The organism is Streptomyces sp. NPDC007856 (assembly GCF_042868225.1).
Lineage (GTDB): Bacteria > Actinomycetota > Actinomycetes > Streptomycetales > Streptomycetaceae > Streptomyces.
Genome location: NZ_JBIAEC010000011.1, coordinates 53951 through 110041, shown reverse-complemented (window position 1 = coordinate 110041; position 56091 = coordinate 53951). Strand labels below are relative to the sequence as shown.

Genomic DNA, 56091 nt, shown 5'->3' with positions numbered 1-56091 from the left:
GCGAGGTCCGTCTTGGTGATCACGACCAGGTGGGCGGAGCCGAACGCGGTCGGGTACTTCAGCGGCTTGTCCTCGCCCTCGGTGACGGCCATCAGCACGACCCGCAGGGTCTCGCCGAGGTCGTACGCGGCCGGGCAGACGAGGTTGCCGACGTTCTCCACGAAGAGCACGGAGGTGTCCGCGGGCAGCCAGCCCGCCAGTCGCGCCCGCACCTGACGGGCCTCCAGGTGGCACAGCCCGTCGGTCAGCACCTGCTGGACGGGGGCGCCGGACCGGGCGAGCCGGACGGCGTCGTTCTCGGTTGCCAGGTCCGCGGTCAGCGCCGCCACCGGCACCTCCCGCTGCACCGCGCGGGCCAGGACCCGGCCGAGGAGTTCGGTCTTGCCGCTGCCGGGGCTGGACAGCAGATTGACTACGGTCACGCCCTGCCGGGCGAGATCGCCGCGCAGCTCCGCGGCCAGGTCGTCGTTCTTCGCCAGGACTGCCTGCTTGACGTCGGACCGGCACATGGCGCTGCTCCTCGGATACGGCGGTGGAGCCCGGGGTGCGTGGCCCCGGGCTCCACCGATCTTCCGCTCAGCCGCCCGTCGTGCCGGGCAGCGCAGCCGGGCAGGGGGGCCCGGATTCCACCGGGCGGCCCAACGGGGGCGCGGGCGCGCCGGGGTCGGCGAGCAGGGCCGGGATCAGGGTGTGCAGCGCGTCCACGGCCCGGCCGACGGCTTCCCGGACCGGTGTGCTGAGACCCGGCAGGATGTCCTCGTCGCCGGTCGGCAGCAGCTCGGGCTCGCAGGCCAGGACGAGAACGCGGGGCAGGGGCTCCTCGCCGAGGTGTGCGGCGAGGGCGAGCACCTTCGCCGGGTCCATGCCGTGGGCCTCGGGCACGACGCCGCCGTCGGGCGGTTCGGCCTCGATCAGGGACAGGGTGCCCGGGTGGTGGCCGCGCCGTGCGGTGTCCACCAGCACGGCGGTGTCGTACCCGTCGAGCAGGTCGTAGGCGAGGTCCATGCCGCGGATGCCGTAGTCGTGGACCCGGACCGGCGGCGGCAACGGGCGCCGGTCGAGGGCGCGGATCACCTCGGGCCCGAAGGCGTCGTCGGCGAGGAAGATGTTGCCGACGCCCGCCACCAGCAGCCGCGGCGTCACCGGACGGCTCCGGCGGGCACGGTCAGGGGCCGGGGTGAGCCGGACGGTGTCTTGCGGACGAAGGCCGAGCGCAGAGCGTGGTAGGGGGCCTCGGGGTCGTGGAAGATGGTGTGCATCCGGGCCAGTTCGGCCTCGCGGTAGCCGGCCAGCGGGCGTTCGTGGTCGTCCGCGGCGCGGCCGGCGGCCTTGGCGGCGATCCGCGCGTCCACGAAGGGCGAGGACGCGAGTTCGGCCGCCAGCTTCCGGACCACGCCCGGGAAGTCGCCGGGCGCGGCCGGTACGAGTCGGTTCACGAGCCCGAGCCGCTCGGCGGACGCGGCGCTGACGGGCAGGGCCTCGGTGGTCAGCCGGTGGGCGGCTTCCGCGCCGACGCGACGCGGCAGGGTGTACGTCCAGAACTCCGAGCCGTACAGGCCCATGCGCCGGTAGTGCGGATTGAGGACGACGCCGGTGCGGCACCACACCTCGTCGGCGGCGAGGGCGAGCATGGCGCCGCCGGCCGCCGCGTTGCCCGCGAGCGCGGCCACGACCAGCCGGTCGGTGGTGCGCAGCACGGCCTCGACCAGGTCGTCCATGGCGTTGAGGTTGATCCACGACTCCTGGGCCGGGTCGGGGGCCGCCTCGATGACGTTCAGGTGGATGCCGTTGGAGAAGAAGTCGCGGTCCCCGCCGAGCACGAGGACGCGGGTGGGCCGGGAGAGCGCGTGCTCGTAGGCGGCGAGCAGCCGGCGGCACTGGTCGGTGCTCATCGCGCCGCCCGGGAAGGAGAAGCCGAGGAAGCCGATGTCGCCGCGCTGCCGGTAGCGGATGTCGGCCAAGGTCCGGCGGTCGGTCGGCAGTTCCAACGGGACGGCGGCCTCCGGGAGTTCGAGGGAGGGCTCCCAAGCGGCGAGCACGGAGACGGCGGGACGGCGGAAGGGCGCGGGGTCGCCGGAGTTCCTGCGGGGGCGGAGTTCCGGGATCCAGACCGCGCCGTCGCGGGTGGCCCGGCAGACGGCGCCCGCCCGCCGCGCGAGGAGTTCGCCGGGGCGGCCGCGCAGCCGGTCCTCGGGGTGCCCGCCGTGCAGGAACACCTCCCGGCCGAGGAGTTCGTCCAGGACGCCCGGCTGCGAGTCGGCACCGCGGAGTTTGCACAGGACCGTTTCGGTGTCGTCCCGCTCCCAGTCGATGCGCCGCCGCTCCTGCCGGAACGTGTCGCGCCAGACCACGCGGACCGTGTCGTCGGTCTGCGGCCGGGGTTTGTGGGCGCCTTCGGCGTAGCGCCGTACGGCGGTGAGGACGGCGGCGACGGCGGCGTCGGAGGCCTCGTTGCGGTACAGGTCGCTCTTGCCGACGGGCGGCACCGGGAAGGGCTCCGCCGCCCAGATCGCGCCCGCGTCCATCGCCGCCTCGGCCTGCAGGACCGTCACGCCCCACTCCCGCGCCCCCTCGGCGATGGCCCAGTCCAGCGAGGACGGGCCACGGTCACCGGGCGGCCCCGGATGCACGATCAGGCAGGTGTGTTCGCGCCACACGTCCTCGGGCAGCGCCGACCTGAGCATCGGCGCGATGACCAGTTCCGGCCGCAGTTCCCGGAGCGCGGCCCGCACCGGGTCGGTGCCCTGTGCGGCGAGGACGACGTCCACACGGTGCCCGTGATCCGTCAGTTCGGCGTACACGCGCTGGGTGAGGCTGTTGAACGCGCTGGCGACCAGCAAAATGTCCATGACATGGCATAGTTGCGCTTCTGAGTGAAGTCGTGAAGCACCGCCGCGCCGTTTCGTCCGCCTCGGTCAGGTCTCTTCCTCCATCCGGATAGCGTTCCGAAGCTCCTCGAAAGCCTGGCTACGGTCGCCCTCGTGGGCCTCCAGCAGCGCGGCGGCGATCGCGTCGAGCTTGCGCTGGATCGCGTGTTCGGCCCGCATCTCGGCGTTCTTCAGCAGGGCGAGGAGCAGCAGGGTGACCGCGGTCATGGACTCGCCTGCCAGTAGGAGCAGTTCGAGCCGCAGATGCGCTACGTGCGCGGCGACGAAGAAGCCGACGAGGAGCAGGCAGAACAGGAAGAACACCGGTGAGCTGGTGAAGTTGGAGGCGTACTCCGCGAACTGCTCGAACCGGCCGCGTCCTGTCCCGCCGCGGTGCACGGGGTTCTCGAAGGTCATGGCCGAACCTCACCTCGCGGCGCTCGGGACATGGGCCGCCATGCCGGCGACTGGCACGCGCATCGGCCTCGCCTCCCTGCCGTCGCCCGGAGCCGGCCGCCCGCCGGCAGACCACGGATCAGGTTCGCAGTACCCCTAAGAGGGCATACGACACCGGGCCGGTCCCGCGGATCGCGGGCTCAGGCGGCGAGGGTACGGCCCGGTCCGAGCCGGTCCAGGAGCTGGTCGAGGTGGAGCTCGGCCACGGGGGCGAGGAGGTCGGGGTGCCGCAGCAGTGCGGCGGCGCGCCGGTCACCGTCGTCCGGTGCGAGCAGGCGCCGGAACTCGGCCGGCGAGCCCGGGCTGTACTCGCCCTCGGCGAGTGCCGCTACGGCCAGGCCGGCCAGCTCGGGATAGGTGAGCAGACCCGCCGCCCAGCTGGCCACGACCTCGTCCACCCAGGTCCGCCAGGCCCAGTCGTCATCCGCGTCCTCCTCGCCGGTGCGCTCGGCACCCGTGATCCAGTCCAGACGGGCGGCGCCACCGGGGCCGGCCATCATGACCAGCGCCGCGTCGATCCCGGTCGGGTAGCGCAGCCACGCGGCGACGCTCACCGCCTGCCGGGCCTGCGCCTCGCACAGCGCGGAGGCGAGCGCGCCGCCGCTCGGCGGATAGGCGGCCGTCAGCCAGCGCGCCGTCGCCGCGATGAGGGGGGACAGATCAGTGGGCACAGCCGGACCGTCCGGGATGCGAGGGGAAACAGGGGCTCGACGCAACGGTAGCCCGGCACCGGTCGTCTCAGGGCGCGCATGCGAACCAGATCATATGTGGCATCGCCCACGCCGACCCGCCCTGGCCGGGTGTCCCCCCGGGCCCCGGGGCCACGCGCTGCCGGCCCGGGAAAGGATCACGAGCTGTCCGCGGGCGCCGTTCACCCGCCGTGCGTACGCGGGCGAGGCCGGCCGGGGCGTCGACGAACCGCGGAGCGACGGTATCCGGCGGGCCGCCGCACCCCGGCTCACCGGCCCGGTCTGCGGGGCCTCGGCGGGCTGACAGGTCGCGGACCGGCTGCTGCACGCCTGGACGTGGACACAGCGGACCGCCGAGAGCCGAGCCGGCGGCGCGGGCGGACGGCCGTACCCGCTATGCGTCCTCCGCGGCCGCGCTCACCGCCACGTCCAGCACACCCTCGTCCTGGAGCAGCTCCGACGCCGGCCCCGTCGGATCCTGGGCGCCGGGCCGCGTCGTCCGTGCGGCCGGGCAGCCGTCCGCCGTGCACGCCTACCCCGCGACGGGACGCGACTCCACCGGGCCGGGTACCGGCGGCGGCGACCGGGTACTCGGCCGACTGCCACGGGAGGCCCGGCCGGCAGCGGTGGCGGCGCCGCCGGCCGGGGGCTGCTGCCCGGCCCGCGGTGGGCAGGTATCGCACCGTCAGGACTTCGTGAGGAAGGAACCGGCCTCATGCAGCACGACGAGATGATCGGAAAGGTGCAGGCGCTGGCCCAACTGCCGGACCGGGGTTCGGCAGAACGGGCCGCACACGCCGTCGTGAGCACGCTGTCGGAGCGGCTGCCGTCCGGGCTGGCCCGGCATGTGGCCGCACAGCTGCCGCCGGACATGGCGGCGGCGATGCGGGAGGCGGCCGACGCGTCGGCCGGGGCCGACTCCGGTGTGTCGGGCGAGCGGTTCGGGCTGACCGTCTTCGCCGGACGCGTCGCCGACCGCGCGGGCACCGACGAGGACACGGCACTGCGGGAGGCCGCCGCCGTGATGGAGGTGCTCGACGCCGCACTGGCCCCGGAGCTGACCGAGCGGATGGCGGGCGCCCTGCCCCGGGACATTCGTGACCTGCTGCCGGTGGGCCGGGCGGCCGAGGGCGCCGGCCGCACCGGCGAGGAAGGGTGAACGCGCGTCGGCAGGGCCGGGATCCGGCGCACCGGAGCGGCACAGCGGGGCGGGGCCGGTGCACGGCCGATCATGTCCTGCGGCACGGCCCGCGCGGAGTGACGGTGCCGCGGGCGGCTGGTTGAATTGGTGTGCAAGGGCCCGTCGAGGGCAGACGTGGCAATGACGCTTCCCACTCCGCAAAGGTGCTCCATGGCCTTCTTCGCTCTCTCCCGGCAGCGGCCGCTGGTTCTGCTCTCCTCGACCGAGCTCGCGGCGGAGAACGACCGGCTGGCGACCGAGAACGAGCAGTTGCAGCACGCGGTGTCCTCGCACGCCGTGATCGACCAGGCCATCGGAGCCGTGGTCGTCGTCGGGCAGATCGCCCCGGAAGAGGCCTGGCGGGCGCTGCGGGACGTCTCCCAGCGCACCAACACCAAACTGCGGACGGTCGCCGAGCACATCCTGGACTACGCCCAGGGCGGCGCGCTCCCCGAACCGGAGCGGATCGAGCTGGGCAGGGCGATCGTCCGCTACCGGCGGTGCGCCGACCCGGACGAGGGCACGTCGACGGCCCGGTGAGAGCCGGCCCGCAGGAGATCAGCGAGGGCCCGCCTTATACGGCGGTGCCGGTGGGGCCTGGTGCGGCGGGTCGTCGGGGGATGCAGGATCCACCGGTCCTCGACCTGGTCGAGACCGAAGAGCAGGAGGGTGAGGACGGGGAGCAGCAGTACGGCGATACTGATCACTGGAGGATCCCCTCTGCCGACGACTCTCCCCGGGTGCCCCGCGCCGACCTGGCCACTCGCGGCGGTTGTGAAGGTCCTGTGAGCACGTCCGCCGAGCTCGCCCGGCTGGAGGCGGCCATTGCCGGCCGGCTCCCGTCACATCCGCCGGCCGGCTTCCGTCAGTACAGCGCAAGCGCGGAGCGGACCTCCTCCGTAACGGCCCGCACCGCCCGCCGGCTCGCCACCGCCTCGTACCGCCGCCGCGCGCTCACCCTCGGGCGGCAATCTCCAGCCGTGGCCCGTCCATGTGCTCACCGGTGCCCCGCCGGCCGAGCTGAAGAAGCGCACCGGCGAGCGTGCGGCTGCCGGTGACCCCGGCGACGAGCGGCAGTGCCGGATGTATCCACCGGAGCCGAAGTCCCCCTACCGGGAGCGGCGGTCCGCGGCGGCCGCGCTGCGTCTCGGGGCGCTCGGATCCGGCCCGGGGACGCGGAGGCCCGCCGGGCGGCCGTCGCCGCGAACTGGCGCTGTTCGGAGCACCGTGCCTCCTGCTGTGCCACGTCGACCTGGACATGGGCGCCGCGCAGTGGGCCGATCTCGGGACGCATCTGCAGACGGTGAGGAGCTGATCCTTTTCGCGGGTGCGTCGATCGGCTTCGCGGCTCCGTCGGCGCCGTTCGCGCCGATCGGCCGGGCGCCGCTCGGGGAGACCGTCACGTTTCCCGGCGACGCGTAGGGCGACGCAGATCCGGCCGTCAAACGTCCCCGTCCGGGGGGAATGCGCGCGCGGACGCGTTGCGCGCGCCCCGCTCGCGAGTCGCGCTTACGGTTCTTCCAAGTGACCGACCGTCATCAGGGGTGACGGAGAGGAGCCGGTAGCGGTGGTGGGCGATGCGCGCCGGCGGGCGGCCGGGCCGGACGGCAGGCGCCGCAGGGGGCGGGTGCTGGGCAGCCGACCGGCGTACACCGTGCGGCTTCCGGCCGTCCCGCGCACCGAGCCGGTGCCGGCGGCCGAGCGGACGTTGCCGTGGCTGCGGGTCGGGGCGGCCTACGCCTGGCGGCTCATCCTCATCGGGGTCGTCGTCTACGGCGTCTTCAGCATCCTCGGCAGCTTCCAGCTCGTCGCCGTGGCCCTGTTCCTCGCGCTGGTCGTGACCTCCGTCCTGCGCCCGCTGACAGACCTGCTGAACCGGGCGCTGCCGCGGCCGCTGAGCGTCGCCGTGGCGCTGCTGGGCAGCATCCTGCTGCTGCTGACTCTGCTCGCCCTGGTGGGCAACGCCGTGGCGGGTGAGTCGGCCAGGCTGACGGGTGAGTTCCGGAGCGGCGTGCACCGCATCGAGCAGTGGCTCCAGCGGCCGCCGTTCCGGCTGAGCCCGCGCCGGCTGTCCGAGCTGGAGAACCAGGTGACGCACTATCTGTCCGCCCACCGGTCCAGCCTGCTCAGCCGTGCCGTCAGCGGGCTGAGCCGGGTGGTGGAAGTGGTCACCGGGGGCGCGCTCGCGCTGTTCGCCTCGGTGTTCTTCATCCACTCCGGCGAACGTCTGTGGCGCTGGATGCGCGACCAGCTGCTGCCGATCGGCGCCCGCCCGGCGTGGGACCGGGCGGGCTGGGCCGCCTGGCGGGCCTTCGCCGGGTACACGCGCGGCATCATCATCGTGGCCGCGACCAACGCCGTGCTCGTCGGTGTCGCACTGCTCGTGCTGCGTGTGCCGCTCGCGCTGCCGCTGACGCTGCTGGAGTTCTTCGCCGCGTTCGTGCCGCTGGTGGGCTCACCGGTCGCGCTCGCCGTCGCGACCGTCGTCGCACTGGCCGGGCGGGGACCACTGACCGCTCTGGCCGTGCTGGCACTGATCGTCGTGATCGGCCAGCTGGAGGGACATGTGCTGCATCCGCTGGTGATGAGCTGGGCGGTACGGCTGCATCCGCTCGTCGTCGCGGTGTCGGTGATCGCCGGCAGCATCGTCGCAGGGGTGATCGGTGCCGTGGTGGCCGTGCCGCTGGTGTCGGTGGTCTGGGCGGTGCTGCGCGCCCTGCGAGCGGTGCCGCCGTGACCCCGGCCACCATCGACCACCGTGGACGCGGGGGGGACATGTCCGAGCACGGTTCCACCACCGACGCCGCCGTCCCCGTACCGCTCAGCGCAGGGCCGCGGGCACCAGGCCGCGGATCTCCTCCTCCGACACGCTCCCGCCGTTCACCAGCCGGTCGAAGACCAGGCCGTCCACGCAGGTCAGCAGCGTCACCGTCCGCTCCTCCGGGTCGGCCACGTCCTGCGCGGCGAGAAAGTCGCACAACGCCTGCCGGGCCAGGTTCTCGCGCGGCACCAGGACCTCGCGCAGTTCGGGATGGCGCGCGCTCTCGACGGCGCACGCGTAGCGGGCCAGGGAGCGCCCGCGCCCGTCCCCGGTGAGCCTCGCGACCGTGAAGGCGGCGAGCCCCGCCACCACTTCCCCGGCGGTCCGCAACGGCGGCGTCCTCGCCCCGATCTCCTGCAGCTCGGCCTGGTCGAGCGCCACCAGGCGCCGCCAGCGCGGTGAGCAGGGCCTGGCGGGTGCGATAGTAGGCGGACGTGGTGCCGGGCGGCAGCTGTGCCGCCCGGTCCACCGCCCGATGGGTCAGCCCCCGCCGAATCTCGGCCAGGGCGCCTGTCAGGTCCTGGAGGACGCGGCCACGCTGGCCGCCGCGCTCGCCACGGAGCCCTCGGTCGCCTCGGCGCCGGCCCGCTACGACGCCGAGCGCCGCCCGCGCTCGCAGGCGGTGGCCCGCGCGGCCCGGCAGGCGGGCCGGATGGGCCAGCGGCTGTCCCATCCGCCGGCAGTGGCCCTGCGCAACACCGCTTTGCGGGTCACCCCGTCCCGGGTGGCGATGTGGGCGATCCTCCGGCACGCCGACTGGCCGCCGCCCGGCCCGGGCTGACCTCGGCGCGGGGTGCGTGGTCCCTCGTCGGCCCTCGCGTTCCGCCGGCCGCACTGCGTAGGGGGTGGGCCCCTGGTCACCCGGAGAGGTATGCGACGTGGGCGGACGATGCGCGGCCGTGTCCGGGGTGGCACCCGCGGCATGCGAATGACGTGGCAGGCGCTGTGGTGCGATGCGGCGGCCGCGGTGCGCGGTGCGGCACGGGCCTGGGCCGGACCGTGCCGGGAGCGCGATCTGGCCGCCCAGGCGGCGAAGGCGGCGCTGGCCGCATGGCTGGCCTGGGCGGTGGCGGGCTGGTGGCTGCACGCTCCGATGGCGTTCGTCGCGCCGTGGGTGGCGGTGGTCCTGGTGGAGTCGACCGTGTACCGGTCGATCGCGCACGGGCTGCAGCAGCTCGCGGCGATCGCGGCCGGCACCGTCGTGGCCACCGCGGTGGCGCTGCCGCTGCGCGACACGATGGCCGCGATGGCCGTCGTCCTGCCCCTCGCGATGCTGCTCGGCCAGTGGCGGCGCCTGGGCAGCCAGGGCATCTACGCGGCCACCGGCGCCCTCTTCGTCCTGACCGGCGGATCCGTCACCGTCGCCACCTCCGCGGCCCGGCTCGCCGAGGCCCTGTTCGGGGCCGTGGTCGGCATCGCCGTCAACGCGCTGGTGCGGCCGCCGCTGTACCTGCGGGACAGCCGGGCCGTGCTGAAGGACGCCACCGAGGAGGCCCACGACATCCTGCTGGCCGTCGCCGAGGAGCTGGCGGAGGGACGCTGGGACGCCGAGGAGGCCGGCGCCCGGCACGAGCGGGCCCTGCGGCTGCACCGGCTCGTGGAACAGGCCCGCTCCTCGGTCGAGTGGGGCCGGGAGAGCCTGCGCGGCAACCTGCGCCGCCGCCGCATCGGTCAGGGGCCACCGCCCGGCAAGGGGTACGACGACGCCCTCCTGGTGCTGGACTACGCGGCCGTGCACAGGGCGGGCGTGACCCGCACGGTGCTGGAGGCCGCCACCGAGGACCTCGCCGCACCCCGGCCGCACCACGAACTCGCGTACCGCTACGCACAGTTCCTGCGCCACACGGCACACGCGCTGCGGCTCTACAGCCACAGCCGGTTCGGCGACGAGTCCGACGAGCACGAGGACGAGCTGCGCCCGGCCGTGGCGCGGTTGCGCGCGACGCTGGACGATCTGCGCCGGGACCTGGTCCGTGCCACGAGGGACGACCCGGACGAGGTCGCGACATACGGCGCCCTGCTCGCCCAGGCCCACCGGCTGGCCGATCAGCTGGTCGTCTCGGGTACCTGACCTGGCCCCGGCACCAAGCTGCGGAACACCGGGCCGGGTGGGCGCGCGGGGGCGGTCACACCGTCTTGACCTGGCCGCCGTCGATGGTGAACTCGGCTCCCGTGATGTTGCCCGCCAGCGGGGAGGCGAGGAAGAGAGCCAGGTCGGCGACTTCGTGCGGTTCGGTGACCCGCCCGGTGGAGATGCCCATGCTCTGCGGCACGACGACATCGATGGCTTCCTGCGCGCTGGTGCCGGCCTGGGCCGCCGTGGCCTCGGCGAAGCCGCCCGGCGCGGTCCAGAACGGAGTGCGAACCGGCCCCGGGGCGATCGCGTTGACCCGGACGCCCCGCGGTGCGAACTCCTCGGACAGCGACTTGGTCAGGCTGGTCAGCGCGGCCTTCGCCGCCGAGTAGTCCACAACGGCGGGGAAGGGCAGGCGCGCGTTGATGGAGCTGATGTTGACGATGGCACCGCCGTCCGCGGCCAGCAGGTGGGGAAGCGCCTCGCGGCTGGTGCGGACCGCGCTGAACAGGGTCAGATCGAAGATCCGTTGCCATTCTGCGTCGTCGATGTCCAGGAAGCTCGGCCGGGGCGTCGCGGCGCCCAGGTTGTTGACCAGGATGTCGACCCTGCCGTACTGCTCCACCGCGAGCCGGACGAGTGTGTGGGGCCCGTCCGCGGTGGCCAGGTCGACCGGGACGGCGGTGGCGCCGTACTTCTCGTGCAGCCCTTCGAGTTCCGGGGTGACACTTCGGCTGCCGGCGACGACGTGTACGCCCTCACGGGCGAAGGCGTCGGCGATGGCGAGACCGATGCCCTTGCTCGCTCCCGTGACGACAGCGACCTCGTCCTTGAGCTGGAGGTCCATGGACTCACGGTAGGCGGTTCCGGCATCGCCGGCTCAGCGAGCGGGGCTGCCTGGGCGGGATCCCTCCTCGCGCACCCAGAACAGCGCCGGGCCCACGGTGAGGGTGCCGTCGGTCAACGGCCGGCAGCGCACTCCCCCGCCACCACGCAGCGCGCGCTGCGCACCGGCGCCGAGGGTGGCGTCCATCCAGGCGCAGGGCCTGGCCGCGCTGTACACCGCGAGTTGCACGGGGCCGGTGCCGCAGTCGAGGAAGACGGTCGCGCCGATGCAGGCGTCGATGTCGACCCCGCGCAGCAGGACGTTGCGCCGGGTGCGCAGCAGGTCCGCCGGGTGGGGACCCGGCTGCGGAAGCCGTTCGACGGCCATGAGGGTGATCGAGGCGTTGCGGTGGGCGGGCCGGTTGAAGTACCGGTCGCCGACGAGCCCCAGCCCGGCGCGCACCTCGGCCGTCGTCACCAGTTCCGCGGAGGGCAGTTCGGGCACCCCGCCGCCCGGCCGGCCCGCGAGCCGGTGCACCGGGGAGACCAGCAGTTGAAGGATTTCGACCTGGAGCACACCGCGAGCCTACGACGGCGACGACGCGCGCCCGCGCTCAGCCGGCCCTCCGCATGGCCCCGCCTGACCCTGCGTTACCTTCTAGCACCGGGCGCGTGACGGGGTCTTGTGCCGCCGGCCGGGCTTGGTGATGCTGCGGCAATGCCGACTTCCTTCGTCGCGTTCATCGGCGCGGCCTTCCTCATCGCCATGGTGCCGGGGCCGAGCACCGTCGTCATCCTGCGCCGGGCGGTGGTGAACGGCCGGAGGACCGGCATGGCCACCGTCATGGGGAACGAGTGCGGGGTCCTGCTGTGGGGCCTGGCCGCCGCCTTCGGCCTCTCGGCGCTGCTGCTCGCCTCGCGGGTCGCCTACGACGTGACGCGGCTGACCGGGGCCGTCGTGCTGGTGGTGATGGGAGCGCGCGCCCTCTGGCAGGCGCGGCGGGACCGCGCCGAGCACGAGCGGTCGGCGGAGTCGGCCGAGGTGTCGCTGCGGCGGGCGTACGGGCAGGGGCTGGTCGCCAACTTCGTCAATCCCAAGGCGGGTGTGTTCGCCGTGTCCTTCCTGCCGCAGTTCGTGCCGCCCGGAGCCCCCGTCCTGCCGGTGCTGCTCGCCTTCGCGGTGATCTGGGTGGTGGTCGACCTCGTCTGGTACGTGCCGCTGGTCTGGCTGGCCGGGCGCGTGGGCGGCGTTCTGCGGCGACCGGCCGTCCGGCGCCGGATGGAGCAGATCTCCGGGGTCGTCCTGGTCGGGCTGGGGGTGCGGCTGGCCATGGAGTCCTGAGGCGGCACCGGGAGCTGCGTAGCCCGGCATGTCAGTGTGGTGTCAGCACCCGATGGCACCGTAGTACTCGTGAACGGCACGGGAGACCGGAGCCGGACACGAGGAGAGGTGCCCGGAGTGGCTTATCGGGGACCAATGAGCGCGTCTCACGGTCGGGCCTCACGGCCCGCGCAGGTTCGAATCCTGCCCTCTCCGCCGGACCTTCCCCGTGCCGGGCACCCCCGGCACGGGGTCAGCCGGTCGCGAAGCTCTTCAGCCGGTCCGTCGAGCCGTTGAACCGGTCGTGGTCGCCGACGGTCTTGCCGGAAGAGGTGTACTGCCACATGGTGTACGACGACCAGCCCGACGGCAGCGTCCCGGCGCTCGAGGCATAGCGGGCGATCCACAGCGGGTGGTCGCCGAACCCGGAGTAGTCACCGGTGCACTCGGTCCACCAGTTGGTCGCCGTGTAGATGACGGCGTTCCGGCCGGTGCGGGACTTGTAGCGGTTCAGGAAGTCGCGGATCCAGCCGACCATCTGGCTCTTGGACTTGCCGTAGCAGTCGTCGCCGTACGGGTTCCACTCGATGTCGAGCGCGCCCGGCAGGGTCTTGCCGTCAGCGGACCAGCCGCCGCCGTGTGCCAGGAAGTAGTCGGCCTGCGTGGCGCCGCCGGACGAGTCCGGTGTGGCGAAGTGGTATGCCCCGCGGACCATGCCCACGCTGTACGGGCCGTCGTACTGCTGGGCGAAGTCGGGGTTGGTGTAGGACGACCCCTCTGTGGCCTTCGTGTACGCCCATGTGGTGCCGTCGCTCCACAGGGTCGGCCAGTCGACGGCACCCTCGTAGCTGGCGACGTCCACGCCTTCGGCCTGGCTCGCGCGGCTGGTGGTGGGCGGGACGTCGGCGCCGAAGGCGCGTCCGTCGTGGGCGAGGACGCCCATGCCCATGTACGCGCTGCCGCGCGGGGGAATGCCCGGGGACGAGTCCGGCCGGGCCATGGGGCTGGACAGGGTGAGGAGGAGGCCGGTCAGGGCGCCCGTGACGACGAGGCGTGAGCGGCTGGGCTGCAGGGATATGGAGGTTCGCACGGAACCCATCTGACCCGGTGCCGGTCGGTATCGCACTCCGGATACCGCCCAACGAAGCCATCCTGGGCCGAGCTTGGGCCGTATGGGTGGCCCCCGGGTGGCGTACGGGCCGGTCGTGGGAGTCTCCGGAGGGGCGTCCCACGACCGGCCCGCGCCCGGTCAGCCGTCGATGCGGTGCTGGGTCCAGAAGGAGGTGAGGTCGGTGCTGGTGGCTGCCTGGGCGGCGGCCTTGAACTCGGCCGTGGTCGACACGCCGTACCAGTGGGCGGTCGCGTAGTCCTTCAGCAGCTTGGCCATGGCGGAGTCACCGAGGACGCGCCGCAGGTCGTGCAGGGCGCATTTGCCATAGCCGTAGACGACGGTGGAATAGCGGGAGGAGTGCGCGTCCCAGTAGGCCATGGAGTTGGTGATCTTCTCGGCGCTGGAGGCCCAGGAGACGCTGTTCCAGCAGTTGGTGCCGGTCTTGCCGAGGGCGAGGTCGGTGGCGTAGTCGGTGAACGCCTCGTCCAGCCAGGGGCTGTTGTACTCGTCGTCGCCGACGATGCCGTACCACCACTGGTGGCCGATCTCGTGGGTGAGGGCGGTGGAGCTGACCACGTCCAGGACGAACCCCGGGTACTCCATTCCGCCGAACCAGTAGTTGTTGTCGAGCACGGCGTCCAGCTCGCCGTAGGGGTAGGCGCCGAAGCGGGCCGCGTGCGCGTCCACGGCGCTCTTGGCGGTGCTGAGCATGGACTGGGCGCTGGAGGAGCTGATGCCGGACGCGGAGTAGACGTTCACCGCGACGCCGGCCGCCGAGGTACCGGAGATCTTGCTGAAGGGGCCGGCGGCCCAGGCGAAGTCACGGACCTTCGACGCCGTCGCCGTCGTCACCGTACGGCCGCTCGAGCCGGGTGTGTCGGTGGAGGTGCCGGTGGCCGGGACCAGCAGGCCGCTGGGGTGGTCCAGGGTCACCTTGAAGTCGGCGGCCAGGGAGTAGAAGGACTCGCCGTTGTCCGTGTACGGGTCGAGGTGCCAGCCGGCGCCGTCGCGGACCGCGAGGACGGGCAGGGCGTTGCCGATGAAGCTGTAGGCGCCGTCGTGGCCGAACCGGTCGGCGCCGCTGGGCACGGTGATGCCGAGGTCGAAGCCGATGATGGCGCTCTGGCCCTGGGCGAGCGGGGCCGGCAGGTCGATCCTGAGCGCGGTGCAGTCCACGGAGGGCGCGCCCGCGGTAGCGCCGGTCACGTTGGTGACGCGGATCGGCATGGCGTCACAGGTGCCGTGGTAGTTGTCCCACAGCCTCAGATAGACCTCGTTCAGGGCGGTGGCGGAGGCGTTGGCGAAGGTCACGCTCTCGTGCCCGGTCCAGACGCTGCCGCTCGTGTCGCTGCTGAGGTTCACCGTGTACGAGGGCGAGGCCGGGGTGCGCGTGGAGTCGCCCGGAGGTGGCGCGGAGCCGCCGGAGGTGTCGAGCGCGATGTCATCGAGGACGAAGCTCGTCTGGAGGCTGGAGTCCTCGGTCCCGGTGAAGGAGAGAGTGACGGTCTGCCCGGCGTAGGCCGAGACGTCGATCGACTTCTGGACGTACCCGGTGTTCTCGTCGAGGTTCGAGTAGGTGGCCAGCGCCGTGTTGCCGATCTTGGCCGTGAGCTTGTCGTACGCGACGGAGGAGGTCGTCTCGTCCGTGTCGATGTGCAGCCAGAAGGTGAGGGTGGCCGCGTCACACCCGGAGGGGATGGTGACACTCTGGCTGAGGGTGTCGGTATGGGTGCTGCCGACTCCGTCCAGCCAGGCGTAGGAACTGCCGCCGTGGGCGGTCTCGCCTGAGCGGCTGGTGATGACGGTGGAGGAGGACGTCGACCAGGGCGATGTCCCGCTCTCGAAGCCGCTGTTGCCGACGACCTGCGCCGGAGTGCAGGCGGCGGGTACCGCGGCCGGCCGGGCCGCGGCGGGCGTGCCGGGGAGCACGAGGGCGGTCACCACGGCGACGGTGAGCGCACCGGTGCCGAGGACCTTGTGGGGGGTCGATCTCACACGCTACTCCTTTGCGGCGGCCGGGATTCCCGGCCTGCTCGATGGCCGCCGGCCGGCTGGGGTTCGCCGGGGCGGCCGCTGACGGGGCTTGCGCGATCGCTGCATCGAGAGGTGCGGCGCGCCCTCATGGGGTCAGGGCGCGGGATGCCGGACTTTCGAGAGAGTGCCAGATTTGACCGGACCATGCCAGGTGGGGTGCGGCGCTTCGTGGGGAGGTTCGGTCAGTCGGTGCGCAGCGTCACGAAGACCGCCGTCAGTGCGGTGCCCTGCGGGTCCTGCCAGCCGCGCGCCACATGGCCGACCGCTCCCTCGGGGCACAGCGGCGGGTTCTCGGGGGTGGGGTGCAGGATCCGGTGAACGCGGAGGACCGTGTCGCGCGGCGCGGGAATGCGGGTGCCTGTCCGGTCGTCGGCCGGTTCGGGGGCGAAGCCGTCCAGCGCGAAGGGGGCGCCGGTGCAGGAGCGGATCACCTCGGGGTCGGGGGCGCCGTCGATGCTCTGGGCCTGCGCCTGGGCCCTGCCCTGGATCAGCGACAGCAACTCGGTGACCAGCACCGGGTCGTGGCAGCCGTCGTACACCCAGCGCGTGCCCAGCACACCGTGCTCCAACGTGCCCACCAGCCCGTGCTCCGCGCCTTCGAGCGGCGCGCCGCGATAGCTCAACGGGACGAGATAAGCGGTCGGTTCGGAGGTGGAGGTGTCGGTGGCCACCATGAACTCGATGCCGACCTCGCCCTCCGGGTCGTCCAGCCGGAAGCCGCCGGACTTGGTCAGCACCGGGGCGTCCGGCCCACCGCGGTACCAGGGGCGCGAGGGCAGCCAGTCGGTGAGCAGCTCGAGCTTGGTGGGCTTGAGCGTGGTGTGGTGGATGACGGACATGCCGGCAGGGCTCCTCCGTGGCGCGGATGCTGACCCGCCCCAGCTTCGCACACCGTTCACGCAGGCCACCCGCCCGCCGCTGTCAGCAGCGCCTCAACTCGGCTGCGGAGACGCACCGTCGCCACGGGCAGGCCCTCGACGGACGGTGCCGTGCGCCGGCCCAGGGGACGGACCGGGCGCGCCGCGGGGCCGCCTCCTTCTCGCTCAACAGCGGGGCTGCGTCCGGGAGCCAACGCGTCCCGACCCCCGACTCCCGCTCGACGGGGGTGGGTTCGTCGAGACGGAGGGGTAGGCGCGGCAGTCACCGACCCGGTCCGTGCCGGCGCTGCCGAGGCCCGGAGTGCGGTCGATACGACCGTGGGCGAGGGTCCAGCCGTCGACGGGGCCGGCGACGTAGACGCCCTCGCGGTAGGCGGCCGCGGTGCCCTCGGTCCAGCCGGCCTCGCGCCGACCGCCCAGTCGCAGCGCGTCGGCGACCTCCGCCACCGTGGCGCCGCGCACCGCGAGCCAGGACGTCTTGTACCCGAACCCCATGGCCTACTGCCCAACGGCGCCTGAACTCATTGCTTCCCGCTTCTGGTCCGCGAGACCTACCGGACGGTATACAGACCCAGTCGAACGCGCGAGGGCCGCTCTGCGGAGCCGGCACCGTGCGATGAACCGGCCTCAGGGGGAGGATCCATGGCGAACGGCACTGGCGCGGCGGGCGGGGCGAGAGGCCGGCGGGGAGCCGCCGTGGTGGGGGCGGCGCTGGGCGGTTGCGTCCTTGTCGCTGCCGCCACGGCACCGGCCTCCGCGCACTCCGCGGAACACGGTCGCGGCATCGACTACGTCGCCCTGGGCGACTCCTACACCTCGGGCCCCGGCATCCCGCAGCAGGTGGACGCCAACTGCGCCCGCTCCGACCACAATTACCCCTCGCTGGTCGCGGGCCGGCGTCAGGTGAGCACCTTCAAGGACGTCAGCTGTGCCGGAGCGACGACCGCCGAGATGTGGCAGGCGAAGGGCACCAACGCGCCCCAGCTCGACGCCGTGCGACGGGACACGGACCTGGTGACGGTGCAGATCGGCGGCAACGACGTCGGCTTCGGCCCGATCATCAGCACCTGCGCCCACCTGGCCGCCCAGGACCCGACGGGCAACCCCTGCGAGCGCTCGTACGAGGCGTCAGGCTACGACCAGCTGGCCCTCGCGATCGTCCAGGCCGCGCCGAAGGTCGACCGGGTGCTGCGGGCCGTGCACGCGAGGGCGCCGCACGCGCGTGTGGTCGTCGTCGGCTACCCGGACCTGCTGCCCGACGACGGCAGCAGCTGCTTCCCGCAGGTGCCGTTCGCGCAGAAGGACTTCCCCTATCTCCGGGACACCGAGAAGCGGCTGAACCTGATGCTGCGCCTGGTGGCCGGGGTGAACCGCGCCGAGTACGTGGACACTTACGGCCCCACGGTCGGGCACGACATGTGCAAGGCACCCGCGGACCGCTGGATAGAGCCGCTCCGGCCGGCCGCGCCCGCCGCCCCGGCACACCCCAACGCCAGGGGAGAGGAGGCCATGGCACAGGCGGTGCTGGACAGGCTGGAGGAGGGCCGCGCCCACGACTGATCCCCGGGGCAGGGCCGAACCCCGTGACCGGGCCGGCCCAGCCCCGCCGCCGAGGTTCCCTCAGCCGTCGAGCGCGCCCAGTACCACGGCCTGGGCCTCCTCCTGGACCCGGGCGAGGTGCTCGGGGCCGAGGAAGGACTCGGCGTAGACCTTGTACACGTCCTCGGTGCCCGAAGGGCGCGCAGCGAACCAGGCGTTCTCCGTGGTGACCTTCATACCGCCGATCGCGGCGCCGTTGCCGGGCGCCGCGGTGAGGACGCCCGTGACGGCCTCCCCGGCGAGCGTGTCGGCGGTGACCTGGGCCGGTGACAACTTGCCCAGCAGCGCCTTCTGTTCACGGGTCGCGGGAGCGTCGATGCGGGCGTAGGCCGGTTCCCCGAAGCGGGCGGTCAGGTCGGCGTAGTGCTCCGACGGGGTCCGGTCCGTGACAGCGGTGATCTCGGAGGCGAGGAGGGCCAGCAGGATGCCGTCCTTGTCGGTGGTCCACACCGAGCCGTCGCGGCGCAGGAAGGAGGCGCCGGCGGACTCCTCGCCGCCGAACCCGATGCCGCCGCCGGCCAGTCCGTCCACGAACCACTTGAACCCGACCGGAACCTCGACCAGTTGACGGCCGAGGTCGGCGGCGACCCGGTCGATCATCGTGGAGGAGACCAGCGTCTTGCCGATCCCCGCGCCGGCAGGCCACCGGTCGCGGTGCCGGTAGAGGTAGGAGATGGCGACCGCGAGGTAGTGGTTGGGGTTCATCAGGCCCGCGTCGGGGGTGACGATGCCGTGCCGGTCGGCGTCGGCGTCGTTGCCGGTGGCGATGCGGAACCGGTCGCGCTGCTCGATGAGGGAGGCCATGGCGTACGGCGAGGAGCAGTCCATGCGGATCCGGCCGTCCCAGTCCAGCGTCATGAACCGCCAGGTGGGATCGGTGTGCGGGTTGACCACCGTGAGGTCGATGCCGTGCTGTTCGGCGATGCGGCCCCAGTAGGCGACGGAGGCCCCGCCGAGCGGGTCGGCGCCGATGCGCACGCCGGATGCGCGGATCGCGTCCAGGTCCAGCACACTCGGCAGATCGCCGACGTAGGCGCCGAGGAAGTCGTACCGCCCGGTCGTCTCCGCGGCGAGCGCCCGCGCGTACGGCACCCGGCGTACGTCCTTCAGGCCGCCGGTGATGATCTCGTTGGCCCGGTCCTGGATCCATGAGGTGGCGTCGGAGGCCGCGGGGCCGCCGCTCGGCGGGTTGTACTTGAAGCCGCCGTCGGCGGGCGGGTTGTGGGAGGGGGTGACGACCACGCCGTCGGCGAGGCCGGAGCTGCGGCCGCGGTTGTGGGTGAGGATCGCGAGCGACACGGCGGGGGTGGGCGTGTAGCCGTCGGCGCTGTCGATGAGCACGGTGACGCCGTTGGCGGCGAACACCTCCAGCGCGGTGACCTTCGCGGGCTCGGACAGGGCGTGGGTGTCGGCGCCGAGGAACAGGGGACCGTCCGTTCCCTGGTCCGCGCGGTACTCGCAGATGGCCTGGCTGGTGGCGGCGATGTGGTCCTCGTTGAAGGCGGTCGCCAGGGACGAGCCCCGGTGCCCGGAGGTGCCGAACGCCACCCGCTGTACCGGGTCGGCCGGGTCCGGGTGCAGTGCGTAGTACGCCGTGACCAGCCGGGCCACGTCCACAAGGTCCTCGGGGCCGGCCGGCCGGCCGGCTCGCTCGTGCGGCATGAGTCCGTTCCTCCGAGTCGTCGGATCGATCGCTCACCGCCCATCTTTCCTCGTCAGGGCCCTGACATGCGAGTGGGCACCGCCCTATGATCCAGTGCTCCGATCTTCGTGCCGTGCTGCCGCCCGTGCAGGACGCCTTCCACAGACAGGTCTTCAACCGTGACCGCATCCGCCGCCCAGGCTCCTTGGTTCCTCGCGCGTTGCACTCAGTTCGCCGTGGCAGCGGCGGCCGGCGGCGACCTGGTCCGGGCGCTGACGCTGCATGCTCATCTGCTGCATCCGGCGACGACCACGGCCTCCGATTTCGGGCGGGTGTCGATGGTCTTCGTGAACGCGATGACGGCGGCGGCAGTGCTGTTCCTCGTCTGGTTCGCCCGCTGTTGGCGCTGCGCCGGGCTCCTCTCGCCCGGTGTGGTGCGCGGCTCTGTCGCGTGGGCCGTTGTCGCCTGGCTGATACCGGTGATGAATCTCTGGGCTCCGCGCGGGCTCGTGCTGGACGTACAGCGCGCGAGCGACCCCGGCGGTGCCGATGAGAACGTCCTGGTGAACGTGTGGTGGGCGGCCTGGGTCGGGCACGCGGCGCTGTCCCTGGCCGCCATGATCCTGGGCGGCGGCACCTCGCTGCCGCTGCTGGTGGCGTCGGAAGGCCTCAACCTGCTGGCCGCCGTCCTGGCGATCGCCGTGATCCAGCGGATCACGGCGCGTCTGGCCGCCGGGCTGCGGTCCATGACTCCGGTACCCGCGCCCGCCGGCCTGTCGCACGCCTCCTAGACAGGCGCGTCACCCGATGTGGTAACTGTCCCCGTACACCTTCCAGTCGAGCGGGGTGTTCAGGTCGAGGTTGCCCTTGCGCAGGAAGACCCGCTGCTCGGTGTCGACACGGCTGGTGTCGCTGTGCGCCTCCTCCTGCTTCATGGCCCACACCCGGGCGTCGAGGAAGGCGTTGAGGTACGTCGTCTCGTTGCCGCCCTGCGCCGGCAGCTTGGCGCTGCGCAGGGCGCGCCGCCGGATGTTGCGGAAGCTGGTCGGGTCGTCGCCGTCGCCGTGCATGACGATGGCGTCGTAGTAGCAGAACTGGCCGAGGGTGCGCAGGCCGTCGGCCTTGCCCTGGGCGACCGCGGGGTTGAAGTAGACGCGGTCGCGCTCGTCGTTCTGGCACTGCTGGAACACGGTGTCCTGGGCGGCCTTGCGCCAGTCCCTGGGATAGTTGGGGTCGAGGCCGTCATGGGAGTCGGAGCCGTTGACCTGGCGCAGGGCGGGCAGGTACTTGGCGAGGACGTTGCCGGGCTTGCGGTCGGCGTACAGCTGGACCAGGTCGAGCATGTCGCCGGTGCCGGAACAGAAGCCGATGATGCCGGCGGTGTAGCCGCGGCCGTCTCCGATGTCCTCGATGTACTTGTACTGGGCCTTCCAGTCGAGCGAGGAGTTCTCCGCGCTCGACACCAGTTCCATGGCGATCTCCTTCTTCGCCGGGTCGTCGAGGCCCGATGCCGCCGCCGGGGCGGCGGTCGCGCGCTGGGACACGAGCAGGGCTCCGGAGGCCACGCCGGCGCCGAGCAGGGCGACGACGGTCCGGCGGGATATGCGGGCGGGGGGTGCGGTCTCGCGGTCTGCGTTCACCACAGGGCTCCAAGCGGGAGTGGGGGGTGGGTAGTTGGTCCGTGCTGATCCGCGTCCAACATTGGTAGGAAAGTTTCCTATCAAACGCGCGGCAGCTCGGTAAGCAGGCTCGCGAGAAGTTCGTACGATCGAACGAGGGCTGGATCGGACAGATGCGCCTCAGGTGCGCCGGGCCCCGTCCCGCTACTGCACGAAGCTGTACAACTCGCGTGACACGGTGATCAGTTCACGCCGCTCCTCGCGCGAACCGACCATCGGCTGCGACCCCTTGAGCGGCACCTGTGCGGTCTCGGGCAGGAACTTCACCGTCAGCAGTCCGATGACCCCGGCCAGCATCAGGTAGTAGGCCGGCATCAGGTCGTCGCCGGTGGCCGTGACCAGCGCGGCGGTCACCAGCGGGGTGGTACCGCCGAAGGCGGAGACGGCGAAGTCGAAGCCGATGCCCATCGCCGCGTAGCGGACGGCGGTCGGGAACAGGGCGGGCAGCGTGGCCGCGCTCGGTGCGGCGAAGCAGGCCAGCAGGGTGGCGAGCAGCAGGACACCGAGGATCGGCGGCCACGTGCCGTGCGCCTTGATCAGCAGGAAGGCGGGCACGGCCAGCACGATCATCGCGACGGCGGCGACGGCGTAGACCGGCCGCCGGCCGACATGGTCGCCGAGCCGGCCGATGAAGGTGATCAGCACGACGATCCACACCATGCCGGCCAGCACCAGGAGGTCCGCGGAGCCGCTGGAGCGGTGCAGGGTCTCGGTCTGATAGGTCGGCAGATAGCCGGTGACCATGTAGGTGGTGACGTTGTACAGCAGCACCAGCCCCACGCAGAGGAGCAGCTCCCCCCAGTGGCTGCGGATGACGTCCTTGAACTCACTGCGCGCCGATTCCTGCGCCAGGGCCTTCTCGCGTTCGTCCAGCTGCTGCTGGAAGGCCGGGGACTCCTCCAGTTTGAGCCGCATGTAGAGGCCGATCACCCCGAGCGGTCCGGCGATCAGGAACGGGATGCGCCAGCCCCAGGTCAGCATCTGACCATCCGTCAGGGAAAGGCTGAGCACGGTGACCAGGGCCGAGCCGAGGGCGTAGCCGACGAAGGTGCCGAAGTCGAGCCAGCTGGAGAGGAAACCGCGCCTGCGGTCCGGCGAGTACTCGGCTACGAAGGTGGTCGCGCCGCCGTACTCCCCGCCGGTGGAGAAGCCCTGGACCATTCGGGCCAGCAGGAGCAGCACCGGTGCGGCGATGCCGATCGTGCCGTACCCGGGGATCACACCGATGGCGAAGGTGCCGACCGCCATCATGATCACGGTGGTGGCGAGCATCTTCTGCCGGCCGATCCGGTCGCCGAGCGGTCCGAAGAACAGGCCGCCGAGCGGCCGGACGACGAAGGCGGCGGCGAAGGTCGCGAACGAGGAGATGACCTGCGCGGCCGGGGAGGCGCCGGGGAAGAAGACCTTGCCGATCGTGGCGGCGAGATAGCTGTAGACACCGAAGTCGAACCACTCCATGCAGTTCCCGAGCGCGGAGGCGCCCACGGCCCGCCGGAGCAGCGGCCGCTCGACGACCTGGACGTCGTCCTTGCCGAACGCCCGTCGCTCACGGCGGAGCCTGCGGAGCAGCTCCTCGCGGACCTGGCGGGGCAGTCGCGCCACGGCTTGCGGCGTCCGCGACCGGGACCGGCCCCCCTGCCGCCCCGTCCGACCTCGCACCGCTCACGAGCGCCTCCTCGCCTCACCCGCACCGGTCACCGCCGCCCCCTTGGCCGATTCAGAAACGGAGCCGCTCAGTCCCATCCGGTACGGCGGTTGGACTTGTGCGGCGCGCGGACGCAGGGTGGACGGGCCCGTCCGCACACGGAGGGGCGACCCCCAACGGCACCACCCGGAGAAGACCCGATGACCCACGCCGCGGACCCCGCACGCTACGCCGGCGCCATGCGCTACCGGCGCACCGGACGCTCGGGGCTGGACCTGCCCGTCCTGTCCCTGGGCTACTGGCACAACTTCGGCGACGACCGTCCCTTCGAGACCCAGCGCGAGATCGCCCTGCGCGCCTTCGACCTCGGGATCACCCACCACGACCTGGCCAACAACTACGGTCCGCCGTACGGAGCGGCCGAGCAGAACCTCGGCCGGCTGCTGAAGCGGGACCTCGCGCCGTACCGGGACGAGCTGGTGATCTCCACCAAGGCGGGCTGGGACATGTGGCCCGGCCCCTACGGGCAGGGCGGCGGCTCCCGGAAGTACGTGCTGGCCTCGCTGGACCAGTCGCTGCGCCGGATGGGCGTGGACTACGTGGACATCTTCTACTCCCACCGGCTGGACGCCACCACACCGCTGGAGGAGACGATGGGGGCGCTCGACACGGCCGTACGCCAGGGCAAGGCGCTGTACGTCGGCATCTCCTCCTACGACACGGAGCGCACCCGGCAGGCGGCGGCGATCCTGCGCGAGCTGGGCACCCCACTGCTGATCCACCAGCCGTCGTACAGCATGCTCAACCGCTGGATCGAGACCGACGGTCTGCTGGACGCGGCGGAGGAGGAGGGCTTCGGCGTCATCGGCTTCACGGCGCTCGCCCAGGGCCTGCTGACCGGCCGCTACCTGGAGGGTGTGCCGCAGGACTCGCGGGCGGCGCGCGGCACGTCCTTCGACGCCTCCTGGCTGACGGACGACATGCGGCAGCGGCTGCGCGCACTGAACGACATCGCGGCACGGCGTGGTCAGACGCTGGCACAGATGGCGCTGGCCTGGGCCTTGCGCGACGAGCGGGTCACGTCGCTCGTCATCGGCGCCTCCCGCACCGAGCAGCTGGAGCAGAACGTCGCCGCGCTGGAGAACCTGCGGTTCGACCCGGAGGAGCTGGCCGAGATCGACAAGTACGCGACCGACGGCGGCGTGGACCTGTGGCGTGAGGCGCGGCTGGGCCAGCTGGGCTGACACCGGGCGGGTGGTCCCTGGGAATGAGGCAGACTGTCTGTGACGTTCGTCACAGACAGTCGGAATAAAACCGACATAATGGACGTCATATGGACAGCGTTGTCAACGCGGACGACAGCGCCGTCAGGTTCACTCCCGATGTCCAAGGAGCCGCTCCTCTCATGGCACACGGAGCCCACCGCAGCCCCCTTCTGCCTCCCCGCCCCGACCTGAGCCTCGCCCACGACTGCGAGGTGTGCCTGGGCTGGGGCACGGTGGTCACCCGCGACGGGGACCACGAACTGTGCCCCCTGTGCCAAGGCCTCCCGGCCGACGACGAGGGCATCTTGCGCTCCGACTCGTAGTCCCCGCACCGGCCCGCCTCCACGAGGGAACCGGCACGCTGATCGCGGCGACGTACCGTGGAGGCATGGCCGCCCCTCCCCTGCCTGGTCCGCTGGCGCATCTCGCGCCGCTGCTCGGCCACTACGGCTACTGGGCCGTGGGGGCCGTCGTCCTGGTGGAGGACTTCGGAGTGCCGGCGCCGGGCGAGACGATCCTGCTGGCCGCCGGGGTGTACGCGGGCGCGGGACGGCTGAACCTCGTGGCCGTGGCGGTCATCGCGTTCGCCGCGGCCGTCGTCGGGGACAACATCGGCTACGGCATCGGCCGGTGGGGCGGGCGGCCCTTCGTGCACCGGTGGGGAAGATACGTCTTCCTGACGCCGCAGCGGTTCCAGGCGGCTGAGGAGTTCTTCCGCCGGCACGGCGGCAAGATCGTGACCGTGGCCCGGTTCATCGAGGGCCTGCGCCAGGCCAACGGCATCATCGCCGGCACCTCGGGCATGCACTGGCGCCGCTTCCTCGCCTTCAACGCGCTGGGCGCCGCCCTCTGGGTCGGTCTGTGGACGACCCTGGCCTACCTGGTGGGCAGCCACATCACGACGGTGTACGACGAGGTCTCGCGGTACGAGGTCTACGTCCTCGTCGCCGTCGGCATGCTGATCGCCGCCCTCGTCGTACGGCACTGCGTACGGCGGCGCCGCGAGGTCTGATCCGCCCCGCTCCAGGCAAGAGGGATTGTCACGTGGTCCGCCCCCGTACCGACGGCGCACTCTGGAGAGAGGACCGCGGCCCGAGGTCGATGGTCAGGGGCTCCCCCGGTTCGGAGAAGTACTGGGGGAGCTTCGCCGTGTCCGGCCCTCCGGTCGCCCACCTGCTCCGCTGTCTAGGGCGAGGTGCGCGTGGGCCGGGCCTTCTCCGTGTGGTCCGCAGCCCCCGCCTGCCGGGTGTCGTCGACGGCACGCTCGTGGCCGCCGCGCAGGGCGGAGGCGAGCGCGGAGACCAGGGCCATGCCCGCGGCCACGCCGAAGACGATGGTCAGGCCGTGGTGGAAGGGCCCGGAGACCAGCTCCGGGAAGAAGGTGTGGCCGGTCAGGGTGGCCCGCTGTGCGGCGGTCAGATGGTCCATCGTGCCGCCGGCGCCGAGCAGATGGCCGATGGGATTGTCGCCGAGGAACGTGGCGAACAGGGTGCTGACGGGCGGCAGTGCGGCCACGTCGTGCGCGGTCGAGGCGGGCACGCCGTGCGCCTGGAGTCCGCTGCTCAGCGTCTTCGGCAGGGTGCCCGCGAGACCGGAGACCATCAGCGAGAAGAAGACGCCGATGGACAGGGCCGTACCCGAATTCTGGAAGGTGGAGCGCATCCCGGAGGCCACACCCCGATGGCGGGCGGGCACGCTGCCCATGATGGAGGAGGTGTTGGGCGAGGAGAACATGCCCTGGCCGAGGCCGTTGAGCAGCAGCAGCGTCGCGAAGACGCCGTAGTCGAAGTTCACGGGGAGGGCCAGCAGGCCGAGGAAGGACCCGGCGACGACGACCAGTCCGGCGGTGGAGAAGAGGCGGGCTCCGAAGCGGTCGGACAGATAGCCGGAGAGCGGCCCGGCGACCAGGAAGCCCAGGGTGAGCGGCAGCATGAAGATGCCGGCCCACAGCGGGGTGTCCGCGAAGTCGTAGCCGCGCAGCGGCAGCCAGATGCCCTGCAGCCAGATGATCAGCATGAACTGCAGTCCGCCGCGGGCGATCGCGGTGAGCAGGGCGGCCAGGTTGCCGGCCGCGAACGCCCGCACCCGGAACAGCGACAGCCGGCACATGGGCTCCGCGACCCGCGTCTCGACCAGGCAGAACACCAGCAGCAGGAACACGCCGCCGATCAGGCCCGTGAGCACCCAGGGGTTGGTCCAGCCGGTGGGGTGGCCGCCGTAGGGCTGGATGCCGTAGGTGATGCCCGCGAGGAGGATGCCCGCGCCCGAGGCGAAGGTGAGGTTGCCGAGCCAGTCGATCCGGCCGCGCCCGCCGGCCGAGGTCTCGCGCAGGCTCAGGTACGACCAGACGGTGCCGGTGACACTGACCGGGACGCTCACCCAGAACACCGCACGCCAGTCGACCGCGGCCAGCAGGCCGCCGGCGAGCAGGCCGAGGAACTGCCCGGCGAGCGCGGTGATCTGGTTGATGCCGAGGGCCATGCCGCGCTGCCGGGCCGGGAAGGCGTCGGTGAGGATGGCCGCCGAGTTGGCGGTGAGCATGGAGCCGCCGAAGGCCTGCACGATCCGCCACAGGATCAGCCACAGCGCGCCCGCGCCCGCCCGGAACGGGTCGAGGGACAGGGCGACGGAGGCGCAGGCGAAGACCAGGAAGCCCAGGTTGTAGATGCGGACCCGGCCGAACATGTCGCCGAGCCGGCCGAGCACGACCACCAGCACGGCCGAGACCAGCAGGTAGCCGAGGATCATCCACAGCAGATAGCCGATGTTGCCGGCCGCGAGCGGGTCCAGGCCGATCCCCCGGAAGATCGCCGGCAGCGAGATGATCACGATGGAGGCGTCCATCGTGGCGATCAGGACACCGAGGGTGGTGTTGGAGAGCGCGACCCACTTGTAGCCGGGGCCGGGGGGCGAGTCCCTGAGGCGGGCCGACCGGGCGAGGAGGCGGCCGCGTATGCCCCCGGCGGACGCGGGGCCGGTCACAGCCGCTCCGCCATCCGGTCGAGCAGGGGCAGCACGTCGTACAGGGCCTGCCGTTCCCGCGGGGTGAACTCGTCCAGGGCGTGGGCGAGACGGCTCACGGACTCGGAGCGGCGCTGCTCCAGCATGGTCCGTCCCTCCTCGGTGATGGAGACGATGGCCCGGCGGCCGTCGGCCGTGTCGGGGGTACGGCTGACCAGTCCGCGTTGTTCGAGCCCGGCGAGGGTGCTGGCCATCGCCTGCGGCCGGACGCGTTCCAGTTCGGCGAGCGAGCCGGGCGAGTCCGGACCGGTACGGGCCAGGCGGGCCAGTACCGACACGCCGGACAACGTCACGTCGCCGACCGCGTGTGCCTGGCGCAGCCGGCGGACGATCCGGCCCATGGCCAGCCGCAGTGCGGCGGCGAGTGCAACGGTGTCCACGATTACTAACGATAGGTTTATCAGTCTGGACTGTTCAACCAAGGGTAAGCAATCAGGCCCGCGCCGGGGAATATATCCACAATCTCCTGTTTGGGTGGCTGTACAAGGGCAAACCGACTGTGGACAGACCCCGCACAACGTTGGGATGTGACACCCGATGGCAGGCAGCCAGAAGGCAAAGGGCAAGAAGGAGCAGGCCAAGGGGAGGGCGAAGGAGGCCATAGGCCGCGCCGTCGGCAATGAGCGAATGGAGGCCGAGGGCCGTATGGAAGGCGCGCGCGGCGACGCCCGGCAGGCCAAGGAGAAGGGCAAGGACACCTTGAAGCACTGAGCCGCCTTCAAGCACCGAACCCCACCGGATCGACGGCTCGTCCGATTCCGAACGGGTCCGGGAGATCCAGCGGGCCTCCCGGCCCGTTCCGCCATGCGCGCACCCGGCCCGCGGCCCTGCGACCAGGGGTCCAAGGGCAACCGAAGGATTCGCGGCGTACGTCCCCTTGACCGACGGTTCAGCGGGTATCCGCGCAGGGACGGGAGGATCCCGTCCGTACCGGAAGGGCCACTGGCACCGCACGAAAAGGGCAACGACGCATGGACATCCCGCTCGGGACGCACACCAGGACGCAGGCCCGCCCCGCGCCCCTGCGCCACAGCCGTACCTGGGACGACGCCGTGGCCGGCATCGGGGACGCCAGGGACGCCGTCGCCGCGCTGCTCGCGGGTGTGCGCCCCGCGCCCCCGCGGCGCTCGGTGCAGGACGCCCGGCTCGTCGCCAGCGAACTCGTCACCAACGTGGCCAAACACGCGCCCGGTCCGTGCACCCTGAGCCTGGAAGTGCTGCCCGAGGCCGGCGCCCTGCGCATCACGGTGTCGGACACCTCCACCGACCCGCCCCGGCGGGACCCTCCCGATCCCAGCCGAGTCGGCGGGCACGGGCTGCACCTCGTCGCGATGCTCTCCCGCGCCCTCGAAGTGACCTGGCTGCCCCACGGCAAACGGATCACCGCCACCGTGCCGCTCACCGCCGAGGAGACGTGAGCCGGCCGAGCAGGGCGGTGTGGTGTCGCCGTTCCCCCGTACGGCCGGACGCATCCGGCGGGGCCAGGTCCCCCGCGCCCACGAGGAGCGGCGGGTCCTCCGCACGCAGCAGCGCGGGCGCCGTTTCGGACGCGCGGAGCCGGGGCACCCGTGCCAGGCTCGAAGCAGAACACCGAGAGTGAGCGACCCGGCACGGACCGAAAGACGAGCCCGCCCACCGTCAGCAGCACCCCGTATGACAGGACGTGTGAGGAGGTACGGCGATGAGGGACGGCGACGAGGCCCGCGGACATCTGTGGTACGGCCCCCAGCCGGACGTGGCCGGGGACTCCGGATACCCGGACGCCCCGCCGAGGATGGGCTTCTTCACCGACACCTCGGTGTGCATCGGCTGCAAGGCCTGCGAGGTGGCGTGCAAGGAGTGGAACGCCATCCCGGAGGACGGTCTGGTCCTGACCGGCATGTCGTACGACAACACACAGAGTCTGGGCGCTGACACCTGGCGGCACGTGGCCTTCATCGAGCAGCGGGGGCCGTTCGGCCGGCCGGAACCCGGGGTCGCGCACGAGGACGTCGACGTGTTCGCCGCCGCGGCCCGCCTCGGCACCGATGCCTCCTCCCCCGGCCCGGGAACCACCACTCCCCCGCCCGGGCAGGCCCCCGAGGGCGCGCCCGCCGTCCAGATCGTCCCCCTGTCCCCGGACGGCCGCACCGAGCTGCGCTGGCTGATGTCCTCCGACGTGTGCAAGCACTGCACGCACGCTGCCTGTCTGGACGTGTGCCCCACCGGCGCGCTGTTCCGCACCGAGTTCGGCACGGTCGTCGTCCAGGAGGACATCTGCAACGGCTGCGGCTACTGCGTGCCCGCCTGTCCCTACGGCGTCATCGACCAGCGCAAGGACGACGGCCGGGTGTGGAAGTGCACGCTGTGCTACGACCGGCTCGGCGTCGGCATGGAGCCCGCCTGCGCCAAGTCCTGTCCCACGGACTCCATCCAGTTCGGCCCGCTGGACGAGCTGCGGGAGCGGGCGCACGCCCGGGTGGCACAGTTGCACGCGGCCGGCGCGACCGACGCACGGCTGTACGGCGAGAGTCCGGACGACGGGGTCGGCGGCGACGGCGCGTTCTTCCTGCTGCTGGACGAGCCGGAGGTCTACGGCCTCCCGCCCGATCCGGTGGTCACCACCCGCGATCTGCCCGACATGTGGCGGCACGCGGCACTGGCCGCCGGCACGCTGCTGGCCCTCGCCCTGGGCAGCTTCGCGAGGAGGCCGCGATGAGCGAGTCGGACGTCACCCGGCAGGGCGTTCAGGGCGCACGGCCCGGCAGGGTGGCGCCCACGGGCCGAGGCGGACGGCGCCGCCGGCATCGCCGCGGGCGGGGCGAGCAGCCGATGGTTCCGGACGCCGCCTTCTCGTCGTACTACGGCAAACCGGTGGTGAAAAGGCCGACATGGAAACCCCTGGACATCGCCGGATACCTGTATCTCGGCGGTCTGGCCGGGGCGTCCTCGCTGCTCGCGGCCGGCGGCCAGGTCACCGGGCGGCCGGGGCTCGCGGCTCCCGCGAAGCTCGGGGCCGCCGGGGCCATCTCCCTGTCGCTGGCCGCGCTCGTCCATGACCTTGGCAGGCCGGCCCGGTTCCTGAACATGCTGCGCGTCCTGAAGCCCACTTCCCCCATGAGCGTGGGCTCCTGGCTGCTCGCGGGGTACGCGCCGCTGACGCTGACCGCCGCGGCGACTGAGGTGGCGGGCCGGTACCGGCTGCTGGGCACGGCCGCGACAGCGGCCGCCGCCGTCCTCGGCCCGGCCGTGGCCACGTACACGGCGGTACTGCTCTCGGACACGGCGGTGCCGTCCTGGCACGAGGGCTACCGCGAGCTGCCGTTCGTCTTCGCGGGCTCCGCCGCTGCCGCGGCCTCCGGCCTGGCCCTGGTCGCGGCCCCGACCGCCCAGACGGGGCCGGCCCGTCGGCTGGCCGTGCTCGGTGCCGCCCTGGAACTGGGCGCGTTCCAGACGATGAAGCGGCGCATGGGCCTGACCGCGGAGCCCTTCGAACAGGGCAGGCCGCACCTGCTGCTGCGTGCGGCACGGTCGCTCACGGCGGGCGGCGCCGCCCTCGCCCTGTGCTGCGGGCGGGACCAGCGCCTGGCCCTGATGGCCGGAGCGGCGCTGCTCACCGGCTCGGCGGCCCTGCGCTTCGGTGTGTTCCACGCCGGGGTCGCCTCCGCGGAGGATCCGAAGTACACCGTCGTACCGCAGCGGGAGCGGCTGGAGCGGCGCGACCGCTGACCGCGTGACCAACGGACGGGGGGTATGGACCGTGCCAGAGGTGCCGGTGTCGTGTGCGTCCTCGGCGTTCGCGGCCTGCCGACGGCACGGCGCGGTGTGTGCTCCGTGCCGCGTGGGGAACTTGGTCCGCCGCGGGCGGCGCCGGTGATCCGGGGCCGGGGGCGGGGGCGGGGGCGGCGAGAGGAGCCCATGTGACAGCGTCGGGGTCAGCGGCGGAGGGCGCCCAGGAGGCCGGATACGAGCCGGATCCGCAACGGTGGCGGGCCCTGTGGGTCACCTTGGTGGCCGGCTTCATGAGCCTGCTGGACGTGACGATCGTGGCGGTCGCCCTGCCCACGATCCAGCGCGAGCTGCACGCCTCCCCCGCGCAGGTGCAGTGGGTGGTGTCCGGATACGCCCTCGCCTTCGCCCTGGCCCTCGTCACCGCCGGCCGCCTCGGCGACGCGCTGGACCGGCGCCGCATCTTCCTGCTGGCCCTGAGCGGTTTCGTGATCTTCAGCGCGGCCTGTGGAGCGGCGCCCGGCATCACGGCGCTGGTGGTGGCCCGGCTCGCCCAGGGGCTGGCGGCGGGCTTCATGGCCCCGCAGAACTCCGCGCTCATCCAGCAGATGTTCCGCGGCGCCGAACGCGGCCGCGCCTTCGGCTTCTTCGGCGCCACCGTCGGCATATCGTCCGCGACCGGCCCCATCACCGGCGGCGCCATCCTCGCGCTGGCCTCCGGCGCCCAGGGCTGGCGGTGGATCTTCTACGTCAACGTCCCCATCGGCATCCTGGCCGTCCTCCTCGGCCGCCGCCTGCTGCCCCGGACCCGGCGGTCCGGACGGGGACGCGTGGACCTGCCCGGCGTCCTGCTGCTCGGCCTCGGCGTCCTCGCGGTGATGTTCCCGCTGGTCCAGGCGGAGTCCGGCGGCATCGGGCGCGTGTGGTGGCTGTTCCTCGTCGGCGCGGCGATCCTCGCCGTCTTCGCCCGGTGGCAGCGCCGCCTCGTCGCGCGGGGCGCCGAGCCACTGCTCGACCCGCGCCTGTTCACCACCGTGCGCGGATACGCCGTCGGTGCCGGAGTCGGCACGCTGTACTTCATCGGGTTCAGCGGTGTGTGGCTGGTCTTCGCGCTCTTCTACCAGCACGGTCTGGGCTTCTCCCCGCTCCGGTCCGGGCTCGCCGTGACTCCCTTCGCCCTGGGCTCGGCGGGCGCGGCCGTGGTCGCCGGCCGGCTGGTGGACCGCTACGGCCGCCTGCTCACCGTGTGCGGCCTGACGGGTGTGATCGTCGGCCTCGGGGGCACCGCGCTGCTGCTCCGTCTCGCGCCCCTCGGCATCGCGCCCTGGCTCGCCGCCCCGGTGCTGTTCCTCGGCGGCGTCGGCAGCGGCTGCGTGGTCTCCCCCAACATCACCATGACGCTGCGGAACGTGCCCGTGCGCATGGCGGGTGCGGCGGGCGGCGCCCTGCAGACGGGGCAGCGGCTCGGTGCCGCGGTCGGTACCGCCGCCCTGCCCGGCTTCTTCTACCTGGTGCTGGGCAGGAGCCACGACTACCGCGCCGCGCTCGTCACCGCGCTGGGCGCCGCCCTCGTCGGCATGGCGGCGTCACTCTCCCTCGCGACATCCGACTGGCGACGCGACCGGCGCACCCGCCCCTCGCACCGGAAATGCCCGGACGAGGTCGCCAACAGCCCCATGCACGCCCGCCAGACCTGACCCAGCCCGGGCCCGACGACAGCGGCAACCCGAACCGGCCCGGCCCGGCCCCAGGCCCGACACCGGCGGCAGCCGGACCGCACCTCCCCGCATCGGCGGCCACCGGGAGAAGCAGGCAACACCCATGGCCAGGGCCGCAACAGCGGCACCGCTCACCTGGCCCGAGCCAGGCCGCCCACAGCCCATCGACGCCCGCCACACCTGCCTGCCCGAGCCCCCAGGCCCGACAACGGCGGCAACCCGGACCGCACCTCCCCCATCGACGTCCGCCCGGCACAAGAAGCAGCCAACACCCAAGGCCAGGCCCGCAACAGCGGCACCGCTCACCTGGCCCGAGCCAGGCCGCCCACAGCCCATCGACGCCCGCCACACCTGCCTGCCCGAGCCCCCAGGCCCGACAACGGCGGCAACCCGGACCGCACCTCCCCCATCGACGTCCGCCCGGCACGAGAAGCAGCCAACACCCATGGCCAGGCCCGCATGACCGGAGCCGCCGACAACCCCATCCATGCCCGCCACACCTGCCTGCCCAAGCCCCCGGGCCCACCGCCCACGGCAACCCGGACCGCACCTCCCTCCATCGAGGTCCGCCCGGCACGAGAAGCAGCCAACACCCACGGCCAGGCCCCCATGAGCAGCGCTGTTCACGTGGCTCCGAGTCGGGTCGCCAGGTCCGGCAGTGCGGTGGCGGTCAGGTCGGCGGGGCGCGCCGTCGTGGGGTACGGACGTGAGGTCCGGCGCAGCCAGGCGGTGGCCAGGCCCGCGCGGGCGGCGCCGTCGATGTCCCACGGGTGCACCGAGACCAGCAGTGCCGCACCGGCCGGCACACCCATGGCGTCCAGCGCGTAGGCGTACGCCTCCCGCGCGGGCTTCCAGCGGCCCGGCCCCGCCACGTCCAGGTGTCTTTCGAAGCAGTCGGTCAGACCGGCCCGGTCGAGCACCGCTCGGGTGGTGTCGGCGGAACCGTTCGTCAGGGTCGCCAGTCGGTACCCGGCCGCGCGCAGGGCCCGTACCCCGCCGCGCACGTCCGGGTGCAGGGGCAGCTCCGGCAGCCCGGCGAGGACGTGCGCGGCGGCCTGCTCCGGATCGGTGGCCCCCTCTTCCCCGGCCGCCAGCGCCCGCAGCCCGTCCCCGGCGACGGCCGCGAAGGTCGCGTGGCCCCCGGCGAGGGACAGGGCCACGCCGTCCCGCAGCACCCCGGCGAACCAGGCGGTCAGCAGATGCCCGGGCAACCCGACGTGTTCCAGGAGGCCGGCGAGCGGAGTCATGTCGGTGAGGGTTTCGTTGACGTCGAACACCAGGACGCGTGGGCGGTCAGCGGCCAAGGGGATCAACTCCGGACGCGGCGCGAGCAGGGCGATTCCCTGCTGCTCCTGTTCTTCCCGATTCACCCAGGACCAGCCCGGGAGCCGCCGGCTCCGTTTGGCCCCGCCCGGCCGGGGTACTCCCCGCCGACGCAAGAAATGCCGTGACCGCGCGGATGCGGGAAGATCGAGGGACCGAGCGGGAGGAGTGGCTGTGGGCGTGCGCACCTGGATCGACTCCTGGCCGGTCTACCGGCAGTTGACGGGCACCGATCCGCTGGGCCGGGGTGCCGCGGCGAAGAGCGGGCACAGCGAGCGGCTGGAGCCCCGGGTGGCCACGGCCGACCGAGTGGTGAAGTCCGTCTGCCCGTACTGCGCGGTGGGCTGCGGCCAGAACGTGTACGTCCAGGACGGGAAGGTCACCCAGATCGAGGGCGACCCGGACTCCCCGATCTCGCGCGGCCGGCTGTGTCCCAAGGGCGCGGCGAGCCTGCAGCTGACCACCGGGGACGCCCGCGAGCACCAGGTCCTCTACCGGCGTCCGCACGGCACCGAGTGGGAGCGCCTGGACCTCGACACGGCGATGGACATGATCGCCGACCGGGTGATCGAGGCGCGCCGGGCGGGCTGGCAGTGGGAGGTCGACGAGACCCGCACCCGGCGCACCCTGGGCATCGCGAGCCTCGGCGGGGCCACGCTCGACAACGAAGAGAACTACCTGATCAAGAAGTTGTTCACGGCGCTCGGCGCGATCCAGATCGAGAACCAGGCGCGCGTTTGACACTCCTCCACCGTTCCCAGTCTGGGAACCTCGTTCGGACGCGGCGGCGCGACCACCTTCCAGCAGGATCTGCAGAACTCGGACTGCATCGTCATCGAGGGCTCGAACATGGCCGAGTGCCATCCGGTCGGGTTCCAGTGGGTGATGGAGGCCAAGGCGCGGGGCGCGAAGGTGATCCATGTCGATCCGCGGTTCACCCGCACCAGCGCGCTGGCCGACCTGCACGTACCGCTGCGCGCGGGCACGGACATCGCCTTCCTCGGCGGGATCATCAACTACGTGCTGGAGCACGAGAAGTACTTCCGCGACTACGTCGTGGCCTACAGCAACGCCCCGGTGATCGTTCGGGAGGACTTCGGGGACACCGAGGACCTGGCGGGTGTCTTCTCCGGCCTGGACGCCGTGAACCGTTCCTACGACAACGGCAGTTGGCAGTACGAGGGCACCGAGATCCAGGCGGCCTCCGGGGAGCGCGACCACGAGTACGAGAAGCGCACCGGCGGCGGCAGTTCGGTGACCGCGGCGGCACGGGGCGAGGCGCACGGGGCCGGCGGCGCGGTGATCCCCGAGGGTGAGCCGGAGCGCGACGAGACACTGGCTCATCCGCGCTGTGTCTTCCAGGTGCTCAAGCGGCACTACGCCCGCTACACACCGGAGATGGTCGAGGAGATCTGCGGGGTGCCGCGGGATACGTTCCGGCAGGTGTGCGAGCTGGTCACGGAGAACTCCGGCCGCGACCGGACGACGGCCTTCGCCTACGCGGTCGGCTGGACCCAGCACACGGTCGGCGTGCAGTACATCCGGGCGGCCTGTGTGCTGCAGACCCTGCTCGGCAACATCGGCCGGCCGGGCGGCGGCATTCTCGCGCTGCGCGGACACGCCTCCATCCAGGGCTCCACGGACATCCCGACCCTGTTCAACCTGCTGCCGGGCTACATCCCGATGCCGCACGCGCACCAGAACCAGGACCTGGACGCCTTCGTGCAGGCCGACGCGGCCCACAAGGGCTACTGGGGCAACATGCGCTCGTACCTCGTGAGCCTGCTCAAGGCCTACTGGGGTGACGCGGCGCGGGCCGACAACGACTTCTGCTTCGACTACCTGCCACGGCTGACCGGCAGCCACTCGACGTACGAGACGACGATGGCCCAGCTGGAGGGCACCTGCAAGGGCTACTTCCTGTACGGCGAGAACCCGGCCGTGGGCAACGCCAACTCCAAACTGATGCGGCTCGGCATGGCGAACCTGGACTGGCTGGTCGTCCGGGACTTCTCGCTGATCGAGTCGGCGACCTGGTGGCTGGACGGGCCCGAGATCGAGACCGGTGAGCTGCGCACCGAGGACATCCGCACCGAGGTGTTCTTCCTGCCGGCCGCCGCGCACACCGAGAAGGACGGCAGCTTCACCAACACCCAGCGGCTGCTGCAGTGGCACCACCAGGCGGTCGAACCGCCCGGCGAGTCGCGCAGCGACCTGTGGTTCACCTACCACCTGGGGCGGATCATCCGGGAGAAGCTCGCCGGGTCCGCCGACGAGATGGACCGGCCCGTGCTCGACCTGGCCTGGGACTATCCGACGCATGGCCGGATCGCCGAACCGGACGCGGAGGCCGTCCTCGCCGAGATCAACGGCCACGACACCGAGGGCAGTCCGCTGTCCTCCTACGAGGAGCTGAAACGGGACGGCTCGACGTCCTGCGGCTGCTGGATCTACTGCGGTGTCCGCGCCGACGGCGTCAACCAGGCCGCCCGCCGCAAGCCCGGCCGGGAGCAGGACTGGGTGGCCGCAGAGTGGGCCTGGGCCTGGCCCGCCAACCGGCGGATCCTCTACAACCGCGCCTCCGCCGACCCGCGGGGCAGGCCCTGGAGCGAGCGCAAGGCGCTGGTGTGGTGGGACCCGGACAAGGGCGAGTGGTCCGGGCACGACGTGCCCGACTTCAAGAAGGACAAGTCGCCCGATCACGTGCCGCCCGAGGACGCGACCGGTCCGGCAGCGCTGTCCGGCACGGACCCGTTCATCATGCAGGCCGACGGCAAGGCCTGGCTGTACGTGCCGTCCGGACTCACCGACGGCCCACTGCCGGCCCACTACGAGCCGCAGGACTCGCCGTTCCCGAACCTGCTCTACGACCAACAGCACAACCCTGTCCGGCAGTTGATGCCCACGCTCCCCGACAACCGCTATCAGCCGAGCGGCGACGAGCCCGGCTCACAGGTGTTCCCGTACGTGGCCACCACCTACCGGCTCACCGAGCACCACACGGCGGGCGGCATGTCCCGCTGGCAGCCGTATCTGGCAGAGCTGCAACCGGAGTTCTTCTGTGAGGTCTCGCCGGAGCTCGCGGCCGAACGCGGCCTGGAACACACCGGGTGGGCGACGATCGTCAGCGCTCGCGCGGTGATCGAGGCACGGGTGCTGGTGACGGACCGGATGGCGCCGCTGACGGTGCACGGCCGCAGACTGCACCAGGTGGGGCTGCCGTACCACTGGGGTCCCAACGGCTACAGCACCGGGGACGCGGCCAATGAGCTGCTGCATCTGTCCCTGGACCCGAACACGCACATCCAGGAGTCGAAGGCGTTCGCCGTGGACATCCGGCCGGGCCGCCGGCCCCGGGGTCCGGCGTCGGTGGCGCTGGTGCGGGCCTACCGGGCCCGGGCGGGCATCGACGAGCACACGGGAACGGAGCCGTAGCCGCCCTACCGGAGGACGATCGAGTGGGACCCGCGCGGCACCAACTCCCCCACCACCGGCGCCCCGGGCACCTCGCCTGCGACCAGCAGCCCGCCGGAGGTCTGGGCGTCGGCCAGGAGCAGCCGGGTGTCGGCGTCGGCGTCCCCGAAGTCGGTGTGCGGGGCCACCCATTCGAGGTTGCGCCGGGTGCCGCCGCTGACGTATCCGTCCCGGACGGCCTCCCGGGCCGCGTCCAGGTACGGGACGGCGGCGGTGTCGACCACGGCGGTCACGCCGGAGGCCCGTGCCAGCTTGTGCAGATGGCCGAGGAAGCCGAACCCGGTCACGTCGGTGGCACACCGGGCCCCGGCGGCGAGGGCGGCCTCGGCGGCGTCCCGGTTGAGCGCCGTCATGGTGGCGACGGCCTGCTCGAACCGCTCACCGCTGACCTTGTGCCGGTTGTTCAGCACGCCCAGGCCGAGCGGCTTGGTCAGCGACAGCGGCAGCCCGGGCCGGCCGGCGTCGTTGCGCAGCAGCCGCTCGGGGTCGGCGAGACCGGTGACCGCCATGCCGTACTTGGGTTCCGGGTCGTCGACGCTGTGCCCACCGCCGACATGGCAGCCGGCCTCGGTGGCGATGTCCAGGCCGCCGCGCAGCACCTCGCGGGCCAGGTCGAAGGGGAGCCGGTCGCGCGGCCAGGCCAGCAGGTTCACGGCGAGCACCGGCCGGCCGCCCATCGCGTACACGTCGGACAGGGCGTTGGCGGCGGCGATGCGTCCCCAGTCGTAGGGGTCGTCCACGACCGGGGTGAAGAAGTCGGCCGTGCAGACGACGGCGGTGCCCCGGTGGGTGACCACGGCGGCGTCGTCGCCGGTGGAGAGCCCGACGATCAGCGGCGTGTCGCCCCCGGCGAGCTGAGGCACGGTCAGCCCGGCGACCACCTCCTCCAGCTCTCCGGGCGGGATCTTGCAGGCACAGCCGCCGCCGTGCGCGTACTGGGTGAGCCGGACGGGCGCCGGATGGATCGGCGGGGATGTCGGTGTCATGGCGGCGGTCTCCTGGGGCAGTAGCCTGACGAGCGGTGGAGGCGTGTGGGTGCCTGGTGGCCCTCCCGGTCTTCAAAACCGAGGGGCCCGAGGATCTCGGGCCGGCGGGTTCGATTCCCGTCCGCCTCCGTTCACCGCGTCCGTACGGCAGCGTCGGCGCTGGTCGTCGACGCGCTCGGTGTGGCCCCGGGCGTCCAGGAACTCCAGCAGAGGTACGGCGACCCGCCGGGTGGTGTCCAGCGCGCGCCGGGCCTCGCTGAGCGTGAACGGCTGGGGCAGGGTGCACAGTACGGTGGCGGCCTCGGTGTCGGCGCCGGGCAGCAGCACGACACCGTCGGCGATCCGCAGCAGCGCACCGGCCGTGACGGCGGCTGCCAGTGCCCTGCGGTCCAGGCCGAGTTCGGCGAGCCGTCCGGCCTCGGGGGCACGGAAGGGCGTACGGGCGAGGTCCTCGCGTACGGCGTCCACGGCGGCGCGGACGGGCGGGGGCAGGCCGGGGTGGTGGTCGCCGGAGGAGTACAGCCGTCCTTGCCCGCTGCGGAGACGGGGCGTGGCGTCGGCCAGGGCGTCGACGAGGCCCCGGTCGGGCAGGCCCAGCAGCCGGCGGGCCGCCTCGGCGGGCAGGCCCGGCTCCAGTGGGTGTTCCCTCGCGTACCGGTCGACCTCGCCGGCCAGCCGGTCCTTGAGGGCGGTCCAGTACGTGTCGTCCGCCAGCCAGTCGCCCGTGACGGGTTCGGCGGGGGCCGGGAAGCCCATCGCCAGCAGGTCGGCGCGTCGGATCAGCCCGCGGCGGCGCAGTTCGGCGGCGCCGTCGAGGCGGCCGGTCAGGGCGGCGAGTTCGGCGGCGCGGGCCCGGCCGGCGCCGCGCCGGGTCAGCCGGGGCGGTCGTACGTCGAGGACGGTGGCCCCGCAGGGCATGCGGCTGCCGCCCGGTTCGCGCAGCACCGCGCGGTCGCCGACCCGCAGGGGCAGGCCCCGGGCGAGGGTGAGCCGGGCGGTGTCCTCGCCGAGGGGGCGGACGGTGACGGGCACGGCGGCGGTGCCGATGTGCAGGGTGACCGAGCGGGGCAGTTCATGGGCCGGCTCGCCGGTGACCCGTACGTCGAGCACCGCGCTGCCCAGCCAGCGGTCGGGGGTCAGCAGCACCTGTCCCCGGCGCAGCCCGTCGGCGCCCCGGCCGTGCACATTGACCGCCACCCGGGCCACCCCGCTGACCGCCGTCCGCTGTTGGTGCAGGGTCTGCAGCCCGCGCACCCGGAGCACGGCCGAGCCGTCCCCGGTGACCAGCCGGTCGCCGACGCGCAGGGTGCCCGCACCGAGCGTGCCGGTCACCACCGTGCCGTGTCCGCGCACGGTGAAGGCCCGGTCGAGCCACAGCCGTACGTCGGCGTCGGGGTCGGGATCGGTCAACTCACCTGCCAGCCGGGCCAGTTCACCGCGCAGCTCGTCCAGTCCCGCACCGGTGACCGCGCTCACGGCGACCGCGGGGACCTTGCCCAGTGAAGTCTGGGCCAGCCGGTCGACGGCGTCGGTGCGTACGGCCTCGGGGTCGGCGAGGTCGCTGCGGGTCACGGCGAGGACCGCGTGCCGGACGCCGAGGGCGTCGAGGACGGCGAGGTGCTCCTCGGACTGGGGCTGCCAGCCCTGGTCGGCGGCGACCACGAACAGCACGGCGGGCACCGGTCCGACCCCGGCCAGCATGGTCGGCACGAAGCGTTCGTGCCCGGGCACGTCGACGAAGGCGAGGTGGTCCGCGTCCGGGCCGAGCCGCGTCCATACGAAGCCCAGGTCCAGGGTGAGCCCGCGGCGCCGCTCCTCCTCGTGGCGGTCGGGCTCCATGCCGGTGAGGGCCTGTACCAGGGCGGACTTGCCGTGGTCGACATGGCCCGCGGTGGCGAGCACCCGCATCACGTCCGCCTCTCCCCTCCCGGCCGGGCCGACCGCACGGCATCGGCCAGCCGTGCGTCGTCCCGCTCGGGCACCGCGCGCAGATCCAGCAGGCAGCGGCCCGCCTCCAGCCGTCCGACGACGGGGGCCGGGGCGGTGCGCAGCGCGGCGGCGTACGGCTCGGGCAGGGAGAGCGCCGCGCTGGGCAGGGTGACGCCGGGAGCGCCTCCGCCGCCGACGGTGGCGGTGGAGGCGACGGCCCGTACGTCGATGCCGTCGGCGGCGAGAGTGCCGGCGAGCCGGTCGGCACGGGCTCGCAGGCCGGCCGGGTCGCCGGTGAGGGCGAGGGCGGTCGGGGTGGGCGGGCCGGTGAGGGTGGCCTCCAGGGCGGCCAGGGTCAGCTTGTCGACGCGCAGGGCCCGGGCCAGCGGGTGCCGGGCGAGGGCGCGGACCAGGTCCTGCTCGCCCAGCAGCAGCCCGCACTGGGGGCCGCCGAGGAGTTTGTCGCCGCTCGCGGTGACGAGGGCGGCGCCCGCGCGGAGTTCGGTGTCGGCGTCGGGTTCCTCGGGCAGCGCCGGATGCGGGGCGAGCAGTCCGGAGCCGATGTCGACGACGACCGGGGCGCCGAGACCGGTGAGGTCCGCGGTCGCGGCGGACCTGGTGAAGCCGGTGATGCGGAAGTTGGACGGATGCACCTTGAGCACGAACCCGGTGTCCGGGCCGAGCGCGGCGGCATAGTCGGCCGCGGTCGTGCGGTTGGTGGTGCCGACCTCGCGGAGCCGGGCGCCGGTCGAGACGAGCAGGTCGGGCAGCCGGAAGCCGTCGCCGATCTCCACCATCTCGCCCCGGCTGACGACGATCTCCTTGCCGGCCGCGAGGGCGGTGGCGGCGAGCACCAGAGCGGCGGCGCCGTTGTTGACGACGTGCGCGGCCCCGGCGGACGGCACGCGCGCGTGCAGGGCGGCGAGGGCGGAGCGGCCGCGGCGGGCGCGTACCCCGGTCACCAGGTCCAGTTCGACGTCCGTGGGCCCGGCGGCCTCCTGGACGGCCCGCCGGGCGGCGCTGGACAGCGGGGCCCGGCCGAGGTTGGTGTGCAGCAGCACCCCGGTGGCGTTGATCACGGGGCGCAGTCCGCTCGCGGTACCGGGCAGCAGCGCCACGGCCGCCTCCGGCACCTGCTCGGGCAGGATGCCGCCCGCCCGGGCCCGCTCCTGCGCGACGCGCACGGCGGCCTTCACGACACCGGCGCCGAGCCGGTCCACCGCGGCCGACAGCCGGGGGTCGCCCAGCAGGTGGTCGGTGCGCGGGATACGCCGGCGGGAGTCGGTGCTCTCGGGTGACCGTGCGGCGTGGTCCGGTTGGCGTTCGGCGCGACCCGATGATCGTAGGGCGCGATCCGCCGGCCGTTCGACGTGGTCCGGTGGCCGTACGGTGCGATCCGGTTGGCGTTCGGCCCGATCCGGTGGCCGTCCGGCGCGATCCGCCGGCCGCTCGACACGATCCGATGGCCGGTCGACGTGAACCGCCGGCCGCTCGACACGATCCGATGGCCGGTCGACGTGAACCGCCGGCCGCTCGGCGCGATCCGCCGGCCGCTCGACACGGTCCGATGGCCGGTCGACACGGTCCGATGGCCGGTCGACGTCATCCGATGGCCGGTCGACGTGAACCGACGGCCGCTCGACACGGTCCGATGGTCGTGCGGTCGTGCCGTCGCGCGCTTCCAGGCGGGTGGCGTCGGGCCCGGCCGCTCCGGTGTGCCGGTCCGCCGCGTTCACCGTCCGCCGCTCCATCCGCGCCTGTCCTCCGGTCCGGCCCGGGCCCGTCCGGCCCCACCCATCGTCCCCCAGTGCCCCGGACCGGCCGTTCGACACGCCGGAGGGCGTTGGCGGCGGCCACCGCCCGGGTACTCGGCGCGGCATGAAGGACAGGGACCGAATACACGACAACGGCCGTTCGCACGGCGAGGGCCGCGGCCGACAGGGCGAGAGCGCGACGGCCGCCGAGCGGGCCGCGCGCCGGCAGCGCGAGGCCGAGCGCGAGCGTGCCTCCGCCCAGCCGTTCGAGTACCCGTACCCGGAGCGCCGGGCCGGGATCAGGGCCAGGCGGCATGTGAGCGAGGCCGAGGCCGCCGCGGACATGCCGCCGGGTATCCCGGGCGGCTATGGCACGACCGGCGGCGGTCAGCCCGGTGCCACCGGGGCCGCGCACCCGCCGACCCCCACTCCCCGGGACATCAGGTCACGTAAGCGCTCGGCGGAGCCGGGCAGCGACGACGAAGGGGCGGTGAACCGGTCCGACCGGTGACACGCACCACCGTTACGGTGGTGCGGTCGGCCAGGGCCGGCCGTCCGCGCCGTCGGCACCCCCGGCGCCCTCGGTGTCCCGCTGTGCCCGGGGCGGTGGGGCCTCGCCGGCGGTGAGGTGTTCCAGGACCTCGACCAGTTCCTGGCAGGCCTTCTCCACCGAGCGGCGGGTGTTGCGCTGCTCGGTGATCAGCGCGGACAGCAGGAGCGCGGTCAGGGCCATCGCGCCGTTGAACGTCTGGAGCTTCGCCATGATCTCGATCCGGCTCAGCCCGGCGAAGGCCCCGGCACGGTCGGTCGCCGCGACCGTGGCCACCACGGACATCAGCAGCGCACACAGCATGCTGCCCACGAGCTGGAAGCGCAGGGCGGCCCAGATGAGGAGCGGGTAGACGAGGTAGAGCGCGCTGATCGAGCCGTAGACGGCCAGGGGCACGAGCAGGAATGTCACTGCGGCCAGCGCGGTCGCCTCCTTCCAGCGGCCGAGGGACGGCGGCCGGCGCGCGCCGTGGAGCGACAGCAGCAGCGGGGTGACGAGCAGCACGCCCATGGCGTCGCCCACCCACCAGGCCAGCCAGACGGGCCAGAAGCTCTCCATGTTCAGCTTGTCCATGAGGACGAGGAGGCCGACGCCGACGGTCGAGCTGATCAGCATGGCGGGCAGCGCGCCCAGGAACACCAGGGCGACGCCGTCCTTCAGCCGGCCGAGATCGGTGTGGAAGCGGGCCCGGCGCAGCAGGAGCGCCGCGCACACCGGCGCACAGGTCTGTCCGGCGAGCGTGCCGAGCACCTCGATACGCGGCGTGGTCAGGGACAGCACGGCGAACAGGGCGCCGATCGTGATGCCGGGCCAGCAGCGCAGGCCGAGGATCAGCAGGGCGGCGACGGCGACGCCGGTCGGCGGCCAGATGGGGGTGACGACGGCGCCCTCGACGGAGAGTTCGCGCAGGAGTCCGAGCCGGGCCGCGGCGTAGTAGCAGGCCGCGACGGCCAGTACCTGGACGGCGTAGCCGCCCGGCCGGCGCAGATCGTCGATACCCACCACAGCAGCCATCTCACACCGGCGGCCCCGGCTCGGCGAGGCGAGAGCCGGTTCGGTCCGGCCCTATGGCTGAATCACGGGAGCGGTGCCGACCGGCCCGCTCCGTCCTCCGGCACCGGTATCCACCGTGGTGGGGCCACACCCGTGCGGATGGTTTCCGGGGCCCTCCAGGCCCACGACGAGGACGGCCGCGTCGTCCTCGTGGCCGACGCTCTCGGCGCCCTTGATCACGGCGGCGGCCAGGGCGTGGGCGTCCAGGCCGGCGACGGCGGCGAGGCCGGCGAGGCGGACCACCTGGTCGAGGCCGTCCTCCATGTTCAGCGAGGGGCCCTCCACCACGCCGTCGGTGAGCAGCACGAACACGCCGCCCGTGGTGAGCCGGTGCCTGCTCACCGGGAACTCCATGCCCTTGTCGATGCCGAGCGGCGGACCGCCCTCGCCGTCGACGACGCCGGACTTGCCGTCCGCCGTGGCCCACACGAACGGGATGTGGCCGGCCCGTGCGCTCTCCAGCACTCCGCTGGCCAGGTCGAGGCGCATGAAGGTGCAGGTGGCGAACAGTTCACCGCCCAGCGCCAGCAGCAGGTCGTTGGTGCGGGCGAGGAGTTCGCCCGGCTCGCTGGTCACGGAGGCGAGGGCGCGGAGCCCGGCCCGCACCTGGCCCATGAACGCGGCGGCCTCGATGTTGTGCCCCTGGACGTCACCGATGGCCAGTCCGATCCGCCCGTCGGGCAGGGCGAACGCGTCGTACCAGTCGCCGCCCACGTTCAGGCCGAGGTTGGCCGGTGTGTAGCGGACGGCGAGGTGCAGGCCCGGTGCGGTGGGCAGGTCGCGGGGCAGCATGCCGCGCTGCAGGGCGATGGCCAGCTCCACCTGGGTGCGCTGGAGCTCCGCGCGCTCCCGTGCCTGGGCGGTGAGCGAGCCGAGTCTGGCCAGCAGCTCATCGCCTTCGTCCGTGGAGCGCTTGCGGGGCATCGATCACTTCCGGCGGGGCGGTGGCCGTCCCTGGCCCTCCGCCTGACTTTCGGCAAATGCCTAGATTTTACCTATACCGGATGATCTCGCTCTGCGAGCGGCCGCGGTACGGCTCACCGTCAGCGCACCTCGGAGTCGATCCCGGTGATCACGGCAGGCCCGAGTGGCGCGCTCCGCTCGTCCAGCCCCGCGTCCCGGAGGGCGGAGCCGGCGAGCCGGCGGGCCTCCTGTTCGGCGTGCGGGCCGGTGTCCGCCTCGACTGTCAGACGGAGGGTGAAGGTGTTGTCCTCGTTGACTCGGAGCACGTCCAGGCCCTCGGCGCTGCCCATCCGGGTGCCGTGCGGATCCGCGGGGCTGAGCGCCCTGGCCAGGCGGGTCCGGGTGTCCGTCCCGATGTCCGCGGTGAAGGTGCCGGGGACGCTGATCACGTAGGTCGTCATGACGGTCCTTTCCTCGGGCGTCCCCCCGCCTACCCCGATTCACGGCCTTCGCACAACACTGCCCCTCCCCGGTACGGCCTACGTGCCCGGGTCGGGGCCGGAGCCGCGCCGGTCCGAAGGGGCAGAGGGCCGGCGCCGCCCGACGCCGGTTCCCTGCCCGTCGGGCTGCTGTCCGCGCCGGCACGGGCCGCGATCGCGCGGTCGGTGCCGGGCAGCCCGGGGGAGCCGGACGGCCCCGGTTGGTGCCGTGCGCGCCGAACCGCGGGTGCCGCGCCGGCACCGGCCGCTCGTGACGCTGCGCCGCACCTCGCTCGTGAACGGCGCCACTTTCCGTACCCTTACCCACCTCTCACCACTGGTCACGCCACGTGACCGGGCTCGGTGCCGGATGGGTGCCGCGCTGCTCACCGGCCGGCGGGAGCGGCAGCCCGCGTGAGGAGCAGGTGGTGGCTCACAGCGGGGAGTGGGCCACCACCGTCACGAAGGCGCCGAACAGCAGGGACGCGACGGTGAGGCCGGCGTAGACGACCACGGCGTGGGCCGGCCGGACCCGCCAGGTCCGGGTCAGCGCCCGGGCCATGGGGATGAGCAGCGGGAAGGCGGGCAGCAGGAACCTCGGCTTGGAGGAGAAGGAGCCGGAGCCGCCGACCACGAGCAGGACCAGGATCCCGGCGAAGACCACCAGGGCGAGAGGGGCGCGTTCCAGGCACAGCAGCGCGAACAGCAGCACGCCGGCCGCGACGATCACCAGGGCCGCCGGATAGACGGCACCGCCCCCGTGCAACAGCAGGGCCTTCGTGAAGCGTGCCGAGCCGACACCGAAGTCGAACCGGGAGTCCCAGGCGCTCTGCACCTTGAAGTAGCCGCCGAGCAGGTCTCCCGTCTGGCTGCCCACCCACAGCACATAGCCGAGCCAGCCCAGCGGGGCCAGCACCGCACCGGCCCACACGCTCGCCGGGGCCCGGCCGCGCTGCCGCACGACCTCGTACGCGGCCGCGATGCAGACGGCCCCCGCCACCGCGAAACCGCTCGGCCGGGACAGGCCCGCCAGCGCGGCCAGTGCACCGGCCCACAGCCAGCGGCCCTTGAGCACGCAGTACAGGGACCAGACGGCGAGGGCCGCGAACAGCGACTCGGTGTAGGCGATGGTCAGTTCGACGGAGTGCGGCATCACGGCCCACAGGGCGACCAGCGCGGTGGCGACCCCGCGCCCGTAGAGGTGGTGGCCGATGGCATACACGCCATACGCCGCCACGCCGGCGGCGATCCAGGAGATGAGCAGCGCGGCCTGGCCGGGGGTGAACGGCAGGACCGTGGTCAGCGCCCGGATCAGCCCCGGGTACAGCGGGAAGAACGCCCAGTCGCTCTGGACGGCGCCCTGCGGGGTGATCCAGATCTTGTGGCCGTAACCCTGGGCGGCGATGTGCAGATACCAGCGGGAGTCCCAGGAGTGGGCGAGGCTCTTGACGAGCGGATGCCCCCGGACGGCGTTGGTGATGATCACCAGGATGATCCCCGCCAGCCGGACGGCCGCGAACAGGGCGAGGGCCCGGAGCGCCCCCTCGGGAATTCCACGCCGGGTGATCCAGGGCAGGGTCGGAGGGCGCAGGGGCCGGGACGGAGACGGGGCGGCCGACTCGGGACGCGGTACTGAGGAGGTGCTCACTCTCTTGACCTTGGGCACGCCAGGTAAGACGAGCAATCCACGACTCGGGTTTCTTACGGACTTCCACCCTGATTCAGGAATCGGTCAAGGAATGGGTGCAAATCCCTTACTTCACCACCCCCGGAAGGAGCACTTGAGGGGTGTGGTTACCATATGAGCGCTCCCTAGCTCGAAAGATGGATCCGTGACTGTCAACGACGACTCGTTCACCAACTGGAAGATCCGCGAGGAGATCGCGGAGTCGATGATCCCGCTCATCGGGAAGCTGCACCGCGAGCGGGACGTGACCGTCCTGCTGCACAGCCGCTCCTTGGTGAACAAGTCGGTGGTCAGCATCCTCAAGACGCACCGCTTCGCCCGGCAGATCGACGGCGCGGAGCTGTCGGTCACCGAGACGATGCCGTTCCTGGAGGCCCTGACCGCCCTCGACCTCGGGCCCTCCCAGATCGACCTCGGCATGCTCGCCACGATGTACAGGGCCGACGAGCGTGGTGTGAGCGTCGAGCAGTTCACCGCCGAGGCCGTCGCCGGTGCCACCGGTGCCAACAAGATCGAGCGCCGTGAGCCGCGCGACGTCGTCCTGTACGGCTTCGGCCGCATCGGCCGGCTCGTCGCCCGCCTGCTGATCGAGAAGTCCGGCTCCGGCAACGGTCTGCGGCTGCGCGCCATCGTGGTGCGCGGCGGCGGCGCCCAGGACATCGTCAAGCGCGCCTCACTGCTGCGCCGCGACTCCATCCACGGCCAGTTCCAGGGCACGATCACCGTCGACGAGGCCACCAGCACGATCGTGGCCAACGGCAACGAGATCAAGGTGATCTACGCCGACGACCCGTCGCACGTGGACTACACCGAGTACGGCATCCGGGACGCCATCCTCATCGACAACACCGGCAAGTGGCGCGACCGCGAGGGCCTGTCCAAGCACCTGCGCCCCGGCATCGAGAAGGTCGTGCTGACCGCGCCGGGCAAGGGCGACGTCCCGAACATCGTGCACGGCGTCAACCACGACACCATCAAGCCCGACGAGCAGATCCTGTCCTGCGCCTCCTGCACCACCAACGCGATCGTCCCGCCGCTGAAGGCGATGGACGACGAGTACGGCGTGCTGCGCGGTCACGTGGAGACCGTCCACTCGTTCACCAACGACCAGAACCTGCTGGACAACTACCACAAGTCCGAGCGCCGTGGCCGCTCCGCGCCGCTCAACATGGTGATCACCGAGACCGGTGCCGCCTCCGCCGTGGCCAAGGCGCTGCCGGACCTCAAGGCGAAGATCAGCGGCAGCTCGATCCGGGTCCCGGTGCCGGACGTTTCTATCGCGATCCTCAACTTGCAGCTGGCCCGCGAGACCACCCGCGAGGAGGTCCACGACTACCTGCGCGAGGTGTCGCTGACCTCGCCGCTCAAGCGCCAGATCGACTTCATCACGGCGCCCGACGCGGTCTCCAGCGACTTCATCGGCTCGCGCCACGCCTCGATCGTGGACGCCGGCGCCCTCAAGGTCGACGGCGACAACGCGATCCTCTACCTCTGGTACGACAACGAGTTCGGCTACTCCTGCCAAGTGGTCCGGGTCGTCCAGCACGTCTCGGGCGTGGAGTACCCGACGTACCCGGCTACGGCGGTCTGATCCGCTTCGTCGACAGGTGAACGGCCGCCGACCGGGGTTTCCGGTCGGCGGCCGCCCTGCTGGGGCGCGTGCGGTCAGGCCTTGGCCGGCCTGGCGCAGGCGCCCGCGGCGCACGCGGTGAGCCACTGGTCGAAGTCGGCGTCGTACCGGGTGCCGATGCCGTCGTGGTAGACGGCGTATCCGCCGGCGTAGTCACCGACGCGGAAGCGGGCGAGCATGCGCTGGAGGTCGTCCGGGTGGTTCTCGGCCATGTAGCGCACGGCGAGGTAGCCCCACGGGTAGGTGCGGATCACGTCGCTGTTGTCGTAGGTGCTCTGGAACAGGGTGCTCAGCTTGTACGTGTGCTTGGCGGCCTCCTGGATCGCCTGGTCGTCGGCGAGGCCGCGGTAGCTGTAGGACACGTACTCGGCCAAGCCCTCGATCCACCAGATGTCCGGCACGGAGATCTGCTGGTCGAAGGCGCCCTTCATGTCGTCGCGGCCGTCGAGGAAGTGCGTGTACTCGTGGTTGAGGTTCCAGATCCGGGCCGTGAAACCGTCGTCGTAGTTCTTCTGGTACATGATCGAGGTGACGTGGTTGGCCGGGTCGGACGGGTCGCCGTCCAGGGTCATGCCGCCGTTGTCGGTGCTGATGCCGTAGATCGGGCCGGCGTAGGTCTGGTAGTCGTTGCGCCCGGCGAAGACCACGAGCTGGATGGTGGACACGTACTGGCCGGGTATCGCTCCGTCGGCCTTCACCACGCCGCGGAAGTAGGCGCTCTGGTTGAGCACACTCGCGCAGGCGGCGTCGAGGTCGGCGGCGGTCAGCGACTGGGCGAGGATGCTGACGTTCGCGTCGCACTGGCGGCTGACCGGCAGGACGGCTCTGGTCAGCTTGCCGGGCAGGTCGCAGACGTCGTAGTAGGCGCAGTTGGCGCTGTCGTAGGCGTTCGCCTGCGTGGCCACGGCGACCCAGAGCCCGGCCGTGGGGCCGGTCATCGCGGTCTCGTCCAGCAGGTCCTTGGTCAACGGGCGGACCGTGTCCCGCAGTTCGGGGTGCTCGACATAACGGGCCAGGTTCATCCCGGCGTTGGAGTCCAGGAACGCCCGATCGGTGCCGAGCAGGTCGGTGTTGGCGAGCGCGAAGTCGTCCAGGGTGCCGATGATGCCCGGGTCGGCCTCGACCGCCTTGACATAGTCAGGGTTCCAGTTGCCGCGCCACAGCGGGGTGTAGACGTCGTTGACGGCCCTGACCATGCTGTCGACGGCGTCGTACGAGCTGTCGTAGTCGTTCAGCAGCCGCCGGTACACGGAGAGATAGCGGCCCTGCTGGTCGGCGCTGTCGGTGAGGATGACGGTCTCGCCGAGGATGTCGCCGTTGACCGCCGTGACATCACGCGAGTGCGACCGGGCGAAGAAGGCGTCCAGGCCGGCCGTGACGGCCGTGGTGAGGCGGGTGGTGTACGCGCCCACGTCCGCGGCGTGGTTGAACTGCACGTAGTATCCGGCCCGCAGGAAGAGGACCAGCTGCTCCAGGCTGCCGGAGTCGTCGCCGCGGTACAGCTTGGCCGTGCGGGTGTACGCGGCCGCCACGCTGAGCATCTGGGCCTGGCGGAAGACGTCGTGGGCGTCCTTGCCGGTCACCGAGAACAGGGTGTTGACGCAGTCCGTGGACGAGGCCTTCACGAAGGACACGAGGGCGGAGCCGGTACGGCTGCCGAAGTCGGCCGGAGTGCAGGAGGCCGCCGCCTTGGCCGCCCTGCGGTCCGGGTGGGCCGAGAGGGGCTGCAGAGGCGGGAGTTCGGCCGGGCTGAGCCGCCGGGCCCGGCTCTCGGGACGCTCGGTGACGGGTGTGGTCGCACCGGTCGGCGACGGCGTTGACGCGTGCTTTCGGGGCGCGGTGACGGCAGCGGTGTGCTGCTGCTGCGGGGCCGCCAGCGCGGGCGTGGACAGCAGTCCGGCCACGGTGACACAGACGACCGCGGCGCCGGCCGTGCGTGTGGCCGCACGATGGTGGCCGCGGCCGGGCATGCGTCTGGGCAGCGCGAAGCGATAGCGCATCTGGATTCCTCCACGAAGGGATGCGCCTCTGTGGGGTGTTGAGGCGTGTGAGGCACTGTCTCAGCGGGCCGCCCGCCCCAACAATGCCGTGTGACATAGCACATGACACTGCACGCGCATAACATCGCGGTCCGTCTTTGACCTGCCGCTAGGCTCCGGTGACGCTCCAGGTGCGCGAGGCCCAGGCCCGCAGATGGGGTGCCTGGGCGACGAGGTCGCGGTAGGCGGCGGTCGCGGACTGGGACAGTGCCTCCACGGCCTCCTCGGTGACGGTGTCGGGCCGCCAGGCCAGCACATAACGGCACCACAGCGGGGAACCGGCCAACGGCTTGACCACGACATGTGGGATCGGCCGCAGCGTCGGCTGTACGAGGGACACCCCGAGGCCGTCGGCGATCATGCTCTGCAGCTGGGTCTGGTCGCCGAGGAACTCATGCACGGTGACCGGGGTGAAACCGGCCGCCGCACAGGCGTCGTAGAACACCCCGGGCCAGCCGGCGCCGTCGTCCGGGGTCACGAACCACGCGTCCTCGGCCAGATCGGCGAGCTGGACCTGGGCGCACTGCCGTAGCCGGTGCCGGGAGGGCAGGGCGACGAACGTGGGCTCGGTGACGATCCCGCGGTGCCGCACCGCGCCGGAGTGGCGCAGTTCCATACCCGGATAGTCGGCGGCGATGGCCGCGTCCACCGCGCCCTCCTCCAGCAGCTCGACGATCCGCGAGGAGGCGTAGACGCTCGTGACGGCGAGGGACAGCTCCGGCAGCCGGGTACGGACGCGGGAGATCGTGCCGGACAGCATGGGCGAGTTGGTCGCCGCCACGCGCAGGGTACGGCGGGCCCGCGCGGCTGCCGGGCGGTGGCCGATGGCGTCGGCGCGGGTCAGCACGTCACGGGCCTGGGCGACGACCTCGGCGCCGTAGCGGGTGGGCCGCACTCCGCTCGTGCCGCGCTCGAAGAGCGGCTCGCCGAGGTGCCGCTCGATGCGCCGCAGCTGGGTGCTCACGGCGGGCTGCGAGTAGCCGAGCTGTGCCGCGGCGCGACCCACACTTCCCGCGTCGGCGATCGCGCACAGCACCCGCAGGTGCCGCAGCTCCAGCTCCATCGCCCCACTCCCCGTTTCGGTCCCCGGCCGGTCCCGTGCGCACAGCCATCGCCGGCCGTGGTCGCGACCGGCGGACCGAAGCGTCGCATTGCGCCGCGCCAGGCACAAGTCGCAGGTCCGCCGACCTGTGCCCACCGGGTTGCAGAGCCGGACCGGTCCCCGCGCGCCGCCTGAGCAACTCCGAGAAGGCCTACGCCCGTCCGGGTCGGGCGACCGCCCGGTGGGCTTCCGCACGGCTGGGCTCGCAGCGGTCGGGACGCGAAGGAGCCACTGAGCGGGGTGGTCGATGCGGGCGGGACCGCGTCGACCCCGAGTCGGAGCCTCGCGGCCGCGCCGACGACCTCTGTTCTCCTCGTCCAGCGCAAACGGAGTGCGCCACCGTACTGGCGGCTCGGCGAGGCGGGCGGCCGGGGCCGGGGGGATGGCTCCGTGCCGGCCTTCCCCCGGATCCGACCCGTGCGGACCACCTCAGTGCCGCCCCCCGCGGGCCTCGACCGACCCCGTTCGCCTCGCTGCCGGCCCTCCCCGGCCCCCGGCCCCCAGACCGCCTCACTGCCGGCCCAGTACCTCCGCCACCCGGATGAAACCGTCCGTGCCGTGGCCGAGGCCGATGGTGCGGCGGGTCATGCCTTCCACCGCGCGCATCACGCCCGCGTCGATGCCGTGCGTCTCCGAGACGGCGACGACATGGGCCATGGTCGAGGCAGCCGAGGTGAGGGGGTTGATCGCCCCGGAGTAGGAGCCGTCATCGGCGTCCCGCGCGAACTCGGCGAAGAGCGGCGGCAGGATCGCGCCGATGCCCTGCGCGAAGGGTACGAGCTCCCCGGCGGTGACGCCCTCGGCCCGGGCGATCGCCACGGCGTGGGCAAAGCCGGCCATCGCCGTCCAGAAGAGGTCGAGCAGCGCGATGTCGAAGGTGGCGGCGCGTCCGATCTCCTCGCCGAGATGGGTGTGCGTGCCGCCCAGTGCCTCCAGCACGGGCCGCTGCTCCTCGTACAGGGCCCGCGGTCCACTGTGCAGGAAGACCGCCTCGGGTGTGCCGATGCTGGGCGCGGGGGTCATGATCGCGCCGTCCAGGTAGCGAATGCCGTGCGCGGCCGCCCAGCGCGCCGTCTCGCGGGCCCGGCCCGGGGTGTCGGCGGTCAGGTTCACGACGGTACGGTCCTTGAGCGCCCGGGTGACCGGCTCGGGCCGCAAAAGGGCGTCGACCGCGTCGTAGTTCACCACGCAGATCACGGTCAGGTCCCCGGCCGCCACGGCCTCCTCGGCCGATCCGGCGCCGGCCGCCCCCTGCGCGATCAGCTCCCGGTCCTTGCCCGATGTGCGGTTCCACACCGTGGTCCGCAGCCCCGCTCTCAGGAAGCTCCCGGCGAGCGAGCGGCCCATCGGGCCGAGACCGAGCACGGTGACGGAAGGAAGATTCGTGGACGTGGACATGTTTCAACTCCTTTATGGGCAAGGGAACGTGGCCTTACGGCCTGACGGGGAACAGAAGAGGACGCCGATGACTCGAAGCCGCGCTCAGGACCCCAACGTCTGTGGCTTGACCGCCGCGATCGCCGTGATCGACGGCAAGTGGAAGACGTCCCTGCTGTGGCTGCTGGAGTCCGGCCCGCACCGGCCCGCCGAACTACGGCGCCGGCTGCCGGGGTTGAGCGAGAAGGTGCTGACTCAGGCGCTGCGTGAGATGGAGGAGGACGGCCTGGTGCATCGGGAGGTGTACGACGTCCTGCCGCCGAAGACCGTGTACACGCTGACCGGCTTCGGCCGCGACCTGTCCGACGCCCTCGGCCCCGTGTCCGACTGGGGACACCGCCGGCTGGAACGACTCGGCGAACGCGGAACGGCGTCCTGACACACCACCGCCACCTCCTCTCGTACTGGCACCCTGTCCTCCGGCCTCGCGAAACAGCCTCTCCCGGCCGGGCACCGGCTGCCAAGTACGCACAAAAAGGTGGGTATGCGCGGACGCCGGCCGCCCGCCTCCCGACCGGGTGTGAGAGCGCAACTCCTCGACTGCGACGACCTGTTGCTCGGACTCGCAGCAGTCGGGCGCGGCTTGGCGGCCGCCCTGCTCACCTGACGGCAGATCCGCCCGCGCCGGTCAGTACGCCCGCGCCACCACCGCCACGTTCCCCGGCTGGTCCTCGCTCTCCGGCACCGAACCGTTCAGCCACAGTGCCCCCGACTCCCAGGAGTCCTGGACCCGGATCCTGGACGCCCTCGATAACCTGCTGCGCAACTGGCCCATCCTCTGCCCCCTCGAAACGCAGGCCGACACCATGCACACCACCCCGCTCACCCCCGACCTCGTGCGCGGCGCCCTCGATCTGGAACGCACCGCCCGGGGACTGCTGCCGCACCGGCTGCCGGCCCGCGCCCGGGCCCAGTGCGCCGACCCCCAGCTGGCCATGGCGGAGTCCCAGCCCTCCGGTGTACGGGTGGTCTTCCGCACCCGCGCGACCACCGTCGAGCTGGACACCCTGCCGACCAAGCGGGTCTACGTCGGCGCACCGCCGCGCCCGGACGGCGTGTACGACCTGCTCGTCGACGGACGTCCGGCCGGCAGCGGCCGGGTCGCCGGCGGCCACACGCTCACCATCGACATGACCACCGGTACGGCCGAGCACCGGCCGGGCCGGGTCGGCACCGTCCGCTTCTCCGGGCTGCCCGGCACCCTCAAGGTCGTGGAGATCTGGCTGCCGCACAACGAGACGACCGAACTCGTCGCCCTGCGCACCGACGCGCCCGTGGAAGCCGTACCGCACCAGGGCCGCAAGGTGTGGCTGCACCACGGCAGTTCCATCAGCCACGGCTCGGACGCCGCGAGCCCGACGACCACCTGGCCGGCGCTCGCCGCGTCCCTCGGCGGGGCGGAGCTGATCAATCTGGGGCTGGGCGGCAGTGCCCTGCTCGACCCGTTCACCGCTCGGGCACTGCGCGACACCCCGGCCGACCTGATCAGCGTCAAACTCGGCATCAACGTGGTCAACACCGATCTGATGCGGCTGCGCGCGTTCGGTCCCGCCGTCCACGGTTTCCTCGACACCGTCCGCGACGGGCACCCCGACACACCGCTGCTCGTCGTCTCGCCGATCCTGTGCCCCATCCATGAGGACACGCCGGGCCCCAGCCTCCCGGACTACTCCGCGCTGAGCGAGGGCCGGCTGCGGTTCCGGGCCGCCGGGGACCCGGCGGAGAAGGCGGGCGGAAAGCTCACCCTGGAAGTCATCCGGGAGGAGCTGGCCCGGATCGTGCGCGAGCGCTCGGCCGAGGACCCGCGGCTGCACCACCTCGACGGCCGTGAGCTGTACGGCGAGGCGGACTTCGGCGAACTGCCGCTGCCCGACGGCCTCCACCCGGACGCCGCCGCGCACCGGCGGATGGGCGAGCGGTTCGCGGCGCTGGCGTTCGGGCCGGGCGGCCCTTTCGCGGACGGCGTCTCCTGACCCGTACGGGCCGCCTCACACCAGGTGGGCGAAGACCACGAGGTTGTCGGTGTAGTCCTTGGCCTTGTGGTCGTACGCCCCCGCGCAGGTGATCAGCCGCACCTCGGGGCGCCGGGCGTCGGCGTAGACCCGCTTGCTGGGGAAGTCGTCCTTGGCGAACGTCTCCTGGTCGTCCACGACGAATTCGGCGTCACGTCCGTCGGCGCGCTCCACGGTGAAGTGGTCGCCGCGCTTCAGCTGTTCCAGGCGCGCGAAGACGGCCGCGGAGGTCTTCGTGTCGACGTGCCCGGCGATGATCGCGGTGCCCTTCTCACCGGGCGAGGCGCCCTTGGAGTACCAGCCGACGAGGTTGGTGTCGGCTGCCGGTGGCGGATTGAGCTGCCCCGAGGCGCCGAGGGTCAGGGTGGTGAAGGGGGCGTTGACAGAGATCTTCGGGATGAGCAGACGGGTCGGTGCGGACCTGGGCAGCTCCGGGCCGGCGTGCGGCGGATCGGCCTGACTCGGGTCGGCCTGACGCGGGTCGCCCTGCTGGGGGTCGGCCTGTTGCGGGGGGGCCGGTTGCGGGTCGCCCAGCTGCGGGTCGGTCGGCGCGGCGGCGCTCGCGCCCGCGCCATGGGACGCCTGCGGTGAGCCGTCCGACGTGTGGTGGCCGCCGAACACGCTGACGGCGAGGAGGACGATCGCCACGCCCATCAGCGTCAGCCGTCGCCCGCCATGGCCGGAACTCCGCCCGTCCGCCTGCGGTCCCGCGGGGGTCGGGGAGGAGGGATCTGCTGCCATCGGACACCACCTCACTCGGGCACGGCAGCACGGGGATCTGGACAAGGGCGCCGGAACGTTTCCCGGCGCGGAGGGAGGGACGTACAGGGGGGCCTGCGCTGGGGGACGGTGTGCACACAGACGTGGGGGAAGCCCTGCGGGTGCGGGCCGCCGACGCGGTGGGCTCGCCGGCGGCGGCCGCAGCCTTTGCGGGGAGTCGTTCCGTCAGGACGCCTGCTGGCCGCCCTTCTTGCGGCGCAGCAGGTACATACCGCCTGCGCCGGCGGCCAGTACGGCCAGGCCGCCCGCGGTGACGCCGGGAGTGGCGAGCGCGCCGCCGCCGGTGTGCATGCCACCGCGCGGCCCGCCGCCGTCACGACCGCCGTAGCCGCCGCCGTCACCACCGCCGCCCCAGCCGCCGCCGTCCCCGCCGCCGTCACGACCGCCGCCGCCGTAGCCGCCGCCGTCGCCACCCGAACC

Annotated in this window: 50 protein-coding genes, 1 tRNA gene and 4 pseudogenes (2 of these 55 only partly in view); 23 read left to right on the top strand and 32 right to left on the bottom strand. The window is 72.7% G+C overall.

Annotated features, from left to right (window positions below):
- The 5 genes from hypB to ACFYOH_RS25455 all read right to left on the bottom strand — a co-directional run.
- On the bottom strand, nucleotides 1-509 hold the 5' portion of the coding sequence (gene hypB / locus ACFYOH_RS25475) for a hydrogenase nickel incorporation protein HypB (RefSeq protein ID WP_388629567.1). The gene continues 214 nt to the left of window position 1, outside the view; 509 of the gene's 723 nt are visible here — the first part of the coding sequence; its start codon is at nucleotides 507-509; the stop codon falls past the left edge of the window.
- Nucleotides 510-576: 67 nt separating this feature from the next.
- Entirely contained in the window at nucleotides 577-1143 is a 567-nt protein-coding gene (locus ACFYOH_RS25470) for a hydrogenase maturation protease (RefSeq protein ID WP_388629564.1), read from the bottom strand.
- Nucleotides 1140-2849 carry an enoyl-CoA hydratase-related protein gene (locus ACFYOH_RS25465; protein ID WP_388629561.1) on the bottom strand — a complete coding sequence of 570 codons (1710 nt, stop codon included), beginning with the start codon at nucleotides 2847-2849 and terminating at the stop codon, nucleotides 1140-1142. The genes ACFYOH_RS25470 and ACFYOH_RS25465 overlap by 4 nt, the downstream gene beginning before the upstream one ends.
- A 66-nt stretch (nucleotides 2850-2915) precedes the next feature.
- Nucleotides 2916-3284, bottom strand: a complete 369-nt coding sequence (locus ACFYOH_RS25460; RefSeq protein WP_388629558.1) for a low affinity iron permease family protein — start codon at nucleotides 3282-3284, stop codon at nucleotides 2916-2918.
- Between the two features lie 179 nt (nucleotides 3285-3463).
- Entirely contained in the window at nucleotides 3464-3994 is a 531-nt protein-coding gene (locus tag ACFYOH_RS25455; RefSeq protein ID WP_388629555.1) for a hypothetical protein, read from the bottom strand.
- 733 nt (nucleotides 3995-4727) lie between these two features.
- Here ACFYOH_RS25455 and ACFYOH_RS25450 point away from each other — a divergent pair.
- The 3 genes from ACFYOH_RS25450 (at nucleotide 4728) to ACFYOH_RS25440 (ending at nucleotide 7929) form a co-directional block, all read left to right on the top strand.
- Nucleotides 4728-5171: a DUF2267 domain-containing protein gene (locus ACFYOH_RS25450; RefSeq protein WP_388629553.1), complete on the top strand. Its 444-nt coding sequence runs from the start codon at nucleotides 4728-4730 to the stop codon at nucleotides 5169-5171.
- Nucleotides 5172-5363: 192 nt separating this feature from the next.
- Nucleotides 5364-5732, top strand: a complete 369-nt coding sequence (locus tag ACFYOH_RS25445; protein WP_388629551.1) for an ANTAR domain-containing protein — start codon at nucleotides 5364-5366, stop codon at nucleotides 5730-5732.
- 1027 nt (nucleotides 5733-6759) lie between these two features.
- Nucleotides 6760-7929, top strand: coding sequence for an AI-2E family transporter (locus ACFYOH_RS25440; protein ID WP_388629549.1), 1170 nt, complete (start codon nucleotides 6760-6762; stop codon nucleotides 7927-7929).
- A gap of 84 nt (nucleotides 7930-8013) precedes the next feature.
- Here ACFYOH_RS25440 and ACFYOH_RS25435 read toward each other — a convergent pair.
- Nucleotides 8014-8530, bottom strand: a pseudogene (locus tag ACFYOH_RS25435) (TetR/AcrR family transcriptional regulator).
- Here ACFYOH_RS25435 and ACFYOH_RS25430 point away from each other — a divergent pair.
- Together ACFYOH_RS25430 and ACFYOH_RS25425 are read left to right on the top strand one after the other, a co-directional pair.
- A pseudogene (locus ACFYOH_RS25430) lies at nucleotides 8504-8794 on the top strand (FAD-dependent oxidoreductase); the annotation flags it as partial. The pseudogenes ACFYOH_RS25435 and ACFYOH_RS25430 sit on opposite strands and share 27 nt — an antisense overlap.
- A gap of 141 nt (nucleotides 8795-8935) precedes the next feature.
- Nucleotides 8936-10084 (top strand): aromatic acid exporter family protein, encoded by a 1149-nt coding sequence (locus tag ACFYOH_RS25425; protein WP_388629547.1) that lies wholly within the window; start codon nucleotides 8936-8938, stop codon nucleotides 10082-10084.
- Between the two features lie 55 nt (nucleotides 10085-10139).
- Here ACFYOH_RS25425 and ACFYOH_RS25420 read toward each other — a convergent pair whose 3' ends face one another.
- Together ACFYOH_RS25420 and ACFYOH_RS25415 are read right to left on the bottom strand one after the other, a co-directional pair.
- Nucleotides 10140-10934, bottom strand: a complete 795-nt coding sequence (locus ACFYOH_RS25420; RefSeq protein WP_388629544.1) for an SDR family NAD(P)-dependent oxidoreductase — start codon at nucleotides 10932-10934, stop codon at nucleotides 10140-10142.
- Between the two features lie 33 nt (nucleotides 10935-10967).
- Complete coding sequence (locus tag ACFYOH_RS25415) at nucleotides 10968-11489, bottom strand: molybdenum cofactor biosysynthesis protein (RefSeq protein ID WP_388629541.1); 522 nt, start codon at nucleotides 11487-11489, stop codon at nucleotides 10968-10970.
- A gap of 141 nt (nucleotides 11490-11630) precedes the next feature.
- On the opposite strand from ACFYOH_RS25415, the gene ACFYOH_RS25410 reads away from it, so the two are divergent.
- Nucleotides 11631-12254 carry a LysE family translocator gene (locus ACFYOH_RS25410; protein WP_388629538.1) on the top strand — a complete coding sequence of 208 codons (624 nt, stop codon included), beginning with the start codon at nucleotides 11631-11633 and terminating at the stop codon, nucleotides 12252-12254.
- A 102-nt stretch (nucleotides 12255-12356) separates the two neighbouring features.
- A pseudogene (locus ACFYOH_RS25405) lies at nucleotides 12357-12449 on the top strand.
- Nucleotides 12450-12486: 37 nt separating this feature from the next.
- Here the strand turns inward: ACFYOH_RS25405 and ACFYOH_RS25400 are convergent.
- From ACFYOH_RS25400 to ACFYOH_RS25385, 4 genes are all read right to left on the bottom strand, one after another.
- A complete protein-coding gene (locus tag ACFYOH_RS25400; protein WP_388629536.1) occupies nucleotides 12487-13332 on the bottom strand; it encodes a lysozyme in 846 nt (281 codons plus the stop codon).
- Between the two features lie 150 nt (nucleotides 13333-13482).
- Nucleotides 13483-15339 carry a M1 family aminopeptidase gene (locus ACFYOH_RS25395; protein ID WP_388629533.1) on the bottom strand — a complete coding sequence of 619 codons (1857 nt, stop codon included), beginning with the start codon at nucleotides 15337-15339 and terminating at the stop codon, nucleotides 13483-13485.
- A gap of 221 nt (nucleotides 15340-15560) precedes the next feature.
- On the bottom strand, nucleotides 15561-16217 hold the full coding sequence (locus ACFYOH_RS25390) for a 1,4-alpha-glucan branching protein (RefSeq protein WP_388629530.1): 657 nt from the start codon (nucleotides 16215-16217) through the stop codon (nucleotides 15561-15563).
- A 204-nt stretch (nucleotides 16218-16421) separates the two neighbouring features.
- The gene (locus ACFYOH_RS25385) at nucleotides 16422-16751 is read right to left on the bottom strand and encodes a hypothetical protein (protein ID WP_388629527.1); all 330 of its coding nucleotides are present in this window, start codon (nucleotides 16749-16751) and stop codon (nucleotides 16422-16424) included.
- A gap of 147 nt (nucleotides 16752-16898) precedes the next feature.
- Between ACFYOH_RS25385 and ACFYOH_RS25380 the strand changes: the two genes are divergently transcribed.
- Nucleotides 16899-17816 (top strand): SGNH/GDSL hydrolase family protein, encoded by a 918-nt coding sequence (locus tag ACFYOH_RS25380; RefSeq protein ID WP_388629524.1) that lies wholly within the window; start codon nucleotides 16899-16901, stop codon nucleotides 17814-17816.
- 60 nt (nucleotides 17817-17876) lie between these two features.
- Here the strand turns inward: ACFYOH_RS25380 and pgm are convergent, their stop codons facing one another.
- On the bottom strand, nucleotides 17877-19517 hold the full coding sequence (pgm, locus tag ACFYOH_RS25375; RefSeq protein WP_388629521.1) for a phosphoglucomutase (alpha-D-glucose-1,6-bisphosphate-dependent): 1641 nt from the start codon (nucleotides 19515-19517) through the stop codon (nucleotides 17877-17879).
- 159 nt (nucleotides 19518-19676) lie between these two features.
- On the opposite strand from pgm, the gene ACFYOH_RS25370 reads away from it, so the two are divergent.
- Nucleotides 19677-20288 carry a DUF4328 domain-containing protein gene (locus ACFYOH_RS25370; protein ID WP_388629518.1) on the top strand — a complete coding sequence of 204 codons (612 nt, stop codon included), beginning with the start codon at nucleotides 19677-19679 and terminating at the stop codon, nucleotides 20286-20288.
- A gap of 9 nt (nucleotides 20289-20297) precedes the next feature.
- Here ACFYOH_RS25370 and ACFYOH_RS25365 read toward each other — a convergent pair whose 3' ends face one another.
- Nucleotides 20298-21140 carry a chitosanase gene (locus ACFYOH_RS25365; RefSeq protein WP_388629516.1) on the bottom strand — a complete coding sequence of 281 codons (843 nt, stop codon included), beginning with the start codon at nucleotides 21138-21140 and terminating at the stop codon, nucleotides 20298-20300.
- A gap of 180 nt (nucleotides 21141-21320) precedes the next feature.
- A complete protein-coding gene (locus ACFYOH_RS25360; RefSeq protein WP_388629513.1) occupies nucleotides 21321-22778 on the bottom strand; it encodes an MFS transporter in 1458 nt (485 codons plus the stop codon).
- Between the two features lie 243 nt (nucleotides 22779-23021).
- On the opposite strand from ACFYOH_RS25360, the gene mgrA reads away from it, so the two are divergent.
- From mgrA to ACFYOH_RS25345, 3 genes are all read left to right on the top strand, one after another.
- Nucleotides 23022-24065, top strand: coding sequence for an L-glyceraldehyde 3-phosphate reductase (gene mgrA, locus ACFYOH_RS25355; protein ID WP_388629510.1), 1044 nt, complete (start codon nucleotides 23022-23024; stop codon nucleotides 24063-24065).
- A 161-nt stretch (nucleotides 24066-24226) separates the two neighbouring features.
- Nucleotides 24227-24409: a hypothetical protein gene (locus ACFYOH_RS25350; RefSeq protein ID WP_388629507.1), complete on the top strand. Its 183-nt coding sequence runs from the start codon at nucleotides 24227-24229 to the stop codon at nucleotides 24407-24409.
- A gap of 65 nt (nucleotides 24410-24474) precedes the next feature.
- Nucleotides 24475-25098, top strand: coding sequence for a DedA family protein (locus tag ACFYOH_RS25345; protein ID WP_388629504.1), 624 nt, complete (start codon nucleotides 24475-24477; stop codon nucleotides 25096-25098).
- 173 nt (nucleotides 25099-25271) lie between these two features.
- Here the strand turns inward: ACFYOH_RS25345 and ACFYOH_RS25340 are convergent, their stop codons facing one another.
- Entirely contained in the window at nucleotides 25272-27068 is a 1797-nt protein-coding gene (locus tag ACFYOH_RS25340) for an MFS transporter (RefSeq protein ID WP_388629501.1), read from the bottom strand.
- Nucleotides 27065-27487 (bottom strand): MarR family winged helix-turn-helix transcriptional regulator, encoded by a 423-nt coding sequence (locus tag ACFYOH_RS25335; RefSeq protein ID WP_388629498.1) that lies wholly within the window; start codon nucleotides 27485-27487, stop codon nucleotides 27065-27067. The genes ACFYOH_RS25340 and ACFYOH_RS25335 overlap by 4 nt, the downstream gene beginning before the upstream one ends.
- Before the next feature lie 157 nt (nucleotides 27488-27644).
- Here ACFYOH_RS25335 and ACFYOH_RS25330 point away from each other — a divergent pair, with 157 nt between their 5' ends.
- From ACFYOH_RS25330 to ACFYOH_RS25310, 5 genes are all read left to right on the top strand, one after another.
- Nucleotides 27645-27818 carry a CsbD family protein gene (locus ACFYOH_RS25330; RefSeq protein WP_388629496.1) on the top strand — a complete coding sequence of 58 codons (174 nt, stop codon included), beginning with the start codon at nucleotides 27645-27647 and terminating at the stop codon, nucleotides 27816-27818.
- A 260-nt stretch (nucleotides 27819-28078) separates the two neighbouring features.
- On the top strand, nucleotides 28079-28525 hold the full coding sequence (locus ACFYOH_RS25325; RefSeq protein ID WP_388629493.1) for an ATP-binding protein: 447 nt from the start codon (nucleotides 28079-28081) through the stop codon (nucleotides 28523-28525).
- Nucleotides 28526-28788: 263 nt separating this feature from the next.
- The gene (locus ACFYOH_RS25320) at nucleotides 28789-29805 is read left to right on the top strand and encodes a 4Fe-4S dicluster domain-containing protein (protein WP_388629490.1); all 1017 of its coding nucleotides are present in this window, start codon (nucleotides 28789-28791) and stop codon (nucleotides 29803-29805) included.
- Complete coding sequence (gene nrfD / locus ACFYOH_RS25315) at nucleotides 29802-30815, top strand: NrfD/PsrC family molybdoenzyme membrane anchor subunit (RefSeq protein ID WP_388629487.1); 1014 nt, start codon at nucleotides 29802-29804, stop codon at nucleotides 30813-30815. The genes ACFYOH_RS25320 and nrfD overlap by 4 nt, the downstream gene beginning before the upstream one ends.
- A gap of 191 nt (nucleotides 30816-31006) precedes the next feature.
- Complete coding sequence (locus ACFYOH_RS25310) at nucleotides 31007-32512, top strand: MFS transporter (RefSeq protein WP_388629485.1); 1506 nt, start codon at nucleotides 31007-31009, stop codon at nucleotides 32510-32512.
- A gap of 644 nt (nucleotides 32513-33156) precedes the next feature.
- Here ACFYOH_RS25310 and ACFYOH_RS25305 read toward each other — a convergent pair.
- Nucleotides 33157-33903, bottom strand: a complete 747-nt coding sequence (locus ACFYOH_RS25305) for a haloacid dehalogenase type II (protein WP_388629482.1) — start codon at nucleotides 33901-33903, stop codon at nucleotides 33157-33159.
- A gap of 127 nt (nucleotides 33904-34030) precedes the next feature.
- Here ACFYOH_RS25305 and fdh point away from each other — a divergent pair, with 127 nt between their 5' ends.
- On the top strand, nucleotides 34031-37291 hold the full coding sequence (fdh, locus tag ACFYOH_RS25300; RefSeq protein WP_388629479.1) for a formate dehydrogenase: 3261 nt from the start codon (nucleotides 34031-34033) through the stop codon (nucleotides 37289-37291).
- Between the two features lie 5 nt (nucleotides 37292-37296).
- Here the strand turns inward: fdh and selD are convergent, their stop codons facing one another.
- Nucleotides 37297-38316 (bottom strand): selenide, water dikinase SelD, encoded by a 1020-nt coding sequence (gene selD / locus ACFYOH_RS25295; protein ID WP_388629476.1) that lies wholly within the window; start codon nucleotides 38314-38316, stop codon nucleotides 37297-37299.
- Between the two features lie 37 nt (nucleotides 38317-38353).
- On the opposite strand from selD, the gene ACFYOH_RS25290 reads away from it, so the two are divergent.
- Nucleotides 38354-38446: transfer RNA gene (locus ACFYOH_RS25290), tRNA-Sec, on the top strand.
- A gap of 80 nt (nucleotides 38447-38526) precedes the next feature.
- On the opposite strand, the pseudogene ACFYOH_RS25285 reads toward ACFYOH_RS25290, so the two are convergent.
- From ACFYOH_RS25285 to ACFYOH_RS25275, 3 genes and pseudogenes are all read right to left on the bottom strand, one after another.
- Nucleotides 38527-40224 (bottom strand): annotated as a pseudogene (locus ACFYOH_RS25285) (GTP-binding protein); the annotation flags it as partial.
- Entirely contained in the window at nucleotides 40224-41513 is a 1290-nt protein-coding gene (gene selA, locus ACFYOH_RS25280) for an L-seryl-tRNA(Sec) selenium transferase (protein ID WP_388630164.1), read from the bottom strand. The gene selA and the pseudogene ACFYOH_RS25285, both read right to left, overlap by 1 nt.
- A complete protein-coding gene (locus ACFYOH_RS25275) occupies nucleotides 41438-41851 on the bottom strand; it encodes a hypothetical protein (RefSeq protein WP_388630184.1) in 414 nt (137 codons plus the stop codon). The genes selA and ACFYOH_RS25275 overlap by 76 nt, the downstream gene beginning before the upstream one ends.
- A 272-nt stretch (nucleotides 41852-42123) precedes the next feature.
- Here ACFYOH_RS25275 and ACFYOH_RS25270 point away from each other — a divergent pair, with 272 nt between their 5' ends.
- The gene (locus ACFYOH_RS25270; RefSeq protein WP_388629473.1) at nucleotides 42124-42510 is read left to right on the top strand and encodes a hypothetical protein; all 387 of its coding nucleotides are present in this window, start codon (nucleotides 42124-42126) and stop codon (nucleotides 42508-42510) included.
- Between the two features lie 12 nt (nucleotides 42511-42522).
- On the opposite strand, the gene ACFYOH_RS25265 is transcribed toward ACFYOH_RS25270, so the two are convergent.
- The 4 genes from ACFYOH_RS25265 to ACFYOH_RS25250 all read right to left on the bottom strand — a co-directional run bounded on the left by ACFYOH_RS25265 (nucleotide 42523) and on the right by ACFYOH_RS25250 (nucleotide 46632).
- A complete protein-coding gene (locus ACFYOH_RS25265) occupies nucleotides 42523-43563 on the bottom strand; it encodes an MASE1 domain-containing protein (protein WP_388629470.1) in 1041 nt (346 codons plus the stop codon).
- A 51-nt stretch (nucleotides 43564-43614) separates the two neighbouring features.
- Nucleotides 43615-44526 carry a PP2C family protein-serine/threonine phosphatase gene (locus ACFYOH_RS25260; RefSeq protein ID WP_388629467.1) on the bottom strand — a complete coding sequence of 304 codons (912 nt, stop codon included), beginning with the start codon at nucleotides 44524-44526 and terminating at the stop codon, nucleotides 43615-43617.
- Between the two features lie 119 nt (nucleotides 44527-44645).
- Nucleotides 44646-44966 carry a hypothetical protein gene (locus ACFYOH_RS25255; protein WP_388629464.1) on the bottom strand — a complete coding sequence of 107 codons (321 nt, stop codon included), beginning with the start codon at nucleotides 44964-44966 and terminating at the stop codon, nucleotides 44646-44648.
- A 451-nt stretch (nucleotides 44967-45417) separates the two neighbouring features.
- Complete coding sequence (locus ACFYOH_RS25250; RefSeq protein WP_388629461.1) at nucleotides 45418-46632, bottom strand: glycosyltransferase family 39 protein; 1215 nt, start codon at nucleotides 46630-46632, stop codon at nucleotides 45418-45420.
- A gap of 184 nt (nucleotides 46633-46816) precedes the next feature.
- Between ACFYOH_RS25250 and ACFYOH_RS25245 the strand changes: the two genes are divergently transcribed.
- Nucleotides 46817-48262 (top strand): glyceraldehyde-3-phosphate dehydrogenase, encoded by a 1446-nt coding sequence (locus ACFYOH_RS25245; protein ID WP_388629458.1) that lies wholly within the window; start codon nucleotides 46817-46819, stop codon nucleotides 48260-48262.
- A 74-nt stretch (nucleotides 48263-48336) separates the two neighbouring features.
- On the opposite strand, the gene ACFYOH_RS25240 is transcribed toward ACFYOH_RS25245, so the two are convergent.
- From ACFYOH_RS25240 to ACFYOH_RS25230, 3 genes are all read right to left on the bottom strand, one after another.
- On the bottom strand, nucleotides 48337-50301 hold the full coding sequence (locus ACFYOH_RS25240) for a collagenase (RefSeq protein ID WP_388629454.1): 1965 nt from the start codon (nucleotides 50299-50301) through the stop codon (nucleotides 48337-48339).
- A gap of 148 nt (nucleotides 50302-50449) precedes the next feature.
- Nucleotides 50450-51403 (bottom strand): LysR family transcriptional regulator, encoded by a 954-nt coding sequence (locus tag ACFYOH_RS25235; RefSeq protein ID WP_388629451.1) that lies wholly within the window; start codon nucleotides 51401-51403, stop codon nucleotides 50450-50452.
- Between the two features lie 549 nt (nucleotides 51404-51952).
- Nucleotides 51953-52840 (bottom strand): NAD(P)-dependent oxidoreductase, encoded by an 888-nt coding sequence (locus ACFYOH_RS25230; protein WP_388629448.1) that lies wholly within the window; start codon nucleotides 52838-52840, stop codon nucleotides 51953-51955.
- Nucleotides 52841-52907: 67 nt separating this feature from the next.
- On the opposite strand from ACFYOH_RS25230, the gene ACFYOH_RS25225 reads away from it, so the two are divergent.
- Nucleotides 52908-53258 carry a winged helix-turn-helix transcriptional regulator gene (locus tag ACFYOH_RS25225; RefSeq protein ID WP_388629445.1) on the top strand — a complete coding sequence of 117 codons (351 nt, stop codon included), beginning with the start codon at nucleotides 52908-52910 and terminating at the stop codon, nucleotides 53256-53258.
- 249 nt (nucleotides 53259-53507) lie between these two features.
- Here ACFYOH_RS25225 and ACFYOH_RS25220 read toward each other — a convergent pair whose 3' ends face one another.
- Entirely contained in the window at nucleotides 53508-53645 is a 138-nt protein-coding gene (locus ACFYOH_RS25220) for a hypothetical protein (RefSeq protein WP_388629442.1), read from the bottom strand.
- A 40-nt stretch (nucleotides 53646-53685) separates the two neighbouring features.
- Between ACFYOH_RS25220 and ACFYOH_RS25215 the strand changes: the two genes are divergently transcribed.
- Nucleotides 53686-54852, top strand: coding sequence for a GDSL-type esterase/lipase family protein (locus tag ACFYOH_RS25215; protein WP_388629439.1), 1167 nt, complete (start codon nucleotides 53686-53688; stop codon nucleotides 54850-54852).
- Between the two features lie 15 nt (nucleotides 54853-54867).
- Here ACFYOH_RS25215 and ACFYOH_RS25210 read toward each other — a convergent pair whose 3' ends face one another.
- A complete protein-coding gene (locus ACFYOH_RS25210; RefSeq protein WP_388629437.1) occupies nucleotides 54868-55632 on the bottom strand; it encodes a class F sortase in 765 nt (254 codons plus the stop codon).
- A 204-nt stretch (nucleotides 55633-55836) separates the two neighbouring features.
- Nucleotides 55837-56091, bottom strand: the 3' portion of a protein-coding gene (locus ACFYOH_RS25205) for a hypothetical protein (RefSeq protein WP_388629434.1). 18 nt of this gene lie beyond the right edge of the window; the window shows 255 of its 273 coding nt (coding positions 19-273); its start codon lies beyond the right edge, outside the window — the gene reads right to left on this strand; the stop codon is at nucleotides 55837-55839.

Coding starts and splice junctions, on each gene's coding strand:
- ACFYOH_RS25265 (WP_388629470.1), bottom strand. CDS start 43,563: ATGGCTGCTGTGGTGGGTATCGACGATCTGCGCCGGCCGGGCGGCTAC.
- ACFYOH_RS25330 (WP_388629496.1), top strand. CDS start 27,645: ATGGCAGGCAGCCAGAAGGCAAAGGGCAAGAAGGAGCAGGCCAAGGGG.
- ACFYOH_RS25400 (WP_388629536.1), bottom strand. CDS start 13,332: ATGGGTTCCGTGCGAACCTCCATATCCCTGCAGCCCAGCCGCTCACGC.
- ACFYOH_RS25465 (WP_388629561.1), bottom strand. CDS start 2,849: ATGGACATTTTGCTGGTCGCCAGCGCGTTCAACAGCCTCACCCAGCGC.
- ACFYOH_RS25225 (WP_388629445.1), top strand. CDS start 52,908: ATGACTCGAAGCCGCGCTCAGGACCCCAACGTCTGTGGCTTGACCGCC.
- ACFYOH_RS25445 (WP_388629551.1), top strand. CDS start 5,364: ATGGCCTTCTTCGCTCTCTCCCGGCAGCGGCCGCTGGTTCTGCTCTCC.
- ACFYOH_RS25255 (WP_388629464.1), bottom strand. CDS start 44,966: ATGACGACCTACGTGATCAGCGTCCCCGGCACCTTCACCGCGGACATC.
- ACFYOH_RS25210 (WP_388629437.1), bottom strand. CDS start 55,632: ATGGCAGCAGATCCCTCCTCCCCGACCCCCGCGGGACCGCAGGCGGAC.
- ACFYOH_RS25345 (WP_388629504.1), top strand. CDS start 24,475: ATGGCCGCCCCTCCCCTGCCTGGTCCGCTGGCGCATCTCGCGCCGCTG.
- ACFYOH_RS25390 (WP_388629530.1), bottom strand. CDS start 16,217: ATGTCCGTCATCCACCACACCACGCTCAAGCCCACCAAGCTCGAGCTG.
- ACFYOH_RS25350 (WP_388629507.1), top strand. CDS start 24,227: ATGGCACACGGAGCCCACCGCAGCCCCCTTCTGCCTCCCCGCCCCGAC.
- ACFYOH_RS25260 (WP_388629467.1), bottom strand. CDS start 44,526: ATGCCCCGCAAGCGCTCCACGGACGAAGGCGATGAGCTGCTGGCCAGA.
- ACFYOH_RS25385 (WP_388629527.1), bottom strand. CDS start 16,751: ATGGGGTTCGGGTACAAGACGTCCTGGCTCGCGGTGCGCGGCGCCACG.
- nrfD (WP_388629487.1), top strand. CDS start 29,802: ATGAGCGAGTCGGACGTCACCCGGCAGGGCGTTCAGGGCGCACGGCCC.
- ACFYOH_RS25380 (WP_388629524.1), top strand. CDS start 16,899: ATGGCGAACGGCACTGGCGCGGCGGGCGGGGCGAGAGGCCGGCGGGGA.
- ACFYOH_RS25420 (WP_388629544.1), bottom strand. CDS start 10,934: ATGGACCTCCAGCTCAAGGACGAGGTCGCTGTCGTCACGGGAGCGAGC.
- ACFYOH_RS25215 (WP_388629439.1), top strand. CDS start 53,686: ATGCACACCACCCCGCTCACCCCCGACCTCGTGCGCGGCGCCCTCGAT.
- ACFYOH_RS25270 (WP_388629473.1), top strand. CDS start 42,124: ATGAAGGACAGGGACCGAATACACGACAACGGCCGTTCGCACGGCGAG.
- ACFYOH_RS25410 (WP_388629538.1), top strand. CDS start 11,631: ATGCCGACTTCCTTCGTCGCGTTCATCGGCGCGGCCTTCCTCATCGCC.
- selD (WP_388629476.1), bottom strand. CDS start 38,316: ATGACACCGACATCCCCGCCGATCCATCCGGCGCCCGTCCGGCTCACC.
- mgrA (WP_388629510.1), top strand. CDS start 23,022: ATGACCCACGCCGCGGACCCCGCACGCTACGCCGGCGCCATGCGCTAC.
- ACFYOH_RS25230 (WP_388629448.1), bottom strand. CDS start 52,840: ATGTCCACGTCCACGAATCTTCCTTCCGTCACCGTGCTCGGTCTCGGC.
- ACFYOH_RS25275 (WP_388630184.1), bottom strand. CDS start 41,851: ATGACGTCGACCGGCCATCGGACCGTGTCGACCGGCCATCGGACCGTG.
- ACFYOH_RS25450 (WP_388629553.1), top strand. CDS start 4,728: ATGCAGCACGACGAGATGATCGGAAAGGTGCAGGCGCTGGCCCAACTG.
- ACFYOH_RS25240 (WP_388629454.1), bottom strand. CDS start 50,301: ATGCGCTATCGCTTCGCGCTGCCCAGACGCATGCCCGGCCGCGGCCAC.
- ACFYOH_RS25460 (WP_388629558.1), bottom strand. CDS start 3,284: ATGACCTTCGAGAACCCCGTGCACCGCGGCGGGACAGGACGCGGCCGG.
- ACFYOH_RS25425 (WP_388629547.1), top strand. CDS start 8,936: ATGCGAATGACGTGGCAGGCGCTGTGGTGCGATGCGGCGGCCGCGGTG.
- ACFYOH_RS25320 (WP_388629490.1), top strand. CDS start 28,789: ATGAGGGACGGCGACGAGGCCCGCGGACATCTGTGGTACGGCCCCCAG.
- ACFYOH_RS25325 (WP_388629493.1), top strand. CDS start 28,079: ATGGACATCCCGCTCGGGACGCACACCAGGACGCAGGCCCGCCCCGCG.
- ACFYOH_RS25235 (WP_388629451.1), bottom strand. CDS start 51,403: ATGGAGCTGGAGCTGCGGCACCTGCGGGTGCTGTGCGCGATCGCCGAC.
- pgm (WP_388629521.1), bottom strand. CDS start 19,517: ATGCCGCACGAGCGAGCCGGCCGGCCGGCCGGCCCCGAGGACCTTGTG.